Origin of the sequence: Ewingella americana ATCC 33852 (genome assembly GCF_000735345.1) — a bacterium.
Taxonomy (GTDB): Bacteria; Pseudomonadota; Gammaproteobacteria; order Enterobacterales; family Enterobacteriaceae; genus Ewingella; species Ewingella americana.
This window is the reverse complement of sequence record NZ_JMPJ01000075.1, coordinates 1-56623: the sequence shown is the minus strand read 5'-3', so window position 1 is coordinate 56623 and position 56623 is coordinate 1. Positions and strand designations below refer to the sequence as shown.

Annotated in this window: 63 protein-coding genes and 1 pseudogene (1 of these 64 cut by a window edge); 52 read left to right on the top strand and 12 right to left on the bottom strand. The window is 52.2% G+C overall.

Translation table 11 applies throughout. The annotated features are described in order from the left end of the window. Positions 1-478, bottom strand: partial view of a recombination-associated protein RdgC gene (gene rdgC / locus GEAM_RS21355; RefSeq protein WP_034795830.1) — the 5' portion only. Its footprint begins 440 nt before the window's first position; the window shows 478 of its 918 coding nt (coding positions 1-478); its start codon is at positions 476-478; its stop codon lies off the left edge, out of view. A 682-nt stretch (positions 479-1160) separates the two neighbouring features. After that, positions 1161-1751 carry an XRE family transcriptional regulator gene (locus GEAM_RS21350; protein WP_034795828.1) on the bottom strand — a complete coding sequence of 197 codons (591 nt, stop codon included), beginning with the start codon at positions 1749-1751 and terminating at the stop codon, positions 1161-1163. 106 nt (positions 1752-1857) lie between these two features. Between GEAM_RS21350 and GEAM_RS21345 the strand changes: the two genes are divergently transcribed. The 10 genes from GEAM_RS21345 (at position 1858) to GEAM_RS21310 (ending at position 7156) form a co-directional block, all read left to right on the top strand. After that, the gene (locus GEAM_RS21345) at positions 1858-2088 is read left to right on the top strand and encodes a transcriptional regulator (protein WP_034795827.1); all 231 of its coding nucleotides are present in this window, start codon (positions 1858-1860) and stop codon (positions 2086-2088) included. Between the two features lie 25 nt (positions 2089-2113). Then, positions 2114-2647, top strand: a complete 534-nt coding sequence (locus GEAM_RS21340; protein WP_084674157.1) for a YmfL family putative regulatory protein — start codon at positions 2114-2116, stop codon at positions 2645-2647. A gap of 175 nt (positions 2648-2822) precedes the next feature. Beyond that, positions 2823-2999, top strand: a complete 177-nt coding sequence (locus GEAM_RS22915; protein ID WP_072009944.1) for a DUF4222 domain-containing protein — start codon at positions 2823-2825, stop codon at positions 2997-2999. After that, positions 2996-4006, top strand: a complete 1011-nt coding sequence (locus GEAM_RS21335) for a conserved phage C-terminal domain-containing protein (RefSeq protein ID WP_034795825.1) — start codon at positions 2996-2998, stop codon at positions 4004-4006. The genes GEAM_RS22915 and GEAM_RS21335 overlap by 4 nt, the downstream gene beginning before the upstream one ends. Next, on the top strand, positions 4003-4542 hold the full coding sequence (locus GEAM_RS21330) for a phage N-6-adenine-methyltransferase (RefSeq protein ID WP_034795822.1): 540 nt from the start codon (positions 4003-4005) through the stop codon (positions 4540-4542). Before GEAM_RS21335 ends, GEAM_RS21330 begins: the two co-directional genes overlap by 4 nt. After that, positions 4539-4700, top strand: a complete 162-nt coding sequence (locus tag GEAM_RS23305; RefSeq protein ID WP_167333544.1) for a hypothetical protein — start codon at positions 4539-4541, stop codon at positions 4698-4700. The genes GEAM_RS21330 and GEAM_RS23305 overlap by 4 nt, the downstream gene beginning before the upstream one ends. Then, positions 4691-5065 (top strand): RusA family crossover junction endodeoxyribonuclease, encoded by a 375-nt coding sequence (locus GEAM_RS21325; RefSeq protein WP_034795819.1) that lies wholly within the window; start codon positions 4691-4693, stop codon positions 5063-5065. The genes GEAM_RS23305 and GEAM_RS21325 overlap by 10 nt, the downstream gene beginning before the upstream one ends. Before the next feature lie 14 nt (positions 5066-5079). Continuing rightward, complete coding sequence (locus GEAM_RS21320; RefSeq protein ID WP_034795818.1) at positions 5080-5775, top strand: phage antirepressor KilAC domain-containing protein; 696 nt, start codon at positions 5080-5082, stop codon at positions 5773-5775. Continuing rightward, on the top strand, positions 5772-6794 hold the full coding sequence (locus GEAM_RS21315; RefSeq protein WP_034795816.1) for a DUF968 domain-containing protein: 1023 nt from the start codon (positions 5772-5774) through the stop codon (positions 6792-6794). The genes GEAM_RS21320 and GEAM_RS21315 overlap by 4 nt, the downstream gene beginning before the upstream one ends. Positions 6795-6808: 14 nt before the next feature. After that, positions 6809-7156 (top strand): antiterminator Q family protein, encoded by a 348-nt coding sequence (locus GEAM_RS21310; protein WP_034795814.1) that lies wholly within the window; start codon positions 6809-6811, stop codon positions 7154-7156. Here GEAM_RS21310 and GEAM_RS21305 read toward each other — a convergent pair. Then, the gene (locus GEAM_RS21305) at positions 7153-8370 is read right to left on the bottom strand and encodes a hypothetical protein (RefSeq protein WP_034795813.1); all 1218 of its coding nucleotides are present in this window, start codon (positions 8368-8370) and stop codon (positions 7153-7155) included. The genes GEAM_RS21310 and GEAM_RS21305 overlap by 4 nt on opposite strands. Next, a complete protein-coding gene (locus GEAM_RS21300; protein ID WP_034795812.1) occupies positions 8363-9514 on the bottom strand; it encodes a nucleoid-associated protein in 1152 nt (383 codons plus the stop codon). Before GEAM_RS21300 ends, GEAM_RS21305 begins: the two co-directional genes overlap by 8 nt. 187 nt (positions 9515-9701) lie before the next feature. On the opposite strand from GEAM_RS21300, the gene GEAM_RS21295 reads away from it, so the two are divergent. From GEAM_RS21295 to GEAM_RS21145, 31 genes are all read left to right on the top strand, one after another. Beyond that, positions 9702-9926 (top strand): DNA polymerase III subunit theta, encoded by a 225-nt coding sequence (locus GEAM_RS21295; protein ID WP_034795809.1) that lies wholly within the window; start codon positions 9702-9704, stop codon positions 9924-9926. A 226-nt stretch (positions 9927-10152) separates the two neighbouring features. Then, entirely contained in the window at positions 10153-11193 is a 1041-nt protein-coding gene (locus GEAM_RS21290) for a DNA-methyltransferase (protein ID WP_034795807.1), read from the top strand. Positions 11194-11270: 77 nt separating this feature from the next. Further along, complete coding sequence (locus tag GEAM_RS21285; protein WP_034795804.1) at positions 11271-11651, top strand: phage holin family protein; 381 nt, start codon at positions 11271-11273, stop codon at positions 11649-11651. After that, positions 11638-11925 carry a phage holin family protein gene (locus tag GEAM_RS21280; protein WP_034795801.1) on the top strand — a complete coding sequence of 96 codons (288 nt, stop codon included), beginning with the start codon at positions 11638-11640 and terminating at the stop codon, positions 11923-11925. The genes GEAM_RS21285 and GEAM_RS21280 overlap by 14 nt, the downstream gene beginning before the upstream one ends. Beyond that, entirely contained in the window at positions 11922-12554 is a 633-nt protein-coding gene (locus GEAM_RS21275; RefSeq protein ID WP_034795800.1) for a glycoside hydrolase family 19 protein, read from the top strand. Before GEAM_RS21280 ends, GEAM_RS21275 begins: the two co-directional genes overlap by 4 nt. Further along, positions 12551-13075, top strand: coding sequence for a lysis protein (locus GEAM_RS21270; RefSeq protein ID WP_034795797.1), 525 nt, complete (start codon positions 12551-12553; stop codon positions 13073-13075). The genes GEAM_RS21275 and GEAM_RS21270 overlap by 4 nt, the downstream gene beginning before the upstream one ends. Positions 13076-13189: 114 nt before the next feature. Continuing rightward, positions 13190-13432 (top strand): hypothetical protein, encoded by a 243-nt coding sequence (locus tag GEAM_RS21265; RefSeq protein WP_034795794.1) that lies wholly within the window; start codon positions 13190-13192, stop codon positions 13430-13432. Between the two features lie 309 nt (positions 13433-13741). Continuing rightward, positions 13742-14230: a DUF1441 family protein gene (locus GEAM_RS21260; protein ID WP_034795792.1), complete on the top strand. Its 489-nt coding sequence runs from the start codon at positions 13742-13744 to the stop codon at positions 14228-14230. Then, positions 14230-16332 carry a phage terminase large subunit family protein gene (locus GEAM_RS21255; protein WP_034795790.1) on the top strand — a complete coding sequence of 701 codons (2103 nt, stop codon included), beginning with the start codon at positions 14230-14232 and terminating at the stop codon, positions 16330-16332. Before GEAM_RS21260 ends, GEAM_RS21255 begins: the two co-directional genes overlap by 1 nt. Next, on the top strand, positions 16329-16544 hold the full coding sequence (locus GEAM_RS21250; protein ID WP_034795788.1) for a hypothetical protein: 216 nt from the start codon (positions 16329-16331) through the stop codon (positions 16542-16544). Before GEAM_RS21255 ends, GEAM_RS21250 begins: the two co-directional genes overlap by 4 nt. Then, positions 16541-18043 (top strand): phage portal protein, encoded by a 1503-nt coding sequence (locus GEAM_RS21245; RefSeq protein WP_034795786.1) that lies wholly within the window; start codon positions 16541-16543, stop codon positions 18041-18043. The genes GEAM_RS21250 and GEAM_RS21245 overlap by 4 nt, the downstream gene beginning before the upstream one ends. Continuing rightward, positions 17970-20009 (top strand): ClpP-like prohead protease/major capsid protein fusion protein, encoded by a 2040-nt coding sequence (locus tag GEAM_RS21240; RefSeq protein WP_419471242.1) that lies wholly within the window; start codon positions 17970-17972, stop codon positions 20007-20009. The genes GEAM_RS21245 and GEAM_RS21240 overlap by 74 nt, the downstream gene beginning before the upstream one ends. Before the next feature lie 83 nt (positions 20010-20092). Next, positions 20093-20419: a DUF2190 family protein gene (locus GEAM_RS21235; protein WP_034795781.1), complete on the top strand. Its 327-nt coding sequence runs from the start codon at positions 20093-20095 to the stop codon at positions 20417-20419. Continuing rightward, positions 20412-20687 carry a hypothetical protein gene (locus GEAM_RS21230; protein ID WP_034795778.1) on the top strand — a complete coding sequence of 92 codons (276 nt, stop codon included), beginning with the start codon at positions 20412-20414 and terminating at the stop codon, positions 20685-20687. The genes GEAM_RS21235 and GEAM_RS21230 overlap by 8 nt, the downstream gene beginning before the upstream one ends. Positions 20688-20699: 12 nt before the next feature. Further along, complete coding sequence (locus GEAM_RS21225) at positions 20700-21278, top strand: phage tail protein (protein ID WP_034795775.1); 579 nt, start codon at positions 20700-20702, stop codon at positions 21276-21278. Then, on the top strand, positions 21275-21676 hold the full coding sequence (locus GEAM_RS21220) for a phage minor tail U family protein (RefSeq protein WP_034795773.1): 402 nt from the start codon (positions 21275-21277) through the stop codon (positions 21674-21676). Before GEAM_RS21225 ends, GEAM_RS21220 begins: the two co-directional genes overlap by 4 nt. 8 nt (positions 21677-21684) lie before the next feature. Next, positions 21685-22422 carry a phage tail tube protein gene (locus GEAM_RS21215; RefSeq protein WP_034795771.1) on the top strand — a complete coding sequence of 246 codons (738 nt, stop codon included), beginning with the start codon at positions 21685-21687 and terminating at the stop codon, positions 22420-22422. Between the two features lie 59 nt (positions 22423-22481). Next, positions 22482-22889: a phage tail assembly chaperone G gene (gpG, locus tag GEAM_RS21210; RefSeq protein ID WP_051899602.1), complete on the top strand. Its 408-nt coding sequence runs from the start codon at positions 22482-22484 to the stop codon at positions 22887-22889. A gap of 65 nt (positions 22890-22954) precedes the next feature. Beyond that, positions 22955-23218 carry a phage tail assembly protein T gene (locus tag GEAM_RS21205; RefSeq protein ID WP_051899601.1) on the top strand — a complete coding sequence of 88 codons (264 nt, stop codon included), beginning with the start codon at positions 22955-22957 and terminating at the stop codon, positions 23216-23218. Further along, entirely contained in the window at positions 23202-26774 is a 3573-nt protein-coding gene (locus GEAM_RS21200) for a phage tail tape measure protein (RefSeq protein ID WP_051899600.1), read from the top strand. The genes GEAM_RS21205 and GEAM_RS21200 overlap by 17 nt, the downstream gene beginning before the upstream one ends. Positions 26775-26791: 17 nt before the next feature. Beyond that, positions 26792-27148: a phage tail protein gene (locus tag GEAM_RS21195; RefSeq protein ID WP_051899599.1), complete on the top strand. Its 357-nt coding sequence runs from the start codon at positions 26792-26794 to the stop codon at positions 27146-27148. Continuing rightward, the gene (locus tag GEAM_RS21190) at positions 27148-27903 is read left to right on the top strand and encodes a phage minor tail protein L (RefSeq protein WP_034795766.1); all 756 of its coding nucleotides are present in this window, start codon (positions 27148-27150) and stop codon (positions 27901-27903) included. Before GEAM_RS21195 ends, GEAM_RS21190 begins: the two co-directional genes overlap by 1 nt. Positions 27904-27905: 2 nt before the next feature. After that, complete coding sequence (locus GEAM_RS21185) at positions 27906-28616, top strand: C40 family peptidase (RefSeq protein ID WP_034795764.1); 711 nt, start codon at positions 27906-27908, stop codon at positions 28614-28616. 31 nt (positions 28617-28647) lie between these two features. Further along, on the top strand, positions 28648-29073 hold the full coding sequence (locus GEAM_RS21180; protein ID WP_034795761.1) for a hypothetical protein: 426 nt from the start codon (positions 28648-28650) through the stop codon (positions 29071-29073). A 37-nt stretch (positions 29074-29110) separates the two neighbouring features. Then, positions 29111-29698 (top strand): tail assembly protein, encoded by a 588-nt coding sequence (locus GEAM_RS21175; RefSeq protein WP_034795760.1) that lies wholly within the window; start codon positions 29111-29113, stop codon positions 29696-29698. Between the two features lie 63 nt (positions 29699-29761). Beyond that, a complete protein-coding gene (locus tag GEAM_RS21170; protein WP_072009943.1) occupies positions 29762-33379 on the top strand; it encodes a TipJ family phage tail tip protein in 3618 nt (1205 codons plus the stop codon). A gap of 58 nt (positions 33380-33437) precedes the next feature. Further along, positions 33438-34610, top strand: coding sequence for a tail fiber domain-containing protein (locus tag GEAM_RS21165; RefSeq protein ID WP_034795757.1), 1173 nt, complete (start codon positions 33438-33440; stop codon positions 34608-34610). Positions 34611-34723: 113 nt separating this feature from the next. Next, on the top strand, positions 34724-35146 hold the full coding sequence (umuD, locus tag GEAM_RS21160; RefSeq protein WP_034795755.1) for a translesion error-prone DNA polymerase V autoproteolytic subunit: 423 nt from the start codon (positions 34724-34726) through the stop codon (positions 35144-35146). Then, a complete protein-coding gene (locus GEAM_RS21155) occupies positions 35146-36411 on the top strand; it encodes a Y-family DNA polymerase (RefSeq protein ID WP_034795752.1) in 1266 nt (421 codons plus the stop codon). The genes umuD and GEAM_RS21155 overlap by 1 nt, the downstream gene beginning before the upstream one ends. 135 nt (positions 36412-36546) lie before the next feature. Further along, on the top strand, positions 36547-38076 hold the full coding sequence (locus GEAM_RS21150; RefSeq protein WP_034795750.1) for a recombinase family protein: 1530 nt from the start codon (positions 36547-36549) through the stop codon (positions 38074-38076). Positions 38077-38276: 200 nt separating this feature from the next. Beyond that, positions 38277-38480 carry a hypothetical protein gene (locus GEAM_RS21145; RefSeq protein ID WP_034795748.1) on the top strand — a complete coding sequence of 68 codons (204 nt, stop codon included), beginning with the start codon at positions 38277-38279 and terminating at the stop codon, positions 38478-38480. 370 nt (positions 38481-38850) lie between these two features. Here the strand turns inward: GEAM_RS21145 and GEAM_RS21140 are convergent, their stop codons facing one another. Continuing rightward, positions 38851-39399, bottom strand: coding sequence for a helix-turn-helix domain-containing protein (locus GEAM_RS21140; protein ID WP_034795746.1), 549 nt, complete (start codon positions 39397-39399; stop codon positions 38851-38853). Positions 39400-39514: 115 nt separating this feature from the next. Here GEAM_RS21140 and GEAM_RS21135 point away from each other — a divergent pair, with 115 nt between their 5' ends. The 5 genes from GEAM_RS21135 to kup all read left to right on the top strand — a co-directional run bounded on the left by GEAM_RS21135 (position 39515) and on the right by kup (position 44785). Next, the gene (locus tag GEAM_RS21135) at positions 39515-40183 is read left to right on the top strand and encodes an AzlC family ABC transporter permease (protein ID WP_034795744.1); all 669 of its coding nucleotides are present in this window, start codon (positions 39515-39517) and stop codon (positions 40181-40183) included. Further along, positions 40180-40503, top strand: coding sequence for an AzlD domain-containing protein (locus tag GEAM_RS21130; RefSeq protein ID WP_034795743.1), 324 nt, complete (start codon positions 40180-40182; stop codon positions 40501-40503). Before GEAM_RS21135 ends, GEAM_RS21130 begins: the two co-directional genes overlap by 4 nt. A 249-nt stretch (positions 40504-40752) precedes the next feature. After that, the gene (gene leuE / locus GEAM_RS21125) at positions 40753-41391 is read left to right on the top strand and encodes a leucine efflux protein LeuE (RefSeq protein ID WP_034795926.1); all 639 of its coding nucleotides are present in this window, start codon (positions 40753-40755) and stop codon (positions 41389-41391) included. 207 nt (positions 41392-41598) lie between these two features. After that, a complete protein-coding gene (locus GEAM_RS21120) occupies positions 41599-42780 on the top strand; it encodes a sugar transporter (protein ID WP_034795741.1) in 1182 nt (393 codons plus the stop codon). Positions 42781-42916: 136 nt separating this feature from the next. Continuing rightward, a complete protein-coding gene (gene kup, locus GEAM_RS21115) occupies positions 42917-44785 on the top strand; it encodes a low affinity potassium transporter Kup (protein ID WP_034795739.1) in 1869 nt (622 codons plus the stop codon). A 23-nt stretch (positions 44786-44808) separates the two neighbouring features. On the opposite strand, the gene GEAM_RS21110 is transcribed toward kup, so the two are convergent. From GEAM_RS21110 to GEAM_RS21095, 4 genes are all read right to left on the bottom strand, one after another. Beyond that, a complete protein-coding gene (locus GEAM_RS21110; RefSeq protein WP_034795736.1) occupies positions 44809-45378 on the bottom strand; it encodes a glycine zipper family protein in 570 nt (189 codons plus the stop codon). A gap of 17 nt (positions 45379-45395) precedes the next feature. After that, complete coding sequence (locus GEAM_RS21105) at positions 45396-45740, bottom strand: hypothetical protein (RefSeq protein ID WP_034795734.1); 345 nt, start codon at positions 45738-45740, stop codon at positions 45396-45398. Between the two features lie 193 nt (positions 45741-45933). Next, entirely contained in the window at positions 45934-47394 is a 1461-nt protein-coding gene (locus GEAM_RS21100; RefSeq protein WP_034795731.1) for an AMP nucleosidase, read from the bottom strand. 145 nt (positions 47395-47539) lie between these two features. Continuing rightward, entirely contained in the window at positions 47540-48382 is an 843-nt protein-coding gene (locus tag GEAM_RS21095; RefSeq protein ID WP_034795729.1) for an SDR family oxidoreductase, read from the bottom strand. Between the two features lie 146 nt (positions 48383-48528). Here GEAM_RS21095 and GEAM_RS21090 point away from each other — a divergent pair, with 146 nt between their 5' ends. The 4 genes from GEAM_RS21090 (at position 48529) to GEAM_RS21075 (ending at position 52353) form a co-directional block, all read left to right on the top strand. Further along, a complete protein-coding gene (locus GEAM_RS21090; RefSeq protein WP_051899598.1) occupies positions 48529-49482 on the top strand; it encodes an AraC family transcriptional regulator in 954 nt (317 codons plus the stop codon). 30 nt (positions 49483-49512) lie between these two features. Then, positions 49513-50367, top strand: coding sequence for a LysR substrate-binding domain-containing protein (locus GEAM_RS21085; RefSeq protein WP_034795726.1), 855 nt, complete (start codon positions 49513-49515; stop codon positions 50365-50367). A gap of 111 nt (positions 50368-50478) precedes the next feature. Further along, positions 50479-51885, top strand: coding sequence for an amidohydrolase family protein (locus GEAM_RS21080; RefSeq protein WP_034795723.1), 1407 nt, complete (start codon positions 50479-50481; stop codon positions 51883-51885). Between the two features lie 150 nt (positions 51886-52035). Beyond that, entirely contained in the window at positions 52036-52353 is a 318-nt protein-coding gene (locus tag GEAM_RS21075; RefSeq protein WP_034795720.1) for a DMT family transporter, read from the top strand. Positions 52354-52420: 67 nt separating this feature from the next. Here the strand turns inward: GEAM_RS21075 and GEAM_RS21070 are convergent, their stop codons facing one another. The 3 genes from GEAM_RS21070 to GEAM_RS21060 form a co-directional block, all read right to left on the bottom strand. Beyond that, the gene (locus GEAM_RS21070) at positions 52421-53815 is read right to left on the bottom strand and encodes a heavy metal sensor histidine kinase (RefSeq protein ID WP_034795719.1); all 1395 of its coding nucleotides are present in this window, start codon (positions 53813-53815) and stop codon (positions 52421-52423) included. Next, the gene (locus GEAM_RS21065) at positions 53812-54483 is read right to left on the bottom strand and encodes a heavy metal response regulator transcription factor (RefSeq protein WP_034795718.1); all 672 of its coding nucleotides are present in this window, start codon (positions 54481-54483) and stop codon (positions 53812-53814) included. Before GEAM_RS21065 ends, GEAM_RS21070 begins: the two co-directional genes overlap by 4 nt. A gap of 75 nt (positions 54484-54558) precedes the next feature. Next, positions 54559-55347: an alpha/beta fold hydrolase gene (locus tag GEAM_RS21060; RefSeq protein ID WP_229333810.1), complete on the bottom strand. Its 789-nt coding sequence runs from the start codon at positions 55345-55347 to the stop codon at positions 54559-54561. Between the two features lie 186 nt (positions 55348-55533). Here GEAM_RS21060 and GEAM_RS21055 point away from each other — a divergent pair, with 186 nt between their 5' ends. Next, positions 55534-56283 (top strand): SDR family oxidoreductase, encoded by a 750-nt coding sequence (locus tag GEAM_RS21055; protein WP_034795716.1) that lies wholly within the window; start codon positions 55534-55536, stop codon positions 56281-56283. A gap of 96 nt (positions 56284-56379) precedes the next feature. Then, a pseudogene (locus tag GEAM_RS21050) lies at positions 56380-56623 on the top strand (cupin domain-containing protein); the annotation flags it as partial.

Here is a 56623-nt window from a genome sequence, read left to right as displayed (position 1 = left end):
TTTTAACCGAGCCAACGGCCTTGACCAAGTAACTGACCAGAACCCCTGCGTAATGCTTGCTGCCAGTGGCGACAATGAGCAGGCGATGTTCTGTGTTGTAGAACGCATTCAGAACGGTAGTTTTCACAAAAGCCTTTTTGCAGAAGTCCTGAATCACCAAATCTTTAATGTTGGATTTCTCAGCGCGCTTGAGTTTTTTGCCCACTTTCTCTTCGATGGTTGCCACGCGCTCGAGCACTTCTTTTCTCACCGCGGCGCCGGGAATGATTTTCTCATCGATGCGCAGCGATACAGACAGGCCGCCTTTGAATGGCGTAACCACTTCCGCGGTGATCAGGTTCGGGATAAAGCCCACGCGCGCCATTTCCAGCTCGCTAATTTCCGAGAATGGGAATTCGTTCAAGTGACCTTCCAGCAGGTCTGCCGCTGGCAGCTCAGCCTTATAGACGATGGCATTTTTGATTGTTGCTAATTTCATCTTGCTCTCCACACTGTTTTAAAAAGGGCATTTCTCTGCACATCGATACCCAGTTAACACACATAGATAAGGGCCGCCGGATAATGCACAGGGCGTGCTGGACGGGGCCAACGAACCCTTATCTATGTCTGTAAAAAAGGGGCGACTGACCTGATAGAACATTATCCTCACTCCCCCTGATGTTGGTTGATTGAAGGATCAGGCCAGTCGCCAAGAACTACACACAGCAAATATCGGTTTTCCACGTCGATTAGGCGTGTGGCGGCGGTAGTCGAAACCGCAACCGGGCAGGGTAACCCGACCATCCCCTGATGCCTGCCACAACGGGAAGAGCACTGGATCAACTGTGGTAGTTGCCCGCCTGTTGGTGAGTTCCTCAACCCCCAGTGCCCTTGCCGTTGTGTTATGACTAACTATGACTTGGGTAATAACTCAAGTCAACACGAAACCTCAAAAAGTTATTACATTGGTAATAATTGGTTGAGGGATGGCACAATTTTTTTTGTTATCTTTGAAAAGGTCAATAAAATACTATATGGATATACAGTATTTTGTTGGGCGGTAAATAGCGTTACCGCTCATCCGAGATAAGGAATGGCTTTATGAGTATGGGCGTGTTGCTAAAACGAGAGGGGAATGGGGATTACGGCAAAAGCGTGGTTGATATTGAAAAGGTCACCTATTACCGTAATTTTCGAATGAGGATTTGCTCAATAACGCCAATAATTGAGGAGGGATCTTTAACCTCGAAAAGAGGAACCCGGTCATTGTCCACACCAAGGAAGCCATGTTCCGTTCCCCCATCAAGAAAACGATAGGCTGAAATTTCCCCACGAATATTGGCTATAACCAAGTCTTCATTTCCCGGCCTTAGAGAGGGGTCAACAAGAGCAATTGCTCCCGCTGGAACCTTATCTATACCAGTGTTTTTACGTATTACGTATGCTCTGAAATTATCCGGCATAGCGTCAGGCCATGAGATAACGTCATCCGTAATGCCGGACTCGTTCCACACTGAAATCAAACGTGAAACATCCACTTTTTCAAGATTTGTGTCATTACCTTCCATACTGCCTGATCCATTAATCAACCAGTCAGCACTAATCCCCAGCGCAGCGGCAATCTTCCCCGAGAACTTCGAGGTTTCGTTTTTACCCGTCAGGATTTTGGAAATGATGGATTGGTTTACCCCTGACAATCTTGCCAGCTCACTTTGAGAAGTAACCCCGTTCCTCTGCATCGCGATATGCAGTCTTTCACATAGTGTTTTCATGCGATGAAAATATTACCTAAGTAATTGGCAGTCAAATTACCGGTGTAATTGATTAAGTCTATTACTTGGGTCATAATCAAGTCTCTTTAGGTAATAGGAGTTTGAGATGAACAGCATTATCCAAAAGGCCATCACTGCCGCTGGGTCTCAAAAGGAGTTAGCCCGCAAGGTAGGTGTTGACCAGTCAGCTGTGAGTAAGTGGCTGAATGGCGGAGGTATTCGTTCTCAGTATATCCCCGCAATCATAAGTGCATCGAATGGACAGGTCACAGTGGCTGAAATTCTGAGTTCTTTGGAACGTTCAGAGCCATCAAATCCTAGCGCATCGGCCGCTTGATTTTAACTACCGAAGGAAAAGCTAAATGGTAGACATCAAAACAGCAGTAAAAGCGATGTGCAAAGCCTTCCCCGGCGGTCGGTCTGCAATGGCTGGTGGACTGGGAATGACTGAAACGCAGTTCAACAACAATCTGTACGAGAAAAACGGCTGTCGTTTTTTTGAAGTGACTGAGCTGGAAGCAATCGAGGATCTGAGCGGTACCAGTTTCTTGGCTGAGTACTTCGCCCAGCGCCGCGGTGGCCTGTTCGTGGACATCCCACAATTGGATGAACTGGATCAGGTTGAGTTGTTCAGCCGGAGCATGCGCACAGCGGCGCATCGTGGCCACGTCGACATGATTATTCAGGCATCACTTGAAGATGGCGTGATTGATTCGGCAGAAGCCGCAGAAATCATGACGTATCACCAGCGCCACTTGGCGGCACGTGATGCAGAGGTTCGGGCGGTGATTGCGCTATTCAGCAAGAAGTCGAAGGCCGGAAAGGTTGAAGCCCCAAGTGTGCAGCTCGGGGCTTCGGGTGCATTAACTAAACAGTGTGGAGTAGATAACGCATGAACAGTTTACTCGTAAAAGCTGGGATACCGCAAATGCGCTGTGTGGCAGTGCCTAGCAGTACCTGTGGCTCTTTCTCGTATGAAGTGATGATAGGTGGCAGCTGGGTGCCGTGCAACTACCAGTTCGCCGTCCGTTGGGTAGGTTATGTGACCGCGCAGCGTAAGAAGGTGGACGCATGTCAGAAGAAATCCAAAAGCTGGACAGGCGTTACAAAGATTGGCGGGGCGTTCTGGTCCACGTCGTGGGATTTGATAGACCCGGCGAACGAGTCATCTACATGCGAGAAGGGTATGAGCATGAATGCGCCTATCCAGTTGAGAGATTCCGTAAGAGGTTCACGAGGATTCTATGAGCGTTAAGTTATCCGCATACGTTTGGGATGGTTGCGCGGCTGCCGGTTTAAAAATATCGGCGGTGGCCATTATGGCGCGCCTCGCTGACTTTAGCTCTGACGAGGGCCTGTGCTGGCCGTCTATTGCAACCATTGCCCGCCAGCTGGGTGCCGGTGAAAGTACCGTGCGCACCACGCTTGGCAAACTTGAGGCCGACGGCTGGGTCAGCAGCACCCAGCGCCGCAAGGGAAACCGCAACACATCGAACATGTACCAGTTGAACATCGCCAAGCTGCGCGCTGCTGCTGAGGCGTCAGATTCTGACACGTCAAAATCTGACACATCAAATTCTGACCGTTCAAAATCTGATGCATCAAAATCCAACACGAATACCGGTTTTCACCCGCCAGAATCTGGGGGGGATCCGTTAGTAAATTCAAAACAAGATCCATCAGATATTAAAACCCTTTGTCAGCCTGCTGCGCAGACCGACGCCGAGGTTGAAATTACTGATCAGGCTAAACAGGTCTTGAACTACCTGAACCAAATCACTGGCTCACGCTATCAGGTCAGCAAATCCTCGCTGGATAACATCCGGGCTAGACTGCGCGAAGGCTTCACGATTGAAGAGCAGCAGCTGACGGTTGATTACATGCATGCCAAGTGGGGCGGCGATCTAGAAATGGCCGAATACCTGCGACCGTCTACGCTGTTCCAGCCTTTGAAATTCCCCGGCTATCTGGAAGGTGCAAACGCTTGGAAGCGCGCTGGCCGTCCCGCCCGCAAAAATGGGAAGTGGGATCGCGGCGGTGACGTGTCCGTTGATACGACAGAGCGCGACATGGCTTACCGTCGTTTCATCAGCGGCGTCGCCGGAACCAAAGCGCCAAGCGATTTGGAAAAGCAGGTTTGTGCCGAAGCCAGCAAGGCGAGTGTCCGTGGCATGCGTAGCGATTACGCGATAAGCACTTGGAACCGCATTTGGAAGGACTGCGCACAGCGCCAGCAGCAGGGGACCGCAGTATGAATGAATTCGCTAGTCATACCCCGGTAGAGCACAAAGACCGCTGGCAGACGCCGCTGGAAGTGTTCACCGCTTTGGATCTGGAATTTGGCTTCTACTTGGACGCAGCTGCCGACGACCAGAACGCGCTGTGCGCCCGGTACCTGTCCGAAGCCGATAATGCGCTGGCCACCGAGTGGGAAAGCTACGGCGCCATCTGGTGCAACCCGCCGTACAGCGCAATCACACCATGGGTAGAGAAGGCCGCCGAGCAGTGCCACGTCCAAAATCAGCCCGTAGTTATGCTGCTGCCCGCCGACACCTCGACAGGTTGGTTTGCTCAGGCACTGGCCACCGCCGACGAAATAAGGTTTATCACTGAGGGCCGACTGTCGTTTATCAATGCCGGAACCGGCAAGCCGGGCAAGAACGGCAACAGCAAGGGCAGCATGCTGGTTATTTGGCGTCCTTTTATCAAGCCGCGTGGACAGTTCACGACAGTGTGTCGCGACGTGCTGCTGAGTATTGGCGCTGACTATTTGCAGGAGGTGGCAGCGTGAACGAATTCCAGAAAATCTGGCTTGATGCCTATAACCGCTGGTTACTGGCTGAATCCGCAACGGGTGAGTTGCATACCTTGGATTACACCGCGGCGCGGGAACATGCAGATGCTGTGCTGAACAGCCTCATTAAGGCGGGGGAGGTTGCATGCAGCTGATCCTGCCATTCCCGCCGAGTGTTAACGGCTACTGGCGCGCCACTAGCAAAGGCATGCTGATCAGCGCACGCGGCAGGGTTTACCGTACAAACGCTGTAGCCGCCGTTTATGAGCAACTCAAACGCAAGCCTAAGCCGCTGACCGCCGAATTAGACGTTCACGTCGTGCTGTTTCCGCCGACCCGCGCGCGCCGGGATCTGGATAACTTCCAGAAGGCGCTATTTGACAGCCTGACGCATGCCGGGGTCTGGGCGGACGACAGCCAAGTGAAGAGAATGACGGTTGAATGGGGAGAGTTAACGAAAGAGGGAAAAGCAGAAGTACGGATCATCGATTTCAAACCAGCCGGTGTGCAGCCGGTTTAACGTGTGGGGTAATTATGTCGAACAGTTTGCTGTCCGGAAAAGTGGTAACGATGTCGAGCCGAGAGATTGCCGCGCTGGTGCAGAGTAAGCACGGCGATGTGAAGCGGTCGGCTGAACGTTTAGTAACTGGTGGAGTTTTAAGCGCGCCGTTGGCGCACACCCCCTATTTGCACGAGCAGAACGGGCAGGAGTACCAAGAATACTGGTTCAATAAGCGTGATTCACTGGTTCTTGTGGCGCGCCTCTCGCCGGAGTTTACCGCCGCGGTTGTGGACCGGTGGCAGGAACTGGAATCCAAGAGTCTGGTACCGCAGACACTGCCGGAGGCTTTGCGCCTTGCTGCGGATCTCGCCGATGAGAAACAGGCTCTGGAATCTCAGCTGGCGCTGGTCGCACCGAAGGCTGAATTTGTCGATCGGTACGTGGACGCTAAAGGTTCAATGGGATTTCGGTCAGTCTGCAAGCTTCTGAAGGCCAAGGAGCCGGAATTCCGCCTGTTCATGGTTGAGGAAAAAATTGTGTACCGGCAGGACGGGCAGTACACGCCTTATAGCGTGCATATGGAAACAGGCAGATTCGAAATGAAGACTGGCACCAGCCAAGTTAGCCAGCATGCTTTCCGGCAGGCGCGGTTTACGCCAAAGGGGATTCAGTGGATTGCCGGGCTTTGGGCAGACTACCAGCGCAAGAAACAGGAGAACGCAGCGTGAGAGCATTACTAAAGCCCTACGCCCAGCGCGCCGCCGGTGTTGGCATATTTACGCCCGGTACAGACTTAATGTGGCTGTTCGACCAAAAGCAGCTGCTCGTTTCTACGGTTCCACCGGAGTTGGCGGACCAGCCAGACGGCAAACTACCGGATGTCATTCATTCGCTGGTGGATGATCAGCGCCTGAAAGATTTCTTCATGAATGAGCGGGTATTGAACGCTGCTGGCGGCGAGTGGGCGCTGAGAGACTGGTTAAAACGGATCATGACCTGCCAGTGGACGCGCAGCGACGATAAGTACCACACCAAGGAAATGGACACTCTTAAATATGGCCACAGCGGCGTCCGCCTGTGCTGGCACCACGAAAACAAATTCAGAGAGCACATTCTGGACGAGCTGGACAGGCTGGCCGACCGTAACCGCGCTGAGTTTATTGTCGTAAGCGCCGTGAGAGAGCTGAAGCTGTCGGAAGGCCACCAGCTGAGCTTCTATGACTTGTGCTGGTGGGCCACGCTGCGGGGATTGGTTGACCTGATGCCCTACGATGCCGCGCGCCACGCGTTGCGCTGGCAGCCAGAAAAGCCGATTAAGTCGGTTGGCCGCGAGTCGGACATTGCGCCGGAGGCGCATCCTGTTCAGGTGCTGAAAGAGCGCGTTGAGCCGGTTAAGGCAGTTCTACACGTTGCCATTGACCCGGAGACGCCGGAATCCTTCATGCTGCGACCGAAGCGCCGCCGCTGGGAGAGCGCCAAGTACACGCAGTGGGTTAAGCGTCAGCCGTGCTGCGGATGCGGTAATCAGGCCGACGATCCGCACCACATCACCGGTAATGGCTTCGGCGGTATGGGGACAAAAGCGCATGACATGTTCGTGATACCGCTGTGCAGGCAGTGTCACGACAGGCTCCATGCGAATACGGCCGAGTGGGAAGAAGAGAATGGCAGCCAGTTACTTCTGGCTATGCGGACAATGGACAGCGCGCTGGCGATGGGTGTAATCGCTACGGGCAAAGCAAAATAAGTGTGGAGAGAATAATGCGTGATATTCATGAGACTTTAGAACTTTGGGGCGCATGGGCAGCAAGCGAGAATAGCGGTCTGAGCTTTTCACCAATTGCTGCTGGCTTTAAGGGAATTTTACCTCAAACCTCAAAGTCGAGGATACAGTGTAATGATGATGAAGGAGTTATGGTTGACGGTTGTGTAGCCAGATTAAAAAAATACAGAGCACAAGAATATGAATTAATTATATTACACTTTGTTTTCAGAGTATCTTTGAGGGCGATAGCAAAGCAAAAAAAATGCTCGGATGGAACAATTAGAAAAGACTTGCAGACAGCCATTGGATTTATTAATGGGGTGTTAGCAATACTCGAAGGTTAACTAATTAAACGGTACAAAAGCCCAAGGGTGCCTATTCCTACTGGCACCCAGGCTATTGTCATTAGGGATTTTAAAACCATATTGCAAAACTCTGCATTGCTCTTTAGTTCTTCCTTGGCTTCTATTAATCTTATTTTTAAATCAGAGTTATCATCTTGAATTTTTTTTTCAATTGATGAAAAAACAATGTCTTTAGCATGTGATATTCTGTTTAGTTGTTTTTGTTGAGATATTATTATAAGTGATATTATAATACTAGCAATCACCAAGCCAGAAAATGTTATAGAAATCTCAATCTTACCCGTTAGCTGAAATATTGCGATTGAGGCTACTAATGAGATTGGTATTGCTAAAGCTTTATTGGCGATTTCTGTTGTAATTTTTGATATTTTATCCGCATATTCTATTTCAGTTTCCGCAACTTCTTTCCTTGCTTTTTGAAACGAAAAAGCAGACATGTATACAGCAAGGTTATTGCTATATAAAGTGGTTATTAACCCCCAATTTTTAATAATTTCCTTGAAAGTAATTTCCGATGAGTTAATATATTCGATGAGTGTATTTCTAAAGGTGTTTACTTTTTCATCATAGTGGAAATCGGACGCTGGTTTAATTGAGGCCAAGGAATTTATTAAGCTTGTATTTATTTCTTCATATTCCAACATCTCTTCTGATAGTAATGTTTCAATTACTGCTGAAGATGATTTTGACTCCGAGTGAAGCACAAAAACAAGTCTATAGAAATTACCATGGCCACTGTTTTTCATATCATGAAAATGTGATAATTTTGAAAGGGATGTTATCAAGCCACAGATGGCTTCAATTTTCTTTATTGATGTCGGTTTTCCCTGTTCGCTTGATAAGTAATCAAGATCAACAATGTAGTATTGTTCTGGAACTTCACCACGCATGAGACTATTTATTTTAATAAATTCTTTTTCTGATTCGTAAAAGCTTTCGGCACTGGATTGGCTGACTAAAAATTCGAAGTTTAGTAAACTGCCACTAGCAGGGATGTCTTGAATGCAATAAAACTCTTCATCATCGACATTTAAATCATCAAAGCTGCCGAATCTAAAGCCCTCAGAAAGAATAGACTCAAGTGTATTTTTTAGTTCTTTCGAATAACGTATAGATGCAGAAAATCTCCCATCGATAAATTCAGGGCGATTAGCCAGTCTATACAGCTCCACGACACTACTTAGACTATTCACTCTTTTTCTCACCTTTCACCGGTTTTTTTTCTTTTAAGGCAGACCTTATTTTAGTTTTTGCCTCTTCTGGGAGGTTGTTAAAAATAAGGTTTCCTGTTGCATCATTGTAGTATATTTTTGCATCTGCGTTGTCTCCCAAGAGTTCTTTATCGAAGTTAAAACTATACGATGGATTTTTATATATTACCTTTCTAAGTTTATCAAGGGAACCTTTATTTACAACAAAATCGGAAGGGATACCAACTCCTTCACTATTTAAGTGTTGCATCATTTTCCCCAAAAGGTTATCTCGTTTTTCATCATCGTTCAAAAACGATAACTGTTCAAATGCTTTGGCTTCAACATCTGATAAGCTTGCCGATATTTTTGATTCATATTGTTTCTCGAGGTATTTTATTATTTTATTTTTAAACTCTTCAGCATGTGGTGCTAATTCAGGGTGTTTCTTGAAAAACTTCTTAATCTCGGTTGGTAGTTTTCTTGTGGCACCAGCAGATGCTATCCCCTTATCGCACCCAAGAGCAGCTATAAAATATGCTGAAGCGGATTGCCCATTAGTCTTACTTATGAAACTAAGATAGCTAATTTCAGTTTTCTTAATATCATCAGCTACAGAGTATTCGTGATACTTTTGAAAGTTAATTCTCGCAGCCTGATTTATGTAATTAAGCTCTAAATGAATCATTTCTTCGGGATTAAGGTTTTCACTTATAGTTACGCCATTTTTTTTCTTTATCATAGTAACTAAAAGATAACGCAGACCCTGAGACTCATAATCCGTAAAAACTACATATCCACCGGAAGACCAGGTTTGATTTTTTGCTTCCTTATACATCTGCATCATGATTTGTTTCGAGATGTTGATAAAATCCACTGTATTCGAAGGAGTAACAGAGCGGTAGGTATTGAAGAGATCAGGCACTGGTCCACATAGAGTAGGATCACTCTTGAATACCCCATGATGTGCTAAGTTACCTCGTGACCCATATAAATCGACAACACCATCAACTAATTTTTGTACTATCGCGTTGGATTTATCCAACTCTGTATCGCGAAGGTTGTAACGATTTGAGTGGTCGAAATCTTTTTGTGCTTCCTTGATTAATTCATGAACAATGACGTGTTTTATAGATAACTTGCTCATTTTTTGTTCTATCCATTTTATGAGAATACTGTGTATTACTGAGAGTAATAAAATATTAACGCGTACGCAAAAGTTGTTGTAATGTGTTAAGAGTGGTCACGTAGTCACAAAGCTTAGAAAGTGTAGAAACCTCGCTCCGGCGGGGTTTTGTTGTTTTAGGGCTATACTCTCCAAAAAGGAGAGACCAATGTCATATAACCTCGCTAACTTGCCCAAGGATGAAATGGACAAGGTCAACGTAGATTTGGCCGCCGGTGGCGTTGCATTTAAAGAACGCTACAACATGCCGATCATCGCTGAGCAAGTAGAACGTGAACAGCCGGAACATCTGCGGGAATACTTCCGTGAGCGACTGGCCCACTATCGAAGCTTGAAAAATCAGCTCGGCAAGATGGAGCCAGAAGCTCCGTAACAATTATCAAATCCAAATTTCTAAGGCTGCCTCCGGGCGGCCTTTTTTACTTCAAAGAAAAGCCCCAGCAATGGCCGGGGCTAAAATGTTTGTGGAATGGGCGGCGTACATGATGCTGGTAACATCGTGCACGCCATTCACCCGTTAGTTGGTCACGAGCGAACCGAGGCCCATTGCTGATGTGCACACAGCAAATGGAGCCTACCAAAAACGGCGACTCTGATCTATGAAAAACACTGTGAATTTAAACAGTATAAATATTGTATGCGCGGATTCTCTTCAGTACATCAAAACGTTACCCGATGACTGTATCGACCTGATAGCAACAGACCCACCCTATTTCAGGGTTAAGAAATGCAAATGGGATAATCAGTGGTCTGGCGAATCCGCCTATCTGGCTTGGCTCGATGAGATGTTTGCAGAGTTTTGGCGAGTGCTTAAACCCTCGGGCAGCCTGTATGTGTTCTGTGGTTCACGCTTGGCCGCTGACACCGAATTGCTAATACGCGAGCGGTTTAAGGTCTTGAACCACATCATTTGGGCCAAACCATCCGGTCCATGGAATCTCCAGCATAAAGAGGGCTTGCGGTCATATTTCCCCGCGACAGAAAGAGTTCTCTTTGCAGAGCATTACAGCGGGCCATTTCGAGGGAAGCGGTCTAATTATCAGGCTAAACAGCAAGAGCAGCGGAAAAACACGCTAAAGCCGCTGGTGGATTATTTCAAGAATGCGCGCAAAGCGCTGGACGTCTCGGCAAAGGACATTCACGAAGCCACTGGAAAGCAAATGGCTTCACACTGGTTCAGTGAAAGCCAGTGGCAACTTCCTAGCGAGGGAGACTATTTAAAACTCCAGCAGCTCTTCGAGCGCATAGCTCGTGAGAAGCATGCAAAGCATGATCTGGACATCCCGCACCACCAGCTGATCGAAACGTACCAAACCCTTTCGAAGAAATACTCGGAGCTCGTGGAAGAGCACAAATCTTTGCGCCGAGTATTCAGCGTTTCAGCAGATGTGCCTTTCACAGACGTATGGAAGTACAAGTCTGTACCGTTCTATCCCGGCAAACATCCCTGCGAGAAGCCAGCGGAGATGATGCACGACATCATTAATGCCAGCAGCAAGCCCGGTGATGTAGTTGCTGATTTCTTCATGGGGTCAGGCTCCACGATAAAAGAAGCGATCAAGCTTGGGCGATACGCTCTTGGTGTAGAGCTTGAAGAAGAAAGGTTTAAACAAACATGGGGAGAGATTTTCCCCGAATAATTTCTAGGCTGCCCAGTGCAGCCTTTTTTATGCCCTCGATTCGATGGAGGACAACAACAGCGATAAGGGGTTTATCAATGTCTGAGCCTGTATCAGCAACAGCAGCTTCAGCAGCACTCGCTACGGTCGGTGTGTTTGGGTGGTTCACTGGCCTTGATTACGGCGTTGTGTTCGGTGCGTTTGCTGGGGCTGTGTTCTATGTCACATCAGCAGTAGACCTGTCAGCGTGGCGACGTATCTCATATTTCGGCGTGTCGTTCCTGTGCGGCCTGTTTGGTGCTGGTGTCGCTGGCGCAAAGTTAGCGGCGTGGCTCAACTATCCCGATAAACCATTGGATGCCTTGGGCGCGGTGATCATCTCCGCACTGGCGGTTCAGCTTTTGACGTTCGCCAGCAACCGGGCAAAGAACCCAACATCACTGATTGATCGGTGGAGGGGGCAAAATGGTACTAAATGACCCGCTTGTTATCTCGAACGTTGTGCTGTGCAGTCTGGTGGTGATCCGGTTGTGCTTCTTTCGAAAGAATGGGGCAACGCACCGGCGTTGGGCCGCTTGGTTGGCTTACCTGCTTATCTTGGCTTACGGCAGTGTGCCGATCCGCTTCTGGTTCGATCACTACCACAACACGCACTGGGCGTCGTTCGCACTTAACGCCATCATCTGCATCGCGATATACCGCGCTGGCGGGAACGTCGCCAAACTCTTCAGTGTTCTGAGACATCCACAATGACAAAAGACCAATTTCAACGGGCGGCTTCACTTAGCGCCGACTTAGCCGCGCGCTGGTATCCGCATCTGGTTTCTACCATGACCGAATTCGGCATCACGACACCGGCGCGGCAGGGGGCATTCATCGCGCAGATCGGCACTGAGTCCGGCGGGTTCATAACGCTGTCCGAGTCGTTCAACTATTCGATTGCTGGCCTGTCAGTGTTCGGCAACCGCCTCACCGCGTCGCAACGTGAGCAGCTGGGCCGCCGGAACGGGGAAGGTCCGTTATCGCTCGAGCGCCAGCGCGCTATTGCCAATCTGGCCTATGCGAATCGCTTCGGCAACAAAGCTGCCGGAGACGGCTATAAATTCCGTGGCCGGGGCCTGAAGCAGATCACGTTCCTCGACAACTATCTCGCCTGTGGCCGCGCGCTGGGCATCGACCTTATCAGCGATCCGGATCTGCTATTGCAGGACGAATACGCGGCGCGGTCGGCGGGCTGGTTCTGGAAGGCCAACAACTGCAATCGCTTTGCAGACCCAGGCGATTTCACCGGGCTGACGAAGTGCATTAACGGCGGCATCAACGGGCTGCCAGACCGTCAGGCCCGCTTGCTGGTGGCGCAAAAGGCGCTGGGGTTGAAATGAACGTTAAAGCGTTAGTGGTTGTCGCCGCGCTGCTGGCCGCAGGTGTGACGTGGTGGGTTGAGGGCATGCGCTGGGATAAAGACGTTTCCAGCCTGAAAGAGTCCCACGCCCTTGCACTGAAGAAGATCAGCGATAAAGCCTTCGCAGATCTGGCCGCCGCCAACCAGCGCACCGCTGAAGCGCAGGCCGCCGGAGCTGAGTTAGATATGAAGCATACCGAGGAATTAGCCAATGAACTGGCAAAAAATGAAGCCCTTCGCGCTGACGTTGCCGCTGGCACTCGCCGCGTGCAAATCGCCTCCGCCAACCTTGCAACCTGTCAGCTCTCCCGGAGCAACAATACCGGAGGCAGCAGCGTGGGCGATGCAGTACAAGTCGAACTCTCTGACGCTGGTGGACGGGCTGTTCTCGATCTCCGAGCCAGCGCCATCAAAGACGACCAAGTGATTCAGTACCTTCAGGGATACATCACCAAGGTGGTGAAGCAGTGCAGGGTAGGCATTACAGCAGGCATTCACTGAGTGCCTGTGATAATGTTGAATTGACGGACTCGTCAAAAAAACTTTTAAAAACAGTAAGTTGACTAACCTTGTCGATGATGATTTACTCTCCTTGTCAATCACAAAGGAGGATTTATGTCACTATCTGCACTCGCAATTGAGCTAGATCTAACCGATGAAGAACTTGATTCTATCCCGCTGGAGCCTCAAGACCTTCAGGAAAGCACGGGGAATTCAGGTGACATGGTGTATGAATATTATTTCTATGTTCCAGATAGCACACCTGTCGAGATTTTGAAGAAGAAAGGTTGGGCGGTCGGGGAATGTGTTTATGTTTCACGAAACGTGTTTGACGAGCCAGAAGAACCAGAAGAGTAATAATCCCCAACGCAACCAATTCAAGCCACTGGCACAAGCTAGTGGCTTTTTTATTAGGGGCAATATGTTGTCGCTTTAGCAAATGTGAGAGGTTGAGCTGTTGTCACCACTCCAACCCAATTGGTTAGCATTCAAACTATATCAATTCAATGGGTCCTCCCTGCGGGGTGGCCTTCCACGGGGCGGCGCGCTCGCGGGAAACGGCTAGTTTTTCGGATCCTAGGTCATCATCATCATGTGGATAGGTCTTTGTTTTCTCTAGAGGCCATTTTTCAAAGATGTCGAATCGTTTAAAAAGTGTTCACCATCATGGACCAAGAAATAGCCTCCCTCAAACTCAATATTAACCAGCTGGCTGCCATCACAGATGTGCATCGGCAGACGGTTGCCGCGCGGTTGAAAAACGTCAGCCCAGCGCCCGGCAGTAACAGCAAATTAAAGCTTTATTTCGTCACCGAAATCTTAACGGAATTGATGGTGCCGACAGTATCAACAGACCTTGACGACATGCAGCCTTCTGACCGACTGGCGCATTGGAAAGCAGAGAATGAGCGCATCAAATTTGAGCAGGACACCGGCCAGCTAATTCCAGCTGACGAGGTTGCGCGCGAATTTTCACTGATGGCGAAAGCCGTCGTCATGATCCTTGAAACCCTTCCTGACATTCTTGAGCGCGACTGTGCGCTAACGCCGGCGGCAGTCTCTCGCGTTCAAAGCGTGATTGATGACTTACGTGATCAGATGGCTCAGAAAGTTCTGGAAGCCGAAGAAGAGGAGGACCATACGGAGGAGGACTGATGGCAAAGAGGGCATCAGCCCGAGGCATCCGCCATGATGTTTCAGGTATTTTACGTGCCCCACGCCGTATGCAGGTGGCTGATGCGGTCAGCACTTATATGCGCGTACCAATGGGCGCGGGCAACTCCGTACCGTGGGACCCCGATTTAGCTCCTTACGTCATTGAACCAATGAACTGCCTTGCATCGCGTGAATACGATGCCGTGGTTTTCGTCGGCCCAGCCCGAACCGGTAAAACCATTGGTCTGATAGACGGATGGATTGTTTACACCATTGTCTGTGATCCGGCTGATATGCTGCTTATCCAGATGACGGAAGAGAAAGCGCGCGAGCACTCGAAAAAGCGTCTAGACCGTACGTTTCGCAGCAGCCCGGAGGTTAAAACCCGCCTGAGTCCGCGGAGAAACGACAACAACGTCTATGACCGCACGTTCCGCGCCGGTAACTATCTCAAAATTGGCTGGCCGTCCGTGAATATCATGTCTTCTTCTGACTATAAGTGCGTAGCACTTACAGATTACGACCGTTTCCCCGAGGATATTGACGGCGAGGGTGATGCATTTTCATTAGCCTCGAAGCGAACCACGACGTTTATGTCATCAGGAATGACGCTGGTTGAGAGTTCACCGGGGCGCGATATTCGCGATACAAAATGGCGCCGGACAACGCCGCATGAGGCGCCGCCCACAACGGGTATTCTGACCCTCTATAATCGCGGGGACCGCCGCCGCTTGTATTGGCCTTGCCCACATTGTGGCGAGTATTTTCAGCCAGAAATGGACAACATGACGGGCTACCGAGAAGTTGCCGACCCTGTCATAGCCAGCGAGGCGGCTTTTCTTAAATGCCCAGCCTGCCACGGTAAAATTACCGCCGACATGAAGCGCGCGCTCAATATGAGATGCGTGTGGCTTCGCGATGGGCAAAAGATTGATGCAGCGGGTGTGGTGACCGGTGAAGGACGCCGTTCGCGTATCGCGTCCTTTTGGATGGAAGGGCCTGCAGCTGCATACCAGACCTGGTCCCAGCTTATTTATAAATTCCTCACCGCAGAGCAAGAATATGAAGCGACGCGGAGCGAGGAAACGCTAAAAACTGTGGTCAATACCGACTTCGGCAGGCCCTATCTTCCACGCTCAAGCATGGAGCAGAGAAAGAGTGAACTGCTGGAGGCACGGGCCGAGGACATACCGAAACGCTCGGTACCTGACGGCGTCAATTTTATTGTGGCCACCGTAGACGTTCAGGCGGGTAAAAATCGTCGTTTCGTTGTTCAGGTTACCGGCTATGGAAGCATGGGCGAACGCTGGCTGGTTGACCGTTACAACATCAAGCAGTCACTGCGATGTGATGCCAACGGCGAGAGCCTGCAAATTGATCCGGCAAGTTATCCTGAGGACTGGGACCTGCTATTAAGCGACGTGTTCAACAAAACGTGGCCGCTGGCCTCTGACCCGTCAAAAGGTTTTAGGCTGATGTCTATGGCAGTGGACTCCGGCGGCGAGGATGGTGTAACCGATAACGCCTATAAATTCTGGCGTAAATGCCGCCGTGAAGGGATCGGAAAAAAGGTTTTCCTCTTTAAAGGGGACAGCAAAGCCCGTGCAAAACTCATTAGCCGCACATTCCCAGACAACACAAACCGAACTGGTCGCCGCGCCATGGCCGCCGGTGATATTCCTCTCTACCTGTTGCAAACCAATGCCCTAAAAGACCGCGTAAATAACGCGCTATGGCGCGAGTCGCCGGGGCCGGGCTATGTGCATTTTCCAGCATGGTTGGGGAGCTGGTTTTATGACGAACTTACTTATGAGGAGCGTTCTACTGACGGCAAATGGAGCAAGCCCGGACGCGGCGCTAACGAAGCATTCGACCTTCTTGTCTACGCCGACGCTTTAGCGATCCTAAATGGGTACGAAAAAATCAAATGGCCGGATGCGCCGGAATGGGCTCAACAAGCTACGTGGTTAGAAAATATCGCCGTGCTGGGAGATGACGAACCTATGCCGCCACCCGCGCCTGTAACAGCAAAAAAGCAGAAGCGTAAAAAAGACGCGACTAAAGATACCAACCCATGGACAACCGCAGGAGGTTGGGTGTGAACAGAGGTGATATTGAGTCAATGATCCAGCGTTATGCAGACGCTGAGTTGGCCGTTCTTGACGGCAAGTCTATTCGTTTCAACGGTCAGGAAATGACAATGGAAAACCTCTCTGAAATCCGCAAGGGGCGGCAGGAGTGGGAAGGGCGATTGACGTCTCTTATTAACCGGCAGCGCGGACGGCCGGCATACAGACTGGCGAGGTTCGAATGACATTTCTGGATAATGCAATCGGCTTGTTTTCGCCCGGATGGAAAGCATCACGTCTAAGGGCGCGGGCCGTCATTCAGGCTTATGAAGCTGTTAAACCAACCCGAACGCATAAAGCACGGCGAGAAAACCGCTCTGCTGACCAACTCAGCCAGATGGGGGCTGCCTCACTACGTGAACAGGCGCGTTGGTTGGACAATAACCACGATTTGGTGATCGGAGTTTTCGACAAACTGGAAGAGCGTGTGGTCGGGGCGAAAGGGATCATCGTTGAGCCGCACCCTAAATTGACCAACGGTAAGATTGCCAAACAACTCGCGGCAGACATACGCAAAAAGTGGGGGGAGTGGTCAGTAAAGCCTGAAGTGACGGGGCAGTTTACCCGCCCCATGCTTGAGCGGCTGATGTTGCGCACTTGGTTACGTGACGGCGAAGTGTTCGCTCAACTTGTTCAAGGGAAGGCGACAGGACTAGAGCCTGTTGCCGGGGTGTCCTTTTGGCTTGAAGCACTCGAGCCTGACTTTGTCCCAATGAACAGCGATACCGCCAAAAAGCTAAATCAGGGGGTATTTCAAGATGATTGGGGGAGGCCTAAAAAGTATCAGGTTTATAAAGCCCTACCTGTCTCTGGCCGGCAATTCGACACCAAAGAAATCGACGCCGAGAATATGCTCCACCTCAAATTCACCCGACGCCTTCACCAGACTCGAGGCACCTCGCTCTTATCAGGCGTACTGATGAGGCTGAGCGCGCTAAAGGAGTACGAGGATTCAGAACTCACCGCCGCCCGCATAGCTGCCGCGCTAGGCATGTACATCAAAAAAGGTGATGGACAGAGCTTTGATGGGGACGCCGAGCAATCGGATGATCGAGAGGTCATGATTCAGCCCGGTATGCTCTATGACGATTTAAAGCCCGGTGAAGAGATCGGAATGATTAAGTCCGATAGACCAAACCCGAATCTTGAGACGTTCCGTAACGGCCAGCTGCGTGCCGTGGCGGCGGGCAGCCGGCTTAGTTTTTCCAGCACCGCGCGAAACTACAACGGCACTTACAGTGCTCAGCGGCAAGAGCTGGTGGAATCAACAGACGGTTATCTGATCCTTCAAGACTGGTTTATCGGGGCGGTTACGCGGCGCATGTATCGATCATGGCTGAAGATGGCTATTGCGTCAGGTGAAATAAAAGTGCCGCGCGGCGTGGATATGGAAACGCTGTACGGAGCAGTTTATTCAGGTCCGGTGATGCCTTGGATTGACCCGGTAAAAGAGGCTAATGCTTGGAAATTGCAAATCCGTGGCGGTGCGGCGACTGAGTCAGACTGGGTTCGCGCAAGTGGCCGTAATCCTGATGAGGTGAAAACTCGCCGTAAAGCTGAGGTTGATGAAAACAGTGAACTGGGACTGGTGTTTGACACCGACCCCGCCAATGATAAAGGAGGCACCAGTGCCGAAGTCAAACAACCGGGCGAACCACCGCCCGAAAGCCAGCGCAAAAAATAACTCCTGGTTCCGTATGCAGGCCAGCGCCGCCAATGAAGCTGACATCTTCATTTATGACGAAATCGGCTATTGGGGCGTTACGGCGAAACAATTCGTCAGTGATCTGAAAGCGCTTGGCGAAGTCAGCCATATTAACCTTCACATCAACTCGCCCGGTGGCGATGTCTTCGACGGCATCGCCATTTTTAATGCCTTAAAGCACCACGGGGCAGCCATCACAGTCCACATCGATGGACTGGCGGCTTCGATGGCCTCGGTTATCGCCATGGTCGGGAACCCGGTCATCATGCCGGAAAATACCATGATGATGATCCATAAGCCGTGGGGATTTGCAGGCGGTGACGCCAATGATATGCGCGACTATGCCGACTTGCTGGACAAGGTAGAGTCGGTGCTTATCCCCGCATATGTAGAAAAAACCGGTAAATCCGCGGAAGAGATTTCCTCGATGCTGGATGATGAAACTTGGTTAGACGGGGCTGAGTGCCTCGCTCTGGGTTTTGCCGATCAAACTACCCCCGCCTTGCAGGCAATGGCCTGTATCCAATCGAAACGTATTGAGGAATTTGAAAAGATGCCAAACAGCATTCGTAATATGGTCACTCCACCGCGCAACACCACTCAGCGTGAACTGCAAAAGCCTCAGCCGCAGGGCAGCCAGACAGAACCAAACCAGCCGCTGCCAGTGGATGAGGGGACGATTCGCGCCCAAATCTTGGCGGAGCAAAAGGCCCGTGTAAACGGCATCAAGGATTTGTTTGCCATGTTCGGCGGCAAGCATCAGGAACTTCAGGCGAAGTGCGTGGGCGATATTGACTGCTCGGTTGATGATGCCAAAGATCTTCTGCTGGCAGAATTAGGCAAATCCGGCACGCCATCGAATAAAACCGGCAACGAGCATATCCACGCAGGCAACGGTAACTTTGTTGCGGACGGTATTCGCCAGGCGCTGATGGCGCGATCTGGTTTCGAAAAACAAGAAAGCGACAACGTCTACAACGGCATGACGCTGCGCGAGTATGCGCGAATGGCGCTCACTGAAAAAGGCATCGGAGTATCCAGTTACAACCCGATGCAGATGGTGGGGATGGCGCTGACACACAGCACCTCGGACTTCGGCAATATTCTGCTGGATGTTGCCAACAAAGCGCTGCTACAGGGCTGGGATGAAGCTTCAGAAACCTTTGAGCTTTGGACCAAAAAAGGCCAGCTCTCTGACTTTAAAACGGCAAATCGCGTCGGTATGGGCGGTTTCCCATCACTGCGACAGGTTCGTGAAGGGGCAGAGTACAAATACGTCACTACGGGTGATAAAGGCGAAACCATTGCGCTTGCCACCTACGGTGAAATTTTCTCTATCACCCGTCAAGCGATCATCAACGATGATTTGAACCAACTGACCGATGTGCCGATGAAAATGGGCCGCGCCGCCAAGGGCACTATCGGCGATCTGGTCTATGCCATTTTAACGAAAAACCCGAAATTGTCCGACGGCAAAGCACTGTTTAGCGCCGATCATAAAAACCTCGGTAGCGGCGCTATCTCGGTCGGCAGCATTGACGACAACCGCAAGCTGATGCGCTTGCAAAAAGAAGGTGAGCGAGCGCTGAATATTCGCCCGGCTTATATGCTGGTACCGGTTGGTCTGGAAACACTGGCTAATCAGACCATCAAGTCTGCCAGCGTCAAAGGCGCGGATACTAACTCGGGTATCAACAACCCGATCCAGAACTTTGCAGAAGTTATTTCTGAGGCGCGACTGGACGATGCCGACCCTAAAGCCTGGTATCTGGCCGCAGCACGAGGCACTGATACCATCGAAGTAGCCTATCTCAATGGTGTGGATACGCCGTATATCGACCAGCAAGAAGGCTTCACGACCGACGGCGTTGCAACGAAAGTGCGCATTGACGCCGGTGTGGCACCGCTTGATTACCGTGGCCTGACGAAATCCACCGGCCAGTAAAACACGCCAGCAGCAATCCAACGCCCGTAAGGGCTTTTTTTATGCCTGAAACCAGCCCCTTCGGGGGCTGAACGGAGAACATTATGGCTAAGAATTTTTTACAAGACGGCAAAACTATTGCCATCACTAACGGCACCACAAAAACCATCTCAAGTGGCGACCCTGTCGTGATCGGGGCCGTAATTGCTGTTGCAATCACTGATATTCCAGCTGGTTCGGTGGGTGACGGCTTTACATGCGGCGTATTCATTTTGCCAAAGTTGCCGGCAGATATCGTTCCCGCCGGTACGGCCGTGTTTATCAAGGACGGTAAAATTCAGCTTGATAGCAAAGATGCCGTGGCCGCAGGGATCGCGTGGGAAGACGCAGGCGCAAACGCCACTGTTGTTGCAGTAAAAATCAATGGCTAATGCCTTTGAAAGAATGGCCGGCCGCATGGATGCGGTCACCATCAAGGTTATGGGGAAATCGGCCAATATTAACGGCATTGATTATGCGGTTGTTCCTGCGGAGCTTCTAGAGGAAATGGGGCCGTTGTCCGGCACTGGCACCACGCTGGTGGTTTTCTCAAGTGATTACCATGCGCGGCGAAATGATGTCGTCATTTTCGACGGTGAGTCACTCACGGTAACGCGACATGACAAGTTCAACGGCAAGCCGCGCATCCATATCGAATAGACGGGAGGGCCGATGTCGATAAAAGGGTTAGAAAGAGCAATCCAGAACTTAAACAGCCTAAGTCGTTGGATCGTTCCCGACGCAACGGCCAAGGCTCTAAACCGTGTTGCAGGCAGAACCATCAGCCACGGCAGCCGGAAAGTAGCCAAAGAGGCGACTGTCGACGACAACCGCAAAAAAGGACTGCCTGTCAGGCTGGTTCGCCAGCGTGCAAAGCTGAAAAAAGCGAAGCCAGAGCGCCTTACTGCCTCAATTAAAATTAACCGCGGCAACCTACCGGCCATCAAGCTTGGGGCGGCCCGGACGCGACTATCCCGCCGAAAAGGCGCAAAGCATGGGCAAGGAAGCGTTCTTAAAGTGGGTCCCTACACCTTCCGAAACGCTTTTATCCAGCAACTCGCTAATGGCCGGTGGCAGGTGATGCGCCGTGTTGGGCGCGCTCGTTATCCAATCGAGGTGGTGAAAGTGCCGCTTGATGCGCCGCTGACAGAAGCATTTACCACTATTTCAAAGGGGCTCATTGAAAGCGATATGCCTAAGGAGCTTTCTTCAGCCCTTAAAAATCAGTTGAGGATCCACCTAACGCGATGAACAAGCACACCGCTATCCGCGCGGCCGTACTGGATAAGCTGAAAGGCGACATCGGTGATTCAGTGACTTGGTTTGACGGCCGACCCGTATTTCTTGAAGAGCAGGACTTGCCCGCCGTTGCAGTCTATTTGTCTGATGCTGAGTACACCGGCGACACACTCGACGAAGACAGCTGGCAGGCCACTTTGCACGTTGAAGTGTTTCTGAAAGCAGCAAACCCAGACAGTGCCTTAGATATCTGGATGGAGGAAAAAGTCTATCCATCAATGGCGTCTGTACCTGCCTTGGCTGGCCTAATCGAAACAATTACCCCACAGGGCTATGAATATCAGCGTGATGATGAAATGGCTACGTGGGGATCGGTAGACCTGTCCTATTCCCTCAATTATTCAATGTAAGGATTTTTATGCCTACTCCAAACCCGCTGGCGCCAGTAAAAGGCGCCGGAACTACGCTTTGGCTGTACACGGGAACTGGTGACCCTTATGCCAGCCCGCTCAGTGATACCGACTGGACTCGCCTTGCAAAAATCAAGGATCTAACGCCGGGCGAAATGACCGCCGAGTCCTACGATGACACCTATCTGGATGACGAAGATGCGGACTGGAGTTCAACTGCGCAGGGCGAAAAGTCAGCCGGCGATACCAGTTTCACATTAGCGTGGAAGCCGGGAGAGGTGGGCCAGCAGGGCTTGGTTGACTGGTTCACCCTCGGCGACGTGCGTGGCTACAAAATCAAATATCCGAACGGGGCCGTTGACGTGTTCCGTGGTTGGTTGAGCAGCTTAGGCAAAGCGGTACCGGCGAAAGAGGTGATCACCCGTACCGTTAAGGTCACCAACTCGGGTAAACCGTCTCTGGCGGAAGAGGACCGTTCAGCATACGTGCCCGTTACTGGTTTAACCGCCACGCCCAAAACTGGCACGGTGACAGTCGGCAATACCACTACAATCACTTTTGCCGTAAGTCCGGCAGGTGCGACAGACAAGACCCTGCGCATTGTTTCATCCGACAAATCGATTGCAACGGTAACCGTGCTCGATAACGTCGTAACCGTAAAAGGGGTTAAAGCCGGTACGGTGCAAGTGATCGGTATGACGCCAGACGGTAGTTTTGTGGCAACCGCCGACATCACAGTTTCTTAACGCGAATTCACTCCACTTTCAAAGCCCCATCACAGGGGCTTTTTTTATAGGTACCAATTATGTTTCTGAAAAAAGACACGCTGACTTTGGGTGACCAGAAGGTAACGCTTCACGAATTATCGGCGCTTCAGCGCGCAGAGTATTTTGATTTTCTGGCAGATAAAGAGGCCAGTACCGCTGAGGGCGAAAGCGATTTTAAAGCTAATGCTCGTTTAATGAAATTCAACATTGAAGTGAATGCCTGGTTGGTTTCACGGTCATTGTGGCACTCGGAACCTGAGCGCGAAGAAAATGAAATTTGGCGGGAGGTCATGCGCAAATGGCCAAGTGAAGGTTTGAATGAGGCCGTTGAAATGGTTCTAGAGCTGAGCGGTATGGTTCCTAAAAAAGCTGATGCGCCGGAAACTGCTAATGATGAACCTCATGTAGAGGACGTGACGGTCGAGGCCCGCCCACTGGCAAAATAGCCGCCCGTGAACGCGACTTTGCGTTTCGACTTGCAAGGGAATTTCGGCGAGCGGACTGGCGGCGGATGTTAAGCGAAATGAGCGCGTCCGAGTTTTCAGACTGGACAGCCTTTTTTTCCAAAACACCCTTCACGGATCAGTTACTTGATGCTGAGTTCGCCACGGCTAAAGAACTCATGGTGGCAATGTTCACGGGTAAGAATGACCTTTCAGCCATAGATTTTAGCCTTCTCTCTCAGCCGGAAGATGAACCTGAAAAAACGGATGAGGAGCTGATGTTGGCTGGAGAAGGGCTTTTCGGGGGAAGTAGATATGTCCCAGCAAATTAGTGATCTGGTCATTAATCTCGATGTTGATAATGCCACGTTTACCGAGCAGATAGCCCGGATCAAGAGCCAGCTCAAGAACATGGCCGATGACTCAGATAAGTCCCTCGGCAAAGTTGGGCAAGCTGCCGAGCGACAAGCGGCAGCACTCAAACAAATGGGGGATGCCGGTGCGCGGGCGGCAAATGACATTCAGGCCCAGCAATCCGCAGCTGCCAGCGCGGTAAGTAGCGAGTGGCAGAAAACTGAGGCGTCAATGGAGGGGGCTCGCCGCGCAATAAGCGGCATGAATGTTGAGCAGCTTTCCAATATTAAATCTCTCCTAGCCGGAATGACGGCAGAAAATGAAAAGGTACTGGACCGGTTGGGCAGCGCAGCCGACCGTCAGGCTGGCTCTTTAATGCGAATGGGCGAAGCTGGCGCCCGCGCTTCAGAAGAGATAAGAGAAAAACAATCCCTAGCGGCCAATGCTGTAAGCAGTGAATGGCAAAAATCCGCTGCGTCGATGGAAGGGGCGAGACGTGCGCTGAGCGGGCTTAATACGGACCAGCTGAACAGCGTAAAATCTATCCTTTCAGGCATGTCTGAGGAAAATGGCAAGGTTTTTGACCGCCTTGGCAGAGCAACAGAACAGCAGACTGAGTCCATGGTAAGGCTGGGGGCGGCCGGTGCGAATGCGGCAAATGAAATCCGCAACGCTCAGACCAAGGCGGCAGGGGATGCCACCAGTGCGTGGAATAAATCAGCTGAAACGATAGAGGAAACAATCGCCCGCGCTAAAGAGCTCATCAAACAGAATGAAGATAACGCTGCCGGAACGAAGGAAAACCGTCAGCAGCAAGAGGCATTAACTAACTCTTTCCTTCGTCAGATTAATAGCATCAAAGATCTCAAATCTGGTACGGCAGAAATGGCGCAGGTGCGTCAAAAAGCGCTTGAAGAGTTAAGTAAAGGTAACCTGACCGGGCAAGACCATCTGGCTATTTTGGGGCAGATCACCCAGCGCCAGAAGCAGCTAACAGCGGAAGATAACAAGGCCGCAGCTGCGAAAGCTAACTTCATTCAAAAATTGAAATCGCAGCTGGCGGCGCAAAAATTAACGAGCGAGGAGTTACTCCGTAACAAGGCAGCTCAGCTGGGTGTTAGCAACGCAGCAGAAATCTATATCAGTAAACTCGAGGCTGCGAAAAAATCGACCCATGGGCTTGGGCTTGAGAGTGCAGGAGCGCGTCGTGAGATCGGCATTTTAATCGGCGAAGTCGCGCGCGGAAACTTTGGTTCACTTCGTGGCTCAAGTATTACGCTGGCAAACCGTGCCGGATGGATTGAGCAGCTCCTGACGCTGCGCGGGCTCGGTATCGCGGGTGTTGTAGGGGGGATTGCAGCCTCTATTTATGGATTGGGTAAAGCCTGGTACGAGGGCAGCCAAGAGTCGGCCGAGTTCAATAAGCAGCTCATCCTCACCGGTGATTATGCAGGGAAGACATCCGGGCAGCTTGCAGAGTTGGCAAAATCCATCGGCGGCTCTCAGGCAACAAACGCTGCGGCACTTGCTCAGGTAGTGGGAAGCGGAAGCTTCAAGGGTTCGCAAATCGAGAGCGTGACCCGTGCCGCAGTGGCAATGCAGGAAGCGACGGGTAAATCCGTCGAGGAGACGATAAAGAATTTCGAAAAGCTTTATGACTCTCCAACAAAAGCTTCTTCCGAACTGAATAAGCAGCTTCATTATCTGACTGCCGGTCAGTTTGAGTACATTTCTCAACTGGAACGTCGCGGGGATAAAGAGGCTGCCGGTCAGGCTGCGGCCGATGCTTATAGCCGCGCCGAGCAGCAAAGAAGCCAGCAGATCCTTGATAATCTCGGATTGGTTGAGCGCGCAGCGTTGGCTACCCGCAATGCGTTTAAAAACATGTGGGATGAGTTGCTCAACATCGGGCGCGGAGGGAATGACGCGGCCACGCTTCAGACGATGAAAGATACGCTGGCTGAAATTCAGGAAAACAGTCAGCAGGGGCTTTTAGGGCGCTTTAAAAATAACGCCATGGGTGTGGATAAAGCTCAGCTTGAGGCGGATATCCGCAATCTTGAGTTCGTCGTGAAATCTCAGGAAGGTTATAACCGGTCAAAAGCCGAATTTAACAAAATCAATAATGACGGTATTGAGGCTCAGGTTTCGTTTAACAAGTACCTTGATGCCGGAACCACGCAAGCTGAAAAAAGGGCCTTAGCCCAGAAGGACCTGAACAAAGCCATCGCAGATAACGCTGCTGCTGCCAAAGCGACTCAAGGGCTATCACCCGACAAGCAAGTTAGTCTTTGGAGTTCCGCTGACATAGAGAAGGCTCGCGCAGGTATCGAAAAGCTTTATAAAGATCCGAAGACGGCTAAGGCTAAAGGATATGTCACACCGGCCGGCGACCGCGCCGAGGATTCAGCTCAGAAAGACCTGATTGCTTTACAGTCCCAGCTGAAAGTCCTTCAGGAGCATAAGAGCATCACCGATACCATTAGCCAGCAGCGCAAAGAGCTCTGGGGGACAGAAGCACAATTTTCTGTCCTTGAGGACGCTTCCCGAACCCGCCAATTATCCAAGCAAGAAAAATCGCTACTCTCCAGCAAAGAGCAGGTGCTACAGCTCGCCCGACAAAAGGCGCTGCTAGGTGATCAGATCGTTGCTCAAGAGCAGTTGAATAAACGCATGGATACGTCGCAGAAATACGTCACTCAAATGGCCGAAAAGCAGTCTGCCTTAATGGGCAGTGCCACTATGAGCGACCGAATGGCAGGCAGGGAGTCCACATTCGCCCAACTGCGCAGCGGCTGGAAAAATGCGGGCGGCTCGTTGGATGATGAAGGCTACCAGCGCCAGCTGGCGGCAGCTAAACAGTACTATGCAGCAGAGGACAACTTGCGTGGAAACTGGCAGGCGGGCATTCAGAAAAGCTGGGCCGATTACGCCGATACTGCGACCAACTCGTATGAGCAGATCAAGAATGTTAGTGGCAGCGCCTTTAATGGCGTGAGTTCGCAGCTGACGACTTTCCTGACGACCGGGAAGGCAAGCTTTAAAGATTTCACCAAATCTATTTTAAGCATGCTGACCGACATCCTAGTCAAAATGTCGCTGGTTAATGGATTAAACAGCGCCGCTAGCGCGTTTGGGTGGGGAGGTTTGAAGGCCAATGCTAATGGCGGTGTTTACACCTCTTCGGGTCTAAGTGCTTTCAGCGGCAGTGTCGTCGACAAACCGACATTCTTTGCGTTTGCCAAGGGCGGCGGCGTGATGGGTGAGGCTGGACCGGAAGCTATCTTACCGTTGCGCCGAGGTGCTAACGGTAAGTTGGGGGTTGTTGCCGGTACGGCCAGCGGCGGAGGAAGCCCGGTGTTTAACAACACCATCATTTTGCAAAGTGACGGGTCTGCCAGCGCTAAAACGTCTGGTGCTGACGACGCGGTAAGCAAATCGATGATGAAAGTGCTCGATCAGTTCTGTCAGAAAAACATCCTGAAAGAACTGCGTTCCGGCGGAATTCTATTCAATGCGTTGAAATCGCGCTAAATATACGAAGGACAATCATGGCAGTCGAAACTTTCACGTGGCCTACACAGATCGCGAGCCAGCCCGCCTCTGAATATACCCGAACAGTCAGGGAGGTTCAGTTTGGTAACGGGTACGGCCAGATATCAGAAGATGGAATTAATTCGGAAAAAATTAAATTTCCCTATTCGTTCCGCGGCCCCCTCGAAACCTCATTGGCGATCAGGGATTTTTGTCGGCGACATTGTATTAAAGCATTTATTTTCAAGCCGCCGCATGGAGAGGTTGGGTTGTACCGAGTAGCCGCTGATTCAATCCGTTTGGTGCCGATTGGAAAGACGCAGGCAACGGTATCGGCAACATTTGAGCAGGCTTATTCTGCCTCGGGGGTTTGATGTCTATAAACAGTGACTACCAAAAATTAGAGCCTGGTAACACCATCAGGCTTTACGAGGTTGACGGAACGGCTTTCGGTACTGGTGAAGTGCTGCGCTTTCACGCTTATAACATCCCTCATTCCGAGCCGGAAATTCTGGCGGCCGGCGGCGATGAATCCAAGCTGGCGGCGAAATCCATCTGGTGGCAGGGCAATGAGTATTCTGCTTGGCCTTGCCAGATAGAAGGTATTGAAACCTCAACTAGCGGCAGCAGCGCGCAGCCAAAGCTGACTGTCGCGAACCTCGACGGCTCAATCACAGCGCTGTGCCTTGCCTACGACGACATGCTTCAGGCAAAGGTGTCAATCCATGACACCCTTGCAAAATATCTCGACGCCCAGAACTTTCCCGGAGGGAACCCAACGGCAGATCCGACACAGGAGAAGCTGAAGGTTTTCTACATCGACAGCAAAAGCGTGGAAACGAAGATCGAAGTCGAATTCACGCTGAGCAGCCCTATGGACCTTCAAGGGCTACAAATCCCTACGCGGCAGCTGCATTCCCTTTGCACGTGGTGCATTCGTGGGAAATATCGCTCAGGTGATGGTTGTGATTACGCGGGCACGGCCTACTTCGACAAGTTCAATCGGCCTGTTTCAGATCCGTCGCTTGATGAATGCAGCGGGAATCTTACCGGCTGCAAATTACGATTCGGCGAAAATAACGAGCTTTCGTTCGGCGGCTTTCCGGGCACCTCATTAATTCGGTCATAACCATGAGACAAAAAACGATAGATGCAATTATGCAGCATGCGGCCGCCGAGTATCCGCGAGAGTGCTGCGGCGTCGTGGCGCAGAAAAGCCGGGTTGAGCGTTATTTTCCCTGCAAAAATCTTGCTGCTGAGCCTAGCGAGAGTTTTTACCTAGACCCCGTGGGATATGCCGAGGCGGAAGACTGGGGCACGGTCATAGCGATTGTGCATAGCCACCCTGACGCCACGCCGCGCGCCAGCGATCTGGATAAGGCGCAGTGCGATGCAACCGAATTGCCATGGCATATCGTGAGTTGGCCCGAGGGCGATTTAAACACCATCCAGCCACGCGGGGAGCTTCGGCTCATTGAGCGGCCGTTTGTGCTTGGCCACACTGATTGCTGGGGGCTGGTTATGAGCTATTTCCGGCAGACGCATGGCATTGAAATGACCGATTACCGTGTTGATTACCCATGGTGGGAAGACCAGTACCCGGACAACTTTTATCAGGACTGCTGGTATGAATGCGGTTTCCGCGAGTTCACTGGAGCGCCGCGGGCCGGCGACATGGTGATCATGCAGGTTCAGTCCAATAAGTGGAATCATGCAGGAATACTGTTGGAAGGAACTATGCTGCTTCACCATCTGTACGGACATTTGAGTAAGCGCGTTCCATATGGCGGCTACTGGCAAGAAAGGACAATGAAGGTGCTCCGTTATAAGACCCTATGCTAATCTTCTGGTGATTTTCAAAAAGGAAAAGGACATGAAAAAACTACTTCTAGTCTTGGCTGTTGTGGGAATGGCTGGCTGTTCCACTTCTCCTGTCACCGCAGAAAAAGCAAAAGCAGTACCCAACGACCGAATTCTTCTTGAGTCTCAGGGCAATTCAACAATTATTATCACCCGAGATAATGGATGGTTTGCTGGCGGAGGTTGTTTCGTTTCGGCTCTAATAGATGGTAAGCCTTTTGCTAGAATTGGAACTGGGGAAACTACCTCAATAAAAGTTCAAGATGGCAGGCACATCCTCGCTATTACCGGTGATAAGGATGGGAAAGGATTGTGTGGATTCCAAATTGGGCAGCCAATTAAAGAGAATTCCACAGAAATAAAACCTAACGAAATTCAGAAATTCAGAATTACGGGAGACACAAGTTCTGGGTTAGATCTGAGACCAACAAGCATTTAGTAAAGGCCGCGCAAGCGGCTTTTTTTATGGGGGTAATATGGCAGAGCTAATGACTCAAATTGAGCTGGGGGGAATTCTTGGCAAAACTTTTGGGAAAACACATCACCGGCTGATAAGCACCATACATGAAGCATCCCGCTCCTTAGCAGCAACGATTGAGGGATTCGAAAAGTTCATGATTACAAGTAATAGGCGTGGATTAACATATGCCCTATTCAGAGGGAAAAAGAATATTGGTGAGGATGATTTGGGTTATCCGGTCACTTCAGATGTTATTCGCATTGTACCTGTAATCATTGGTAGCAAAAGAGCTGGCCTTTTTCAGACCATATTGGGTGTCGCCTTAGTGGTCGCTGGCTATGCGCTTTCAGGTTTTACAGCTGGTGCAAGTATGGCATTAGTCGCGCCTGGTATTGCCTTAGCGGCTGGTGGCGTTATTCAGATGCTATCACCGCAAGCTTCAGGGCTCGCCAGTAAGCAGGATTCAGCCAACCAAGCCTCATATGCCTTCGGTGGTGTGACGAATACGGCCTCACAGGGCTATCCGGTGGCTTTAGGTTATGGCCGTCGCCGCGTGGGCGGGGCGATTATCTCTGCGGGTATCTACGTGGAAGACCAGCAGTAAAAAACACTTATCTAATTCCTTTCTCTAAGGCTGCCTTCGGGCGGCCTTTTTTATGGGCTAAATATGGCAACAGCTACCGCAATCAGAGGCCGCAAAGGTGGCAGCTCTTCATCACGCACGCCTGTAGAACAGCCGGACGATCTCCAGTCCATTGCGAAAGCAAAGGTGTTGATCGCGCTGGGTGAGGGAGAGTGGGCGGGCGGCCTGACGGCGCAAAATATTTATTTAGATGGGACCCCACTCCAGAACCCTGATGGCAGCAATAACTTCAGCGGCGTGACGTGGGATTTCCGGTCGGGCACGCAGGCGCAAACCTATATTCAAGGGTTGCCGGGTTCCAATAATGAAATCAATGTAGGGACCGAGGTAAAAAGCACCAGCGCATGGACTCGGACATTTACGAATACTCAACTGTCAGCGGTTCGATTGCGCCTTAAATGGCCCGCGCTGTTTAATCAAAAAGACAACGGAGACCTCGTTGGCTACAGCATTAATTATGTGATCGAGCGTCAGACCGACGGGGGAACATGGCAAACCGTCGTAGACACCTCGGTTACTGGCAAGACGACAACTGGGTATGAAAGAAGCCATCGAATTGATTTGCCGCAGTCTGGTAGCACATGGACGCTTCGCCTGAGAAAGGTAACGGCAGACGCCAACAGCGCCAAGATTGGCGATGCGATGATGCTGCAAAGCTTTACGGAAGTTATCGATGCTAAATTGCGCTATCCGAATACCGTTCTGCTTTATATCGAATTCGATTCAAGCCAATTTAACGGATCGATCCCGCCTGTGTCGGTTGATACAAAAATGCGCATCGTGCGGGTGCCGGACAATTACGACCCTATCAACAGAACATACTCTGGAATATGGCAGGGTGGCTTTAAGTGGGCGTGGACGGATAACCCAGCATGGATTTTCTACGATATCGTGGTCTCCGAGCGCTTTGGGCTTGGCGATCGGCTGACGGCAGCCAATATCGATAAATGGACGTTGTATCAGGTGGCCCAGTATTGCGATCAGCCTGTTCCCGACGGTCGAGGTGGAAACGGCACCGAGCCGCGCTACATCTGCAACGTGTATGTCCAGAACCGCAACGATGCCTACACCGTCCTGCGGGATTTCGCGGCTATTTTCCGTGGAATGACATACTGGGGCGGGGATCAGATTTTTGCTCTGGCAGATATGCCTCGCGACGTGGATTACAACTTCACAAACGCGAACGTTGTTAATGGCCTATTTACCTACTCCAGTAGCAACACAAAAACCCGCTATTCGTCTGCTCTGGTTTCGTGGTCTGATCCTGATAATGCTTATGCTGACGCGATGGAGCCTGTGTTTGAACAGGCGTTGGTTAACCGCTACAAAGTCTTTAACCAGCTTGAGTTGACCGCGATTGGCTGCACCCGCCAGTCAGAAGCTAATAGGAAGGGGCGATGGGGGATTCTGACCAATAACAGCGACCGCGTTGTCACATTCTCTGTGGGCCTTGACGGTGACATTCCCCAGCCCGGCTATATCATTGCCGTTGCAGATGAGAACTTGTCCGGGCGAATCACCGGCGGACGCGTTAGTTCGGCTTCGGGCCGCGTCATAAGCTTGGATAGAGTGCCAAGTGCCAAGCCCGGCGACCGTATGCAGGTGAACTTGCCGACAGGAATTTCTCAAAGCAGGACGATTCAGGCGATCAACGGGAATGTTGTCACTGTCAGCACCGCCTATTCAGAGACCCCGGAGGCTGAATGCGTGTGGGTGGTTGAGTCGGATGAGCTTTTTGCACAGCAATACCGAATCACTAGCACGGCTGAAAATGATGACGGCACATTTACCATCACCGGCGTTTTGCATGATCCCGACAAGTTTGCCCGAATTGACACTGGCGCTCAGATTGACCAACGGCCAATCAGCGTGATTCCCCCCGGCAACCAGTCAGCGCCGGCCAATATCCAGATCAGCTCATTCTCCGTGGTCGAGCAGACAATTAGCGTTCAAACGATGAGAGCGACGTGGGATGCCACTCCAAATGCTATCGCCTATGAAGCACAGTGGCGCCGTAACGATGGCAACTGGGTTAACGTGCCACGCAGCTCCACAACGTCGTTTGAGGTGCCCGGCATTTACGCTGGCCGCTACCTCGTTCGCGTTCGTGCGATCAATGCCGCCGAGATATCCAGCGGGTGGGGGTATTCGCAGGAAGCCACGTTGACAGGTAAGGTGGGCAATCCACCGAAACCCATCGGTCTGGCGGCCACGGCGATAAACTGGGGGATCTCACTTAACTGGGGGTTCCCTGCCAACACTTCGGATACTCTCAAAACCGAAATTCAGTACACCCCAAACGAGGACAAATCTAACCCGATTCTGCTGTCTGACGTGCCATATCCACAGGCGACGTATACTCAACTTGGGTTGAGACCCGGTCAAATATTCTGGTACCGCGCCCAGTTGGTGGATAAAACCGGCAACGAGTCGGGGTATACCGATTGGGTGCGTGGAATGTCCAACGACCAGGCCAATGACTATCTCGGCGAAATTGCTGATGACTTGCTGAATGCGGAAGATGGCCGCCGGCTGACCGAGCAGATTGGGGGAAGCGTTGAGGCCATTCTGCAAACGGCGCTGGCCAACAATGCTGGCATACAGCACCAATACGCACAATTGGGCGCGGTTCGCGCTGATGTTCTGATTGTCACTACGACTATTGCTAATACCCAGCAAGCTCTCGCAGACCTTACAACCACGGTACAGGCCACAAACAGCTCAGTCGATTCATTAACCGGAAAGGTGCAGACAAACACGGCTGCGCTCGAACAGAAAATGACATCAGTCTTCAATAATGACGGCTCAGGCAGCGCTATTTATAGCATGAAAGCCGGCGTAAATATGGGCGGGAATTATTACGATGCAGGCATGTCGATCGCCGTTATTGCTGAGCAGGGAAAACCTGTATTAACCCGTATCGCCTTTAACGCGAATCAGCTCGTTTTGATGAGTGGCTCTAACGGTAATTATTACTCACCGTGGGCCGTGGTGAATGGAGACGTGTTCATTAACTCTGCATTTATCCAAACCGCAAGTATCGATTTTGCGAAAATATCGGATACTCTCCAGTCCACAAACTTTGTCAGTGGCCAGACTGGTTGGAACTTGCCGAAAAGCGGTAAAGTCGAATTTAATGACGTAATAGTGAGAGGCACGGTTTATGCAACCGATGGCCATTTTCGTGGAACGGTAGATGCCACTGATGGCAACTTCGCTGGGACAGTTTATGCCGCGAAATTGGTGGGCGATTTGGCTGATTTTAGCATCGCTCGCACACTAAATGCCCGAGAGACAGGCGTTCCATCCGGTGGCGTAGTTACCGGTACGCTGTTTAGCGTGGCGCAGGACCCCGGATTCGCTCGTAAAGTATCAGTGTCTGGTTCGTTTATTGCTTCGATAACTGCCAGTGGCGCAGGTACTGGATCTTATATACGAATAATGGTGCTGGGAGCTGTTGTAGCTGGGGCTGATGCCAAAACATGGTCATCAGAGGGTTTCACCTTTATGGTCCCCGCAGGCACGGGCAATGTCCCAGTTACTTTTGCGATAAATAATGGTGTCAATGCTCCCGGCACGGTGACTATTAGCAGCGCAAGCTATAACGTTTTCGTCAGCCGTAATGCTAGCGTTATTAGCTAACCTAAAACTTTCCATATCCAACCCGCTTCGGCGGGTTTTTTTATGTCTGGAGAAAAGAATGACGTGGTATTCAAACGGCACGGTAGATACAACCGCTAACAGCGCGGTGGTAAGAGGGACCAATACTTGGTGGATGAGCTCCGGCCTTCGTGCAGGCGACATGCTGCTGATTGGTTACAGCACAGCCAGCCCGCGTGGTTATGAAATTAAAAGTATCGATAATGATGTCCAGATAACGCTGGTTATGCCCTTCCCGGTTGCTGCCACTGGCGCTCCGTATGTCGGTATTCCGATGCTAAGTGGTGACAGAACTGCCATCACGATGACGCTGGCGACGCAAATATCCAAGGCTTTTACAGACAATCAGGCTATGGCCGCAGTGTGGCAGGCTTTCTACACTGGCAACGGCACGGTAACACTCACGATGCCTGACGGAACAAAGGTAACAGGATCATCATTTTTAAAGCTGACAGCCGACATGGAAAGCAAAGCAAACACAAATGATGTGCTTCTTAAGACAGGGAGTGTCGCCTCGGGATATATGAGATTTAATGGTGGATCAGAAGTAAATCTAGCTGGGGGGTTTTCATTTCGCGGGCGCTACCAAGGCGGGTTGGGTAGAAACAATGATATTGAGATGTTTAGCTCTGACGGATCAGCAGGCACTAATGATTTTGTAGGAGCACTCCTTTATAAATGGTTTTCTGATGGCTGGTTGGCGGGTATAAAGCGGGGAGGTGGTTTAAATTCGCTCTCGTATTCAATTTATTATAATGGGGCATCCACAAGTGGAATCGAGCGGCAGTGGACATTTAGTGTTGATGGATCTGCTACGTCTTCAGGCGCTTGGATAAATGCTTCGGATGAGCGTCACAAAACCAAAATAAAGGAAGTTGAAAACCCTCTATCGGCGGTCTGTAGCTGGCGCGGATGCTCATACGAAATGAAAGATGGCGGGGAGGCGGTTGGCTTAATTGCTCAGGACGTGGAGAAGTTCTGCCCGGTAGCAATCAAAACTTATGGGGACCGTGAATTTAGCGACAAAACCGTCATTAAGGACTTCAAATACCTCGACACAACTGGTGTGTCAGCTGCGTACCATACCGGAGCTATCAAGCAGTTATTCGCACTTCTTGAGCTCGCCCTTGAAGACCCTGACGCCTGTCGTGCTCAGATAGAGGCTGTAAAATTAGCAATGATCGACGTTTCTCAGGCAGAACAAGCTTCATAATTTTCTTTCCTTCCCGATCAGCATCATAACGGCACTTTTCAAAATCGGACTTCCCAACACAAAAAACTCATGATTATACTGTATGTATAACCAGTTATTTGTGGGCGTGCATTATGAATATCTTTTACCCAGTTCCAGAACCTTTAAAGCTTTCCATCCCCTTTTTTCAAGACAAAGTGCAGGCGGGGTTCCCTTCGCCCGCGCAGGACTACATTGAAAAAGGCATCGATCTCAATGAGCTTTGCGTTAACCACCCGGCGGCCACATACTTTGTGATGGCCACGGGTATGAGTATGGTCGATGCGGGGATTTACGAAGGGTCATTGCTGGTAGTGGATAGAAGCCTGCAGGCAAAGCATGGTGACATCATCATCGCGTCTGTGGCGGGTGAGTACACAGTAAAGCGGCTTTGCACCCACCCAGTCCTTCAGCTAATCCCAATGAATCCCGACTTTCCGCCTATCGTTCTGCATGACGGCGGGGACGAGCTGGAAGTTTTCGGTGTCGTAACGTTCACCATTAATGGGTTGCAGTGATGTTTGCCCTTGCGGATGTGAACAGCTTTTATGCCAGTTGCGAGACGGTATTCCGGCCTGACCTCAAAGGGCTGCCAGTTGTCGTTCTCAGTAACAACGATGGCTGTGTTATCGCCCGCAGCGCGGAGGCAAAAAAGCTTGGCATCAAGATGGGGGACCCGTTCTTCAAAATGCGCGATCTGTTTGAGCGCCACAAGATTGTGACGTTCAGCAGCAATTACGCACTTTATGCAGACATGAGCTCACGCGTCATGACGGTGCTGGAAGAGATGGCGCCCGCCGTGGAAATATACTCGATTGATGAAGCTTTCATGAACCTCCAAGGGGTCAGTAATTGCAAGAATCTCGAGGAGTTCGGGCGCGATGTCCGGGCAAAGGTTTTGCAGTGGACTGGTCTAACGGTCGGCGTGGGCATAGGGCCGACGAAAACACTCGCCAAGCTGGCTAATCATGCCGCTAAAAAATGGACCAAGACCGGCGGTGTTGTGGATCTGTCGCTCTTGGCGCGCCAGCGAAAACTCATGGCGCTGGTCGAGGTTGGTGATGTATGGGGAGTCGGCCGCCGGATATCGAAAAAGCTCAATGACATGGGCATCACAACAGCTCTTCAACTGGCTGACGCACCTACCGGCCTAATACGAAAGCATTTCAACGTAGTGCTCGAGCGTACGGTCAGGGAGTTGCGCGGAGAGCCGTGCTTAGAGCTGGAAGAGTTTGCACCAACTAAGCAGCAGATAGTCTGTTCTCGCTCCTTCGGCGACCGCGTTACCGAATATTATCTGATGCGCGAAGCCATTTGCAGCCACGCGGTCAGAGCTGCGGAGAAGCTGCGCGGTGAGCGGCAGTACTGCCGGCACATTTCGGCGTTCGTTAAAACCAGCCCGTTCTCTGTGAATGAGGTCTATTACGGCAAGACTGCCGGGACAAAGCTCCAGATACCCACACAGGACAGCCGGGACATCGTGGCCGCCGCAGCTCAATGTCTTGATGCTATATGGCAGGACGGGCACCGGTTTCAGAAGTGCGGGGTAATGCTCGGTGATTTTTACAGCCAAGGCGTGGCGCAGTTAGGTTTATTCGATGAGTATAAGCCGCGGTCCAACAGCGAACAGCTAATGGCTGTGCTGGATGGGATTAACCACAGTGGGAAGGGGCGTGTTTGGTTTGCAGGGCAGGGCGTGCAGAAAAGTTGGGAGATGAAGCGACAAATGCTCTCTCCCGCGTATACGACCCGCTTTAGTGATCTGCTACGTGTAAAGGTTTAATCTGCGCTTATTAATCTGATGGGAATGAGCCACCTAAAAGTGGCTAGGCGGGAGTTAATTAGGTTTGATTTTGTTCACAAAATGAACATCAATAGTGTGGAAATATAAATGACTGTTTCTTTATAGGAATTTGTCATGAGCAGAGCAATTGCTTACCTGAGGTTTTCCAATGCTATCCAACAAAATGGCGATTCTGTAAGAAGACAAAGAAATCTGATTAATCAGTGGCTAGATTTAAATCCGCAGTATGATTTGGATGACACTAATTATGAGGATTTAGGCTTGAGTGCTTACACAGGGGCCCATGCTGAACGAGGTGCCTTTGGTGAATTTATGGAGGCGGTTGATCTTGGGCTGATAGAGCCGGGCACGGTATTGCTTATAGAAAGCCTTGACCGCCTATCTCGAGAACGCATAGGTGAAGCAACTGAGAGATTGAGGAGTATTCTCAAAGCCGGTATAGAGGTTGTCACGTTATGCGATGGATCTCATTACACGGCCTCATCTTTGGATGACCCATACGCTTCCATCAAAGCAATTCTGATAGCACAGAGAGCAAATGAAGAAAGTGAAATAAAGTCGAAACGATTAAAATCAGCTTGGGAGAAAAAACGCGAAGAAGCCGCTCTAACTGGGAGAGTAATGACAAGTGCATGCCCACGATGGATGAAATTAAATCCACAGACGCGAGAGTTTGAACTTATTAATGAACGGGTTAAAGTAATAAGAGACATATTTGAATATAGAATTAAAGGGATGTCTTTCAATAAAATAACAAAAATATTAAATGATGAAAGCACTCCAACCTTTAAAGGAAAAGTTAAGGAATGGAACCCTTCCACAATTGAACACTTGCTATCAAATAAAGCATTGATTGGGACTTGCGTTCCATCATATGCTTCAAAGCTAAAAGGGATGAAAGAAATCCAAAACTATTACCCTCCAGCTATGAGTGATGATGTTTTTAATTCAGTACAAGATATTAAGCTTTCACCTTTCGGGAAGTTAAGTGAACGAGATAACCCCAACTTAATAAACATATTTCGTTCTATCATGAAGTGCAGCGTATGCAACCACTCAATGATAGTGACAACTGTAGCGGGTGATAATCCGGGCTATTATGTGTGTCCCATGAGGCGTCTACATCGCTGCTATGCGCCACCAATTAAGAGGGGGTTAATAGACTCAGTTTTGATTCATCAGGTTTTAGTATTCACAACCAAGTTTACAAAGTCAGGCAATTCCAAAAGCTTAGTTCAACAAATAACGAAGCGTAACTTTGAGCTTAATAAGCAAATAGAGAAATTAATTGTAGCTCTTAAAATGGCTCCAGAGGTGTCAATACTGGCTAATGAAATTAAGGAGTTGGATAAAGAGCTTCGTAAGAATGAGACGACATTGAGACTTTTAAGAGAGAAAAAAAGAATAAGTATAATAGATGATGTTAATAAATTAGACTTGAAAGTTAAGGCCGATCGTGAAACTTGCCAGAAGTATGCGTTTAAGATATTCAAAGATATAAGAATAGATACATCCAGAAAAACATGCTGCATATTTTTTATTAATGGCCTCAAGTTTATAGACTTCCCGCTATATAAAACCACGCGTGGAGAGGCAATTGTTGAAGCCCTAGCATATATTGATGAAGATATATTATTTTTCTAATGCCAAAATAATAATCATGAGTGAAAAAAAGCCCACGTTAACGGTGGGCTGCAATCAGTAGGTAGTCTTGGTCTTGGCGGACCGGCTGTTCTTTGACAGCTACTTTTAGTTTAGACAGACCTGTCAGATTTGCCATGTTGTAGGCGTTAATCTAATCGGGCATGTTATTCGGACAAACAATCCAAACTGCTGGGTGACTTATGAGTGAATCATGGGAAGAAGAGCGTTCTGCATTCATAGCTGGTGAGATTGGCGGTGCGGTGATTGAGCTGATAGCCGAGGGCGTTGTCATTGACCGGGATACCATCGTCGAAAGGCTTGAGGATAAGCGCAAGAGCGTGGGTAACACCATCCACAAAGGGATACTGCGCGATGCTGCTGAGTTCGTGAGGAAAGGGCGGTAGCCATCTGCAAATTGCAGGCATAAAAAACCTGCTTGGTGCGAGTGTGACCTTTCATTTTTTGCGGATAGGATAGGGCCGAAAGACATTGTTTCATGCTAAAACGATGCCAAAAAGCTTCTGCAAAACGAATTTTATTCATTTCAAATTCATAGAGTTACAATCTGCCTTTTTTTCATAAAATTAGCGTTCAAAAGCTATAGAATATATTTTAAAACAATAGGTTAACCTTATCCCGCCTCCATACTATAAAGACAACGGTATCTCCACTGACGACGTGGTCGCCATGGGTCTGGTTTATCAGTTCTAACTTCAATTCGAAAACGCACTACCCCAAGCCCGCCGCTATGGCGGGCTTTTTAATGGCTTGACATTAGTTCTGCTCGGACACCAACACCGCCTGAGTATCCGCCACCAACGCGCGGAAAATATGCTCCTGATCCGCCGGATAGCTAATGTAATCCCCGGCATTGAGCACATAAGGTTCTTCTGTTAGCCCCACCAGCGCCTGACCCTGAGTCACAATAATGTGCTCCACCGAGCCGGGCGAGTGCGGCTTGGAGACGCGATCGGCACCCGGCTCGGCGCTCAGCAGATAGATATCCCGCCGTGACCCCGGAGGGCAGGTTGCTAGCAGCACTGCCTTATAGTTGGCTAATTCGGCAATCACCGCCGGACCTTCGCCGCGGCGGATCAGCTGCGACTTATTAACCTGCGGCTCCATCAAACGCGCGAAGGGGATCTCCAACGCCACGCACAGCGCCCACAGCGTTTCAATGCTCGGGTTGCCATTTGCCGACTCGAGCTGCGACAGGGTGGACTTGGCAATACCCGCGCGCCTAGCCACTTCAGCCAGAGAGAGTCCGGCACGTTGGCGCTCTCTTACCAGCGATTTAGCAATAATGTCGATGGGTTGGATCATAGATTTGGCCTGAATAGAGATAATGTTGATCGTTATAACGAACGATCGTTCGTCTTGTAAAACGATATTAATGTGTTCATTATAACAGCCTGTTTGTTCGTTATGAGAAAGAAAGATGCGTTTTCATCAATTTTCCGTACTCAAATCCGGCACCATCAAGGCGATCATTCTGGTCTGTCTGGCTGATGGCATTGTCGGCATATCCTACGGGTCACTGGCTACCGGCGTTGGCTTCCCATTCTGGGTGCCGATGTCGCTCTCGCTTTTCGTGCTGGCCGGAGCCTCGGAGTTTCTGTTTATCGGCATTGTGTCGAGTGGCGGAAGCCCGTTCGCTGCCGCAGCGGCCGGTTTATTGGTGAATGCGCGACACCTGCCGTTTGGCATCGCGGTGAAGGATTTGGTCGGCAAAAAAGCCACCAGCCTGCTGGGTTGCCATATCGTCAATGATGAAAGCGTGGTGTTTGGCGTCTCTCAGCCCAGCAAGGCCGAATGTAAAGCAGCCTTCTGGCTGTGCGGCTTGGGCATTGCCCTGTGCTGGCCGCTGGGGGTGATCATCGGCGGCTCGATAGGGCAGATTATCCCTGACCCACAGGCTATCGGCCTAGATGCGGTTTTCCCCGCCATCTTACTGGCCTTAACCCTTCCAGCATTGAAAAACGCTAAAACCATTATCTCCGCCTGCTCGGGGGCGCTGATTTCACTCGCGGCGGTGCCTTTCGTGCCGGTCGGTATGCCGGTGCTGTTTTCCCTGCTCGGATTGGCTATCAGGAAGAAAAAATCATGAACCAACACACTCTGATCATCTGCGGCATCGCGCTTTTGGCCGTGGGTACCTATGCGTTTCGCTATGCCGGATTTAAGCTCGGCTCGCGCATGACCTTCACCGACAACACTCGCGCGCTGATTGCCGACGCTGCCACCACGCTGCTGCTCTCAGTGGCGGTGATTGCCACCCTGCTGGAAGGTGAGCACTTTGCCGGATTCGCGCGTTTGTTGGGGGTAGGGGTAGCGGCGATAATGGCGTGGCGCAAAGTGCCGCTGATTGCCGTCATTTTATCCGCCGCTGCGGTCACTGCGTTAGCCCGCTGGCTGGGTTTGCCTTAAGTCATTGGTCATAACCAGATCGCCGGGATCAGCAAATTTCTACGAAAGGTTTTGAAGCTAAAAAAAGGGCCGCGCAGCAGGGTTGGGGAGTAGTCAAATTACTCACAACTCTCTAGATTAATCGCTAGAGCGACGAGTCGTTGCCGTGCGCGGTTTTATGACGCCATCTACACCTCGCCACTTCAATATCACACATGATTTCATGTGTTTGGGCTTAGCATTTTTAGTCAGTTTTTGGAGGCGCAGGTGATTCTGGAACAGTTCGGCGTTATCAATCTTTGGACCTATCTCGCAGGGTTAGTGTTTATTATTCTCCTGCCGGGCCCTAACTCTCTCTTTGTCCTAAAGACCAGTGCTTCTCATGGCGTTCTTAGCGGCTATAAGGCAGCGGCTGGCTGCTTTTTGGGCGACGCGGTGCTGATTTTCCTCGCCTATATCGGTGTGGCTTCTCTGATAAAAGCTTCCCCCGTGCTTTTTATGCTGGTTCGGTTCTTGGGCGCGTTTTATCTGCTCTATCTGGGCATAAAGATTATTCAGGAGAATTTCTTCTCGAAGAATAAAGAGCAGGGCGAAACGGTGAGCGTGCGCGGAAATGTGTTCAGGAAATCGCTGACCCTGAGCCTGACCAACCCGAAATCCATCATGTTTTATATTTCATTCTTTGTGCAGTTTATCAATTTCAGCTATCCGCACGCCGCCGTGCCGTACCTGATTTTGGCGACCATACTGGAAATCCTCAGCTTCACTTACATGACCACGCTGATTTTCGGCGGTGTAGCGTTGTCGAAGTTCTTCCGCTCGCGCAAGAAACTCACCAAGTTTGGCAATGGCGTTGTCGGGCTGTTTTTCATGGGTTTCGCGGCGCGTCTGGCCAGCTTGACCTCTTAAGTCCCAGCGACACATGGCATTGATGTGACCCAACAACGGGCTGAAGCTATTACACACCTCAGCCCGTTGCACAGATAAATTTTCCGCAGGCAGGATTTAGCGGTTTTCATTCCGGCCGAAATAAAACACAATACTCCTCACAAAAAATGACATTTCTCGCCGTCATTAAACAAGCAGTTAACCCATCACTTACAAGTCAACATCTCAATGCAATCACAAAACGTTTCGCGCAAAACCGAGTGGCTACGCGTCATCATGCTAGCTATCGCCGCGTTTATTTTTAATACCACCGAATTCGTTCCCGTCGGCCTGCTGTCAGACATCGCCAGCTCCTTCTCTATGCAAACCGCGCAGGTTGGCCTGATGCTGACTATCTATGCCTGGGTGGTCGCCTTGATGTCACTGCCGCTGATGCTGCTGACCCGCAACGTCGAGCGGCGCCTGCTGCTGATGGTGGTGTTTGGCCTGTTTATCCTCAGCCACGTGCTGTCGGTGGTGGCCTGGGACTTCGGCTCGCTGGTGGTATCGCGCATTGGGATTGCACTGGCGCACGCCATCTTCTGGTCAATCACCTCCTCGCTGGCTATCCGCGTGGCTCCGGCCGGTAAGAAAACCCAGGCACTGAGCATGCTGGCGACCGGCACCGCGCTGGCGATGGTTCTCGGCCTGCCGCTCGGGCGGGTGATTGGTCAATATCTCGGCTGGCGCATTACCTTTGGCGTGATTGGCGTCGTGGCGTTGATCACCTTAATCAGCCTAAGCCGCCTGCTGCCAAAACTGCCAAGCGAGCATAGCGGCTCGCTGAGTAGCGTCCCGATGCTGTTCAAACGCCCGGCGCTGGTGTCGATGTACCTGATGATCGCGCTGATTGTCACTTCGCATTACACGGCGTACAGCTACATTGAGCCGTTCGTGCAAAACATCGCCAAAATGAGTGAAGATTTCACCACCTTCCTGCTGCTGATTTTCGGCGGGGCGGGCATCTTGGGCAGCGCGCTATTTAGCGTGATGGGTAACAAATTCCCGACATCATTCTTTGTCGGCGCTATCTCCATCATCGCGCTGGCGATGCTGTTGCTGCTGGTCTCCTCGACCAGCGCGTTCAGCCTTTCTGTGCTGACCATTTTGTGGGGCGTCGGCATGATGGCTATCGCGCTGGCGATGCAAATTCGCGTGTTGGCGCTGGCGCCGGATGCCACCGACGTCGCCATGTCGCTGTTCTCAGGGATTTTCAATCTGGGGATTGGCGCGGGCGCGCTGCTGGGTAATCAGGTGATCGTGCATCTGGAACTGTCGGACGTAGGTTACGTCGGCGGGGCGATGGGCTGCGTCTCTCTGGCGTGGTGCCTGTTTATCCTGCGCCGCTACCCTCAGCTGCGCACCGTTTAAACTTGCCCGCCAGCGCGTTTTGGCTCGCAAATAACCACTAAAGAAACATATCATTAACAGTACCGACCCATGTCGGTACTATACTCCCAACATTAGCCGGTGTTTCCGGTCCTTTTACTTTGCGAATCACTCATCTATGCATGCACAAAAGAAGCAGCCGTTGCCTGCCGTCACGCTGGCGGCCATCGGCGTAGTGTACGGTGATATTGGTACCAGTCCGCTCTATACCTTGCGCGAATGTCTGACCGGTCAGGCCGGGATAACCATGACCCAAGGTTCAATTTTCGGTTTTCTGTCGCTGATTTTCTGGCTGCTGATGCTGGTGGTGTCGTTTAAATATATTGGCTACGTGATGCGCGCCGACAACGGCGGCGAGGGCGGGATCCTCACCCTGATGTCGCTGGCGGTGCGGGACATCAACCCACGCTGGTACGCCACCGTGGTGTTCCTCGGGCTGGTGGGCGGCAGCTTCTTCTATGGCGACGGGGTGATCACTCCGGCCATTTCGGTGCTTTCGGCCATTGAAGGGCTGGAGATCATCGAGCCTTCGCTGGATAAATTTATCATCCCCATCTCCATCGCGGTGCTGACCCTGCTGTTTGTTATCCAGAAGAAGGGCACGGGCAGCGTCGGTAAGCTGTTCGCGCCGGTGATGGTGCTATGGTTTGTTTCGCTGGGCGTGATGGGCATTGGCGGCATCTTGCATAATCCGGGCGTACTGCAAGCCCTGAACCCTTACTGGGCGCTGCACTTCTTCATTGAATTCAAAGGCATTTCCTTCTTCGCGCTGGGCATGGTGGTGCTGGCCGTGACCGGGGCCGAGGCGCTGTATGCCGACATGGGCCACTTCGGCAAAAAACCTATCCGCATCGCGTGGTTCCTGCTGGTCGCACCTTCGCTGGTCCTGAACTACTTCGGGCAGGGCGCGCTGTTGATGAGCAACCCGGACGCCATCAAAAACCCGTTCTTCCTGCTGGCCCCTGACTGGGCGCTGGTTCCGCTGCTGATTATTGCCACCATGGCGACGGTTATCGCCTCTCAGGCAGTGATTTCCGGCGTCTTCTCCCTGACCCGTCAGGCGATGCGTTTGGGCTACCTGCCGCCAATGCGCATTGTCTACACCTCGGACGTCGAGTCCGGGCAAATCTATATTCCGGTGGTGAACTGGCTGCTGTACGTGGCGGTGCTGATTGTGATTATCAGCTTCAAACACTCCAGCGATTTGGCGTCGGCCTACGGCATTGTGGTGACGGGCACCATGCTCCTGACTTCAATCCTGCTGTGCATTGTGGCGATTAAGAACTGGGGCTGGAAGAAGCGCTGGGGCCTGCTGCTGCTGGCACTGCTGATGATGATTGATATCCCACTGTTCGCCGCCAACCTCACCAAGCTGTTCTCCGGCGGCTGGCTGCCGGTGGCGCTGGGGTTAAGCATTCTGCTTATCATGATCACTTGGCACACTGAGCGTTCACGGCTGTTGCGCCGCCTGCGTGAAGACCCGGACGCCCTGAGCGCGCTGATCACCTCACTCGAGAAATCCCCGCCGCGCCGCGTGCCGGGCACTGCGGTGTTTATGGCCCGTGCGCCGGACGCCGTGCCGCTGGTGCTTTTGCACAACTTGAAGCACAACAAAGTGCTGCACGAACGCATCATTTTGCTGACCATCAGCAGCGCCGACGTGCCTTATGTGCATAACCTCAAGCGCGTGACCATTGAGCACCTGTCGCCATCCTTCTGGCGCGTGGTGGCGAGCTATGGCTGGCGCGAGACGCCAAATCTGGAAGATGTGTTCTATCGTTGTGGGCAAGATGGGCTGCGCTGCACCATGAGCGACACCTCATTCTTTATGTCGCGCGACACGCTGGTGCTGGACAAACGCCCTTGGTATTTGCAGATCCGCGGCAAGCTGTTCCAAGTGTTACAACGTAACGCACTGCGGGCGCCGGATCAGTTCCAGCTCCCGCCTAACCGCGTTATTGAACTCGGTGCCATGGTGAAGTTTTAAGCTTTTATCGTCTAATCAATGGATTACGGACGATAGTCTGGCGGCACATTGCTATCAGGCAAATCGCCGTTGTAATCCGGTGGCACGCTGCGCGGATCAGAGCCGGGGTGGTAATCAGGGGGAACCTCTGACTGCCCCGACCTTGGTTCATCGTAGCTGTAGGCCACCGGCACTTTATTTCCCTTGGCGTACATACATTGGGTGTAGATAACGTCGTACTGATCTTGTAAATCGCCGCTGCTCATTCCCGCCGTATTACTGCCCATCGCACTACCCACCAGCAGGCCGCTGCCAGCACCAATCAACGCCCCCGGGCCGGCATGACCTGATGCCGCGCCAATCAAAGCGCCCGCCGCTGCACCGACCACCGTTCCCGCAGCCGCCGTGCCCGCCGCGCTGTTAGAAGCCGCCTGAGCGCCGCCGTCCACGCTATTTTGCGCCGTGTTGCGGCATAAAATATCATCCTGCCTAAACTGCCCGTAGCTCTTGGTACTGCCCGGTAAAACCTGCACTTCCGGCCCTGAAGGGGGCGACACGCAGCCCGCCAGCGCCATCACCAGCGCCAGTGGAGCTAATTGATAGAGACGTTTCATGGTTGAGTCACTCAGGCTTAGCGCGGTGCAGAATCGCCAACCACCACTTTCATCCAGCCCTGCGCACAGCGCTGGACGTGCGGATAGTAGCCCGCTGGACTCTGGCAGTAGTAAGCGTAATTAGGGGTTTTCTCCACATAGGTTTGCGGAGGTGACGGTGTCACATACACCACCGGAGGTGGTCCGTAATAGACTGGCGGCGGGGGTCCCCAAGGTGCGCCAATAATCACCCGCGGGCCATACCAACCGTGATAATAACCATGACCATAATACCCGTGGCCGTAATAGCCATAGGCGAAAGAACTTTGTGCCACCGACATCATTGCACCTGCGGCCAGCAACAGCAGCAATAGCCTTTTCATAACCACCTCGACACCCGTTTAAACCGCTCATTTCTCGCCGAATTGTTACCGGTCGATGAGTAAGAATATACGCGTTATTCGCTGTTTTTTTACGCGGCAAATCAGGTGGAATGCGCTAAGGGATCGGCAGTAATTGTGTAGAAATATTGGGAAATTTACCGAGGAGGACAAACCTCCCCGGTAGAGACCGTTTTTAGCGGAATGGCGGCTCGTTGAAGGTGCGTAATTTACGCGAATGCAGCTTGTCGCCTTCTTGACGCAGCAGGCCAATGGCGTGGATACCAATCTGTAAATGCTCGGAAATCGCCCCTTCGTAGAAGTGGTTTGCCTGTCCCGGCAGCTTGATTTCGCCGTGCAGCGGCTTGTCGGAGACGCAGAGCAACGTACCGTAAGGCACGCGGAAGCGATACCCCTGAGCCGCAATGGTCGCACTCTCCATATCCACTGCAACGGCGCGACTCAGGTTGAAACGCATGGCCGAGGCCGAGTAGCGCAGCTCCCAGTTACGGTCATCGGTGGTCACCACGGTGCCGGTGCGCAGGCGCTGCTTAACTTCTTCCCCCGGCATGTTGCTGATGGCTTTGGTGGCGTCGTACAGCGCGCGCTGCACTTCGGCAATGCTTGGGATTGGGATGTCCGGCGGCAGTACGGCGTCGAGCACGTGGTCGTCGCGCAGATAGGCGTGAGCCAGCACGTAGTCACCAATCTGCTGGCTTTCGCGCAGGCCGCCGCAGTGACCAATCATCAGCCAGGCGTGCGGGCGCAGCACCGCCAGATGGTCACAGATGGTTTTGGCGTTAGACGGGCCGACGCCGATATTCACCAGCGTGATGCCTTTGCCATCGTCGGCAATCAGGTGATAGGCCGGCATCTGGTGCTTTTTCCACGCCAAGTCAGAGACGGTCTGCTCAAGATTGACCGTTTCTTGCGTGACATAAGCTCCACCGGCGCAGGAGAGCGCGACATACGGGCTGGCAGGATCTACGATTTGCGCGCAGGCCCAGCTAACAAACTCGTCCACGTAGCGGGTGTAGTTGGTGAACAGCACATAAGGCTGCACGTGCTCCGCCGGGGTGCCGGTGTAGTGTTTCAGGCGCGCCAGCGAGAAGTCGGTGCGCAGCGCGTCGAAGTGCGACAGCGGGAACTCGGTGGTGGAACTGGATAAACCGTCGGTTATCTGGTCGCCAATTTGCGACAGTTCGGTGGTCGGGAAGTGGTGCGCCAGCGCCGCGCTCATGGTGCGGTCGAGATTCAGGTCAGAGCCGTCGATAACAAACGGGAAGGGGATTTCCAGCTGCGAAGGCTTCACCACGAAGCTGGCGTTATATTCGCTTTCCAGCAGGCTCAGTTGGTCAGCCAGATAACCACGGAACAGCTCCGGGCGTGTGATGGTGGTGGTGTACTTCCCGGCGCGCGGGAAACGGCCATAGGCACGAGACTTAAACTGATTTTGCTGAGCACCGTCCCAGCTGACGCTCAGCTCAGGATAGGTGAAAAGTCCTGCCGAACGCACATCGTTATCAGGCAGTGAACCATCGTGAATAAAGTCACCGATGGCGGTACGCAGTGCCACCACGGCACCGTTGTACAGCGCCTCCAGCCGATCTAGCGCTTCGGTGGCGTTCAATTGGGTTGCGGAATAAGCATTATTCAAAATCGTTCCCTTATGCAGATGAGCAAGACTTAACACAAAGTATGGCATTGGTTAACAAAGGATTCTAATCCAAAGATCTTGCTAACCATTACTTGACCATTAACTCAGGCTCATTCTTACTTATCTGCAAAAGGTCAGGCAGCTATTACTGATCCGCTGGATAATCCGTCGACATCGCCAGCGTTTTCTGTGCTTCGAGGTCGGCTAATCGCGCACTGAGCTGGCTGTGCATCGCGCCATAGGCGTCGCTGCCAAGGGCGATTCGGGCCGGAGCGGGGTGCTGGTCGACGCTGGCTATCATCGCTGCCGCCATCTTTACCGGGTCACCAATCGGCTGGCTGCTGCGGTCGGTCAGTCTTTGGCGAGTCATGCTGATAACCGAGGCATCATAGGCTTCAATACGCGTGGCAAGCTGAGCGCTGCGAAAGCGGAAGTCGGTGCGCGCACTGCCCGGCTCAATCAGCGTGCAACCAATATTAAAGGCCGCCAGCTCGAGTCGAATGGCATCCACAAAGCCTTCAATGCCCCATTTGGTGGCGTGGTACATTGAGCCGCCGGGGAAAATAGCCTGCCCGCCAACCGATGAAAGCTGAAGAATTCGTCCCGCCTGCTGCCCGCGCAGATAAGGCGTGGCGGCGCGGATCAGCTGAATGGAGCCGAGCAAATTGGTATCGAGCTGATGCATGATTTGCTCATCGGTCATCTCTTCCGCCGCGCCAAATAGGCCATAACCGGCATTGCTCACCACCACATCGATGCGACCCAGCTCGAAGAAAGCCCGGTCTACCACCCGGCGAATGGCCGGCGTGTCCGTCAAATCAAGCTCCGCCAGCCATAATTGCTCGCCATGCTGCGCCTTGAGGTCAGCCATGGACGAGAGGTCGCGCACGGTCCCCGCGACGCACTCTCCGCGCTGCAAAAGCTGCTCGGTGAGGTGCCGACCAAAACCGCTATTAACTCCAGTAATTAACCAATTTCTCTGTTGCATGCTTTCTGCTCCTGACTTGTTAGATTCAATCGACAATCCGAGACGCCCCGTTTGGCAAGGCGTCTCAGCTCTGGTATGCAGAATAGGCGGCATGGTTAAGATTTTTAATACTTGAACGTCCAACTTTTATGCGTGAAAATCTGAGAATGAACCTTGATCCCTTTTCCGACTTATTACAGCTCCTCAATGCACGTTCCGTACTGGCCGGTGGGCTAGTGACAGGCGGAAAGTGGGCGGTGGAGTTCCCGACGTCTGACCAAATCAAATTTTGGGGCATCGTACGCGGTAACTGCTCGATGCAGATGGCGGGCGAACAGCAGCCCGTGGCAGTAGAAAGTGGTGATGTTTTTCTGCTGCGAACCCCGCGCTCGCACGTGCTTTCCAGCGATTCAACCCTCGAACCCGTTCCTCTTGCCAAGGTGCTGGCAAATCGTCAGAGCCTGGTGGTTAAACATGGCGAAGGGGATGAGTTTTTCATGATTGGCGGCAAACTTGAGCTGGCCGACAACAGCGCGCAGGTGCTGATTAACGAATTGCCGATGCTGATCCACATTCGTGCCACTTCGCGCCACGCCGGTTCACTGCGCTGGTTGCTCGAGCAGTTGGTCAATGAACAAGAGGGCGACCACCCCGGCGCGGCGGCGGCCACGTCTCAGCTCACTCATCTGATGTTTATCCAGATCCTTCGCGCCTATTTTGAGCAGTCTGCGCCTTTAGAGGGCGGGAGATTAAGAGCCATGGGGGACAAGCGTTTGGCTCCCGCACTGCGGCTTATCCACCAACAACCGGCCCGCGCGTGGCAGCTGGAAGAGCTGGCAAAATCTGCCGCCATGTCGCGGGCGACCTTTGCCGCCTACTTCAAAAAAGTCGCTGGAATCGCTCCGATGGCCTATTTGACCGAGTGGCGCATGCGGCTGGCCGAGCGCGTGCTGCAAAAAGGACGTACCAGCGTTAGTGCGCTGGCTCTTTCGCTCGGCTACGGCTCGGAAAGCGCCTTTAGCAACGCGTTCAAACGCATTATTGGTCAATCCCCGCGACATTATCAGCAGGAATACCAAGCCCCGGTTGTCAGCCTCGACCAGATTGATACTATTGGTTAATCGAATACCAGATGAATATGTATTGATTAAATGAATCGCTACCCGATGTTTAGCCCTCAGCAGTTGCTGAGTTTCGTGGCAGTCTGCGATACCGGTAGTTTTACCCGCGCCGCCGAACGGGTGTTCCTCTCTCAATCCACCGTTAGCCAGCAGGTGCGCCGCCTTGAAGAGATGCTCGGCAAAGCCTTGCTGGAACGTACTTCTCATCAGGTTTTGCTCACCGAAGAGGGGGAGAGGTTCCTCGGCTATGCGCGGCGGATTATCGCGCTGAACGGCGAGGCGCACGACGCACTTTCCGACCAGTGGCGCGACGGCGTGGTGCGCCTTGGCGTGCCGGAGGACTTCGCGGCGGCCACCACCGGGCTACTCGCCGAGTTCAGCCGTACTCATCCTCATTTGCGCCTCGACGTGACCAGCGGCCTGAGCAATGAGCTGCGAAAATCCTGGCAGCAGGACGAGCTGGATATCATTCTGGTGAAGCAGATCAAAGGCGACAAACCCAACGCGGCGCGCCCAGAGCCTATGCTGTGGCTGGATAGCGCAACTTATCCGGCGTTTGAAAATGACCCGGTGCCGCTGGTGCTGTTTCCGCTCAATGGGCTGTATCGTGAGGAACTGTGTCAGGCGCTGGACGCCATGGGCCGCAACTGGCGCATCAGTTACAGCAGCGCCAGCCTTGCGGCTTTAGTCGCCGCCAGCGCCGCCGGGCTGGGCGTGACGCTACTGCCCGCCAGCTGCCGCCTGCCGGAGCACCGGGTGTTAGGCGCAGAGAGCGGATTACCGCAGGTTGATAATGTCGAGTTGGCGCTGTTTTATCGCCCCGATGCTACCTCGGCGCAGCTGGCGTTGGCCGAGAAGCTGCGCCAGTTCTGCCAGTTGAGTTAACTATTGCGTTTGCCACTGACCACCAGTGGCAAATATCGCAGCCAGCGAAAGCGCCTTATTTTATGGTGAAGCGGTAACGCAAATTTTATCTCTGGATTTAAGGAAATCGACGTGCAGAACACTCAACAACAAAGCCGCAGAAATTTTCTCTCAAACACCGCGAAATTGACCGCCGGGGGCGCGCTGCTGGCCACCGGCATGGCTTCAGCTCAGGCTGCCACTCAAAATAAAACCGATTCTATGGCCAAATGCGAAGACAGTAATGCCGTTACCTCGCTGCCTGCCGCCCACTACCAGCTGCGTAATGTCCGGCTGGAAGAGGGTTTCAAGCGTGAAGGGGAGATGATTATTGGCACCCAGACCGCGCTTTATCATCTGGAGATAAAAGACGGCAAAATTGTGGCCATTCAGCCCGCCAGCGGTGCGGCCGCCAGCAGCTTGCCTGCCTTCGATGCCAAAGGGTTGTTGCTGCTGCCTGCCACCCGCGACATGCATATCCACCTCGACAAGACCTTCTACGGAGGCCCGTGGGAAGCGCCAAGGCCGCGTAAAGGCAAGACCATTATGGACATGATTGCCCGCGAGCAGGTGCTGATCCCACAGCTTCTGCCGACCTCGGTTCAGCGCGCGGAAGCCATTATTGGTCTGCTGCACTCTAAAGGCACCACCGTGGCCCGCAGCCACTGCAATATCGACCCGGTAAGTGGGCTGAAAAGCCTCGAACATCTGCAAATCGCGCTGGAAAAACATAAAAATGACTTCAGCTGCGAAATCGTCGCCTTCCCGCAGCACGGCCTGCTGCACTCGAAAGTGGACGGCCTGATGCGCGAAGCGATGCAAATGGGCGTGCAATACGTTGGCGGGCTGGACCCAACTAACGTTGACGGCGCGATGGAAAAGTCACTCGACGCCATGTTCCAGATTGCCCTTGATACCCACACCGGTGTGGATATCCACCTGCACGAGACTTCTCCGGCGGGCGTCGCGGCGGTGAAATATATGATTAAAACCGTCGAGCAGAACCCGCAGTTAAAAGGCAAAGTGACGCTCAGCCACGGCTTTGCTCTCTCAACGCTGAAAGATGCAGAGCTGGATGAAGTGATTGACGGGCTGGCCCGTCAGCAGTTTACCCTGGCTTCCACCGTGCCAATTGGCAAGCTGGCAATGCCGCTGCCGCAGTTGAGCGAGAAGGGCGTGTTTGTGATGACCGGCACGGACAGCGTGATTGACCACTGGTCGCCGTTTGGCACCGGCAGCATGCTGGAAAAAGCCAACCTTTACGCCCAACTTTATGGCAATTCAGACGAGTTCGGCCTGACACGCTCACTGGCTATCGCCACCGGCAACGTGCTGCCGCTGGACAACAGCGGCACTCGCCAATGGCCTGCTGTGAATGACAGGGCCGAGATGATTCTGGTCGACGCCAGCTGCTCCGCCGAGGCCGTGGCGCGGGTTTCCGACGTCAAAGCCACCTTCCATCAGGGCCGTCTGGTGTTCGGCAGCGTGCAAAAAGTCTAACTTCCCTCTGCGAGCCGTGCGATGCGGCTCGCAATTTTCTCCGGCCTCATCTTGATCTATACTCTTCTCTCACCGTTTAATGCTGACTGGACGACCAGAGACTCGGCTTCATTGAATAGGGACGACCCTGCGATTAAATAAGGTCAGAATATGGCTTGGGTATATCTGTTGTTAGCAGGTTTGTTTGAAGTGGTATGGTCGACGGCGATGAAAGAGTCGCACGGCTTTACCAAGCTGGTTCCGAGTATTGTCACCTTAGTCTTCATGCTGCTCAGCTTCGCGCTGCTGGCTATCTCCATGAAAACCCTTCCTTTAGGCACCTCCTATACCGTGTGGGTCGGCATCGGTGCTATCGGCGCATTTATCCTCGGCGTCACCATGTTTGGCGAGAGCCTCAACCCCATGCGGGTCATCGCCGTACTGCTGATTTTCTCCGGCGTAGTGCTGCTGAAGCTAGCGACCAAGTAAACAGAGTTAAATCCATTATTTAGGGTGTTAAACCGGTTTTTGGCGGATAACACCCAATATCTTGGATTTACACCTGTGCATTCGGAAAAAACAGCCCAAACGTAGTGGTGCCTTGGTCGCTCTCCACCCAGCAGCGGCCTTGGTGCAGTTGCATGATTGAGGTGACAATCGACAGGCCCAGCCCGCTGGAGTTTGACGAGTTCTGCCGCGCGGAGTCTGCGCGGTAAAATCGGTCGAAAATCCTCTCCTGATGCGATTTAGAAATGGTGTCGCCCTGATTCACCACCTGAATAGTCATGCCTTCGGCCGAAGGAATGGCGTTGATTTCAATCAGGCTGCCCGGCGCGGCGTGGCGCACGGCGTTGGACAGCAGGTTAGCCAGCGCGCGGCGTAACAGCATGGCGTCGGCGAACAGCGTGCCTTCGCCACTGACTTGGATTTGAATGTCTCGGTCGGCGGCCAAATCCTCGAAATAGTCACAAAGCCGCCTCATGTCCTGCGTGGCATCCAGCAGCGTACGCTCAATCTCAAGGTCGGGCTGCTCGGCCTGCGCCAAGAACAGCATATTGTCGATCATCCGCGACATACGCTGAAGCTCTTCAAAATTGGATCCGAGCAGCCGCCGGTAATACTCGTTCTCACGCGGCGCGCCGAGGCCGACCTCAGTTTGCCCCAGCAAAATAGTAATCGGCGTGCGCAGGTCGTGAGCCATGTCGGCACTCACCTGCTTCAACTGCTTAAAGCCGCGTTCGAGCCTCTCCAGCATGGCGTTGATCTGGTCAATCAGGGTATCCAGCTCGGTTGGGGCGTCATCTTTGGTCAGGCGCGATGACAGAGTGCGCGTACCAATCTTTGCGGTTCTCTCCGCCAGCCTGCGCAACGGCGAGACGCCGCGACGGGCAAAGATAAATGCTAGAAACACCGAGATAGCCGCCATCATCGAGGCGAACAGGATAATGTAATTGCGATATACGTCGAGAATATGGGTGCGGTCGGTTAACACTCGGCTGGAGATGATTTCCAGCGGCACTAAATCATTAGAAGAGGGGCTGGTGGCGGCCATGTAAATCATCGGCGTGCCGTCGGCAGTCTGCGAGTGATGGACGGCGTTTAGCGACAGCCGCTGCTCGGCGGAAACTGGCGTGACGTTGGGAATGGGGCGCTTGAGCGGATTGACCTCAAGCAGGGTCGGGCCGCCGACATAGCGGATCACCAGCAGCGACTCGGTATTACCCAGCATATTGGCGAACAGGTGCGGCTTCTCATGGATCAGCTGGCGGGCGTCCAAATCGCGCAACAACGTGCCTATCTGGTCGACGCGCGACACCAGCGCCGCGTCGTCGCGCAGCGTCAGTTGATGGCGCAACGCGTAATACAGCGCGCCGCCCATGACGGTAAACGCCACGAAGGAGAACGCCGCCAGCAGCACCGCCAGCCGAAAGGTGAGGGAGACGCGCCTCATGCCTCGGCCTCACAGCGATAGCCAACGCCATGAATCGTATGGATTAACTGGTTGTCGAAAGGCTCGTCGATTTTCTGCCGCAGCCTTCTCACCGCCACGTCCACCACGTTGGTGTCGCTGTCAAAATTCATGTCCCACACGCGGGAAGCCAAAAAGGTGCGCGACAGAACCTGACCCGGATGTTGCAGGAAGCAGACCAGCAGCTTGAACTCTTTATTGGTCAGGGTGATGCGTTTGCCAGCCCGCTCGCAGCGGAATTTTTCAATGTCCACCACCAGATCCGCCAGCGAGAGCACGTCGCCCGACTGCGGCTGACCGCGACGCAGAATGATACGAATGCGCGCCAGCAGCTCGGCGTAGGAGAAAGGCTTCACCAGATACTCATCGGCACCCAGCCCCAAGCCGCGCAGGCGGTCTTCCAGCGCACCACGGGCGCTGAGAAACAGCACCGGCGTCTGGCTGTGGATGCGCAGACGCTCCATCACCGTCCAGCCGTCCATCTCTGGCAACATGACGTCCAGCAGGATCAGGTCATAAGCATTTTCCCGCGCCATGTGCAGGCCGTCGATGCCATTCGCCGCCCAGTCTGCGGTGTAGCCCGCTTCGTTAAGGCCATTGCGCAGATACTCGGCGGTTTTTTCTTCGTCTTCAACGATGAGGATTTTCAAGCAGTGTCAAACCTCGAATACAGGAGCAAAGGGCGCACTAGGCTCCCCGTTCTCATCATGATGATGGGGTAAAACTCAGTAACCCGGCACGTGCGCGGCTTTCATAATCAGGTTCGCCACGGCTTCCGGCTGGGAAATCAGTGATACATGGCTAGATTTTAGCTCGATCGTCTGCGCGTGCATACGTTTCGCCATGAAGCGTTCGAGATCCGGGTTGATGGTACGGTCTTCGGTCGAGACAGCATAGTAAGTTGGCTTAAATTCCCAAGCCGCGACGCTAGTCTTGGCCATGGTGATGGCGCGGCCCATAGGCTGCTGCACGGCGTAGTAAGCCTTGGCTTCTTTCTCCGGCAGGTCACCGGCAAAATCATGCACAAAGGCCGATTCGCTCAAGGCACCAAAATCGCTGTTCCACTGGATACCGGCAGAGGCTGGCGCGGCTGGGAATTTCTTGGTCAGCGCCGGATAGTCTTCACCCGCAGCCGGAGCGCGCGCGGCGATATATACCAAACCTTTCACTTCCGGCTCATTACCTGCTTGGCTAATGACCATGCCGCCGTAGGAGTGGGCGACCAAAATCACCGGGCCGTTTTGCAGCGCCAACGCGCGTTTCACCGCGGCTACGTCGTTATCCAAAGAGGTAGTTGGGTTCTGTACCGCAGTGACGTGCAGGCCTTTGGCTTGCAGCAGCGGAATAACTTTACCCCAGCTCGATGCGTCAGCGAACAGGCCGTGAACCAGCACAATGTTGGTGACTTCGGGTTGAGCAGCGGCTGGCTTGCTGGTATCTGCCTGAGCAGTAGAGAGAGACAGTCCGGCCAGAACCAGTGAAGCGACAAGTGACAGATTGCGTAATTTCATCATAAATCCTCTTGGTAGGGTGTGATTGCACTTTAGCAAGCAGGGGCCAACAAAAGGCTGACGAGAAAATGACAAAAGAATGACAAAAAGTTGAACCACGCTGAGGTTAGGCGAGCTTGTTGTTACTTCATCCGCTCATTTCAGCTATGTTAAATCCTGTAAATCCACAGGTTACTCAGCAGGATAGCAATGAACTCAAAAGTGTTATTAGTGACGGGCTCAAGCCGTGGGATAGGGGCCGCTACCGCGTTACTGGCGGCGAAACGCGGCTACGCGGTCTGTGTAAATTACGTCAATGACCAGCAGGCCGCCTTTCAGGTTCGTGATGAGATTTTAAGCCTTGGCGCTCAGTGCATCGCGGTGCGCGGCGATGTTTCTAACGAGCAGCAGGTCAAAGAAGTCTTCACCACCATCGACAGCCAGCTTGGGGCCATTACCCATTTGGTCAATAACGTCGGGATCTTGAAGCAAAAAATGCCGATGATCGACATGGACGGCGAACGTTTCCAGCAGGTGCTGCTGACCAACGTGATGAGCCACTTTTACTGTTCGCGTGAAGCGATAAAACGCATGGCGCTGTCCCGAGGCGGCGCGGGCGGGGCGATTGTCAATGTGTCCTCCGGCGCATCGCGCAGCGGCTCGCCTTTTGAATATGTGGATTACGCCGCCTCCAAAGGCGCGGTCGACACCTTCACCGTCGGGCTGTCGAAAGAGGTGGCGGCTGACGGCATTCGCGTTAACTGCGTGCGCCCCGGCGGTATTTACACTGACATTCATGCCGACGGTGGCGAGGCCGAAAGGGTTGAGCGCATCGCCAAGAACTTCCCGATGAAGCGCGGCGGCACGCCGGAAGAGGTCGCCAACGCCATACTTTGGCTACTGAGCGACGAAGCCTCTTTCGTGACCGGCAGCTTCACTGACCTGTGCGGCGGGGTCTAGGCTAAAAATCTTTTGGAACTCGGCCCCGGTTCTGGCCACTCAGTCGCCATGATCCGGGGTGTTTATTCACGAGTTTAGCCTAGAGGAAATTCACAGATGAGTGCTATCAAGCCAGAGTGCAGACTGACCCAGCCGCAGCCTACTTTTATCGGCAAGCAGGGGCTGTCATATCAGGTCGGGGTTTCGCATGAGTTGGTCGGCTCGGAGAATATCCATATGCAGCTGGCGACTATTCCGCCGCACTCGCAGGCCAAGGCACACCGGCACGAACACCATGAAACCGCGATTTACGCCCTCAGCGGCACTTCGTCGGTGCGTTACGGCGACGCGCTGGAGTACT

Bases quoted from the DNA above. Each gene is read 5' to 3' on its own strand.
- GEAM_RS21350 (WP_034795828.1), bottom strand. From the start codon at position 1,751: ATGAAAACACTATGTGAAAGACTGCATATCGCGATGCAGAGGAACGGG.
- GEAM_RS21345 (WP_034795827.1), top strand. From the start codon at position 1,858: ATGAACAGCATTATCCAAAAGGCCATCACTGCCGCTGGGTCTCAAAAG.
- GEAM_RS21340 (WP_084674157.1), top strand. From the start codon at position 2,114: ATGGTAGACATCAAAACAGCAGTAAAAGCGATGTGCAAAGCCTTCCCC.
- GEAM_RS22915 (WP_072009944.1), top strand. From the start codon at position 2,823: ATGTCAGAAGAAATCCAAAAGCTGGACAGGCGTTACAAAGATTGGCGG.
- GEAM_RS21335 (WP_034795825.1), top strand. From the start codon at position 2,996: ATGAGCGTTAAGTTATCCGCATACGTTTGGGATGGTTGCGCGGCTGCC.
- GEAM_RS21330 (WP_034795822.1), top strand. From the start codon at position 4,003: ATGAATGAATTCGCTAGTCATACCCCGGTAGAGCACAAAGACCGCTGG.
- GEAM_RS21325 (WP_034795819.1), top strand. From the start codon at position 4,691: ATGCAGCTGATCCTGCCATTCCCGCCGAGTGTTAACGGCTACTGGCGC.
- GEAM_RS21320 (WP_034795818.1), top strand. From the start codon at position 5,080: ATGTCGAACAGTTTGCTGTCCGGAAAAGTGGTAACGATGTCGAGCCGA.
- GEAM_RS21310 (WP_034795814.1), top strand. From the start codon at position 6,809: ATGCGTGATATTCATGAGACTTTAGAACTTTGGGGCGCATGGGCAGCA.
- GEAM_RS21300 (WP_034795812.1), bottom strand. From the start codon at position 9,514: ATGAGCAAGTTATCTATAAAACACGTCATTGTTCATGAATTAATCAAG.
- GEAM_RS21295 (WP_034795809.1), top strand. From the start codon at position 9,702: ATGTCATATAACCTCGCTAACTTGCCCAAGGATGAAATGGACAAGGTC.
- GEAM_RS21290 (WP_034795807.1), top strand. From the start codon at position 10,153: ATGAAAAACACTGTGAATTTAAACAGTATAAATATTGTATGCGCGGAT.
- GEAM_RS21285 (WP_034795804.1), top strand. From the start codon at position 11,271: ATGTCTGAGCCTGTATCAGCAACAGCAGCTTCAGCAGCACTCGCTACG.
- GEAM_RS21280 (WP_034795801.1), top strand. From the start codon at position 11,638: ATGGTACTAAATGACCCGCTTGTTATCTCGAACGTTGTGCTGTGCAGT.
- GEAM_RS21275 (WP_034795800.1), top strand. From the start codon at position 11,922: ATGACAAAAGACCAATTTCAACGGGCGGCTTCACTTAGCGCCGACTTA.
- GEAM_RS21270 (WP_034795797.1), top strand. From the start codon at position 12,551: ATGAACGTTAAAGCGTTAGTGGTTGTCGCCGCGCTGCTGGCCGCAGGT.
- GEAM_RS21265 (WP_034795794.1), top strand. From the start codon at position 13,190: ATGTCACTATCTGCACTCGCAATTGAGCTAGATCTAACCGATGAAGAA.
- GEAM_RS21260 (WP_034795792.1), top strand. From the start codon at position 13,742: ATGGACCAAGAAATAGCCTCCCTCAAACTCAATATTAACCAGCTGGCT.
- GEAM_RS21255 (WP_034795790.1), top strand. From the start codon at position 14,230: ATGGCAAAGAGGGCATCAGCCCGAGGCATCCGCCATGATGTTTCAGGT.
- GEAM_RS21245 (WP_034795786.1), top strand. From the start codon at position 16,541: ATGACATTTCTGGATAATGCAATCGGCTTGTTTTCGCCCGGATGGAAA.
- GEAM_RS21240 (WP_419471242.1), top strand. From the start codon at position 17,970: ATGATAAAGGAGGCACCAGTGCCGAAGTCAAACAACCGGGCGAACCAC.
- GEAM_RS21235 (WP_034795781.1), top strand. From the start codon at position 20,093: ATGGCTAAGAATTTTTTACAAGACGGCAAAACTATTGCCATCACTAAC.
- GEAM_RS21230 (WP_034795778.1), top strand. From the start codon at position 20,412: ATGGCTAATGCCTTTGAAAGAATGGCCGGCCGCATGGATGCGGTCACC.
- GEAM_RS21225 (WP_034795775.1), top strand. From the start codon at position 20,700: ATGTCGATAAAAGGGTTAGAAAGAGCAATCCAGAACTTAAACAGCCTA.
- GEAM_RS21220 (WP_034795773.1), top strand. From the start codon at position 21,275: ATGAACAAGCACACCGCTATCCGCGCGGCCGTACTGGATAAGCTGAAA.
- GEAM_RS21215 (WP_034795771.1), top strand. From the start codon at position 21,685: ATGCCTACTCCAAACCCGCTGGCGCCAGTAAAAGGCGCCGGAACTACG.
- gpG (WP_051899602.1), top strand. From the start codon at position 22,482: ATGTTTCTGAAAAAAGACACGCTGACTTTGGGTGACCAGAAGGTAACG.
- GEAM_RS21205 (WP_051899601.1), top strand. From the start codon at position 22,955: ATGTTAAGCGAAATGAGCGCGTCCGAGTTTTCAGACTGGACAGCCTTT.
- GEAM_RS21200 (WP_051899600.1), top strand. From the start codon at position 23,202: ATGTCCCAGCAAATTAGTGATCTGGTCATTAATCTCGATGTTGATAAT.
- GEAM_RS21195 (WP_051899599.1), top strand. From the start codon at position 26,792: ATGGCAGTCGAAACTTTCACGTGGCCTACACAGATCGCGAGCCAGCCC.
- GEAM_RS21190 (WP_034795766.1), top strand. From the start codon at position 27,148: ATGTCTATAAACAGTGACTACCAAAAATTAGAGCCTGGTAACACCATC.
- GEAM_RS21185 (WP_034795764.1), top strand. From the start codon at position 27,906: ATGAGACAAAAAACGATAGATGCAATTATGCAGCATGCGGCCGCCGAG.
- GEAM_RS21180 (WP_034795761.1), top strand. From the start codon at position 28,648: ATGAAAAAACTACTTCTAGTCTTGGCTGTTGTGGGAATGGCTGGCTGT.
- GEAM_RS21175 (WP_034795760.1), top strand. From the start codon at position 29,111: ATGGCAGAGCTAATGACTCAAATTGAGCTGGGGGGAATTCTTGGCAAA.
- GEAM_RS21170 (WP_072009943.1), top strand. From the start codon at position 29,762: ATGGCAACAGCTACCGCAATCAGAGGCCGCAAAGGTGGCAGCTCTTCA.
- GEAM_RS21165 (WP_034795757.1), top strand. From the start codon at position 33,438: ATGACGTGGTATTCAAACGGCACGGTAGATACAACCGCTAACAGCGCG.
- umuD (WP_034795755.1), top strand. From the start codon at position 34,724: ATGAATATCTTTTACCCAGTTCCAGAACCTTTAAAGCTTTCCATCCCC.
- GEAM_RS21155 (WP_034795752.1), top strand. From the start codon at position 35,146: ATGTTTGCCCTTGCGGATGTGAACAGCTTTTATGCCAGTTGCGAGACG.
- GEAM_RS21150 (WP_034795750.1), top strand. From the start codon at position 36,547: ATGAGCAGAGCAATTGCTTACCTGAGGTTTTCCAATGCTATCCAACAA.
- GEAM_RS21145 (WP_034795748.1), top strand. From the start codon at position 38,277: ATGAGTGAATCATGGGAAGAAGAGCGTTCTGCATTCATAGCTGGTGAG.
- GEAM_RS21140 (WP_034795746.1), bottom strand. From the start codon at position 39,399: ATGATCCAACCCATCGACATTATTGCTAAATCGCTGGTAAGAGAGCGC.
- GEAM_RS21135 (WP_034795744.1), top strand. From the start codon at position 39,515: ATGCGTTTTCATCAATTTTCCGTACTCAAATCCGGCACCATCAAGGCG.
- GEAM_RS21130 (WP_034795743.1), top strand. From the start codon at position 40,180: ATGAACCAACACACTCTGATCATCTGCGGCATCGCGCTTTTGGCCGTG.
- GEAM_RS21120 (WP_034795741.1), top strand. From the start codon at position 41,599: ATGCAATCACAAAACGTTTCGCGCAAAACCGAGTGGCTACGCGTCATC.
- kup (WP_034795739.1), top strand. From the start codon at position 42,917: ATGCATGCACAAAAGAAGCAGCCGTTGCCTGCCGTCACGCTGGCGGCC.
- GEAM_RS21110 (WP_034795736.1), bottom strand. From the start codon at position 45,378: ATGAAACGTCTCTATCAATTAGCTCCACTGGCGCTGGTGATGGCGCTG.
- GEAM_RS21105 (WP_034795734.1), bottom strand. From the start codon at position 45,740: ATGAAAAGGCTATTGCTGCTGTTGCTGGCCGCAGGTGCAATGATGTCG.
- GEAM_RS21095 (WP_034795729.1), bottom strand. From the start codon at position 48,382: ATGCAACAGAGAAATTGGTTAATTACTGGAGTTAATAGCGGTTTTGGT.
- GEAM_RS21090 (WP_051899598.1), top strand. From the start codon at position 48,529: ATGAACCTTGATCCCTTTTCCGACTTATTACAGCTCCTCAATGCACGT.
- GEAM_RS21085 (WP_034795726.1), top strand. From the start codon at position 49,513: ATGAATCGCTACCCGATGTTTAGCCCTCAGCAGTTGCTGAGTTTCGTG.
- GEAM_RS21075 (WP_034795720.1), top strand. From the start codon at position 52,036: ATGGCTTGGGTATATCTGTTGTTAGCAGGTTTGTTTGAAGTGGTATGG.
- GEAM_RS21070 (WP_034795719.1), bottom strand. From the start codon at position 53,815: ATGAGGCGCGTCTCCCTCACCTTTCGGCTGGCGGTGCTGCTGGCGGCG.
- GEAM_RS21060 (WP_229333810.1), bottom strand. From the start codon at position 55,347: ATGATGAAATTACGCAATCTGTCACTTGTCGCTTCACTGGTTCTGGCC.
- GEAM_RS21055 (WP_034795716.1), top strand. From the start codon at position 55,534: ATGAACTCAAAAGTGTTATTAGTGACGGGCTCAAGCCGTGGGATAGGG.